At 66.4% G+C, this 57671-nt stretch carries 52 protein-coding genes, 1 tRNA gene and 1 pseudogene (2 of these 54 cut by a window edge); 18 read left to right on the top strand and 36 right to left on the bottom strand.

Going from position 1 to position 57671, the window contains the following annotated elements:
* Window positions 1-239: pseudogene (locus tag QF047_RS05835) on the top strand (Lrp/AsnC family transcriptional regulator); it begins 297 nt to the left of the window's first position.
* 10 nt (window positions 240-249) lie between these two features.
* The gene (gene corA, locus QF047_RS05830; RefSeq protein ID WP_306634668.1) at window positions 250-1245 is read left to right on the top strand and encodes a magnesium/cobalt transporter CorA; all 996 of its coding nucleotides are present in this window, start codon (window positions 250-252) and stop codon (window positions 1243-1245) included.
* Window positions 1246-1354: 109 nt separating this feature from the next.
* On the opposite strand, the gene QF047_RS05825 is transcribed toward corA, so the two are convergent.
* On the bottom strand, window positions 1355-1783 hold the full coding sequence (locus QF047_RS05825; RefSeq protein ID WP_307274797.1) for a nuclear transport factor 2 family protein: 429 nt from the start codon (window positions 1781-1783) through the stop codon (window positions 1355-1357).
* Between the two features lie 220 nt (window positions 1784-2003).
* Between QF047_RS05825 and QF047_RS05820 the strand changes: the two genes are divergently transcribed.
* Window positions 2004-2267 (top strand): antibiotic biosynthesis monooxygenase, encoded by a 264-nt coding sequence (locus QF047_RS05820; protein WP_307274795.1) that lies wholly within the window; start codon window positions 2004-2006, stop codon window positions 2265-2267.
* 58 nt (window positions 2268-2325) lie between these two features.
* On the opposite strand, the gene QF047_RS05815 is transcribed toward QF047_RS05820, so the two are convergent.
* From QF047_RS05815 to galU, 4 genes are all read right to left on the bottom strand, one after another.
* Window positions 2326-2398: transfer RNA gene (locus QF047_RS05815), tRNA-Ala, on the bottom strand.
* 120 nt (window positions 2399-2518) lie between these two features.
* Window positions 2519-3436, bottom strand: coding sequence for a hypothetical protein (locus QF047_RS05810; protein ID WP_307274794.1), 918 nt, complete (start codon window positions 3434-3436; stop codon window positions 2519-2521).
* Between the two features lie 81 nt (window positions 3437-3517).
* On the bottom strand, window positions 3518-4138 hold the full coding sequence (locus tag QF047_RS05805) for a GNAT family N-acetyltransferase (protein WP_307274792.1): 621 nt from the start codon (window positions 4136-4138) through the stop codon (window positions 3518-3520).
* Window positions 4139-4142: 4 nt separating this feature from the next.
* Window positions 4143-5048 (bottom strand): UTP--glucose-1-phosphate uridylyltransferase GalU, encoded by a 906-nt coding sequence (gene galU, locus QF047_RS05800; RefSeq protein WP_306634674.1) that lies wholly within the window; start codon window positions 5046-5048, stop codon window positions 4143-4145.
* 104 nt (window positions 5049-5152) lie between these two features.
* Between galU and QF047_RS05795 the strand changes: the two genes are divergently transcribed.
* The 3 genes from QF047_RS05795 (at window position 5153) to QF047_RS05785 (ending at window position 6996) form a co-directional block, all read left to right on the top strand.
* Window positions 5153-5770 carry a 5-formyltetrahydrofolate cyclo-ligase gene (locus tag QF047_RS05795; RefSeq protein ID WP_306634676.1) on the top strand — a complete coding sequence of 206 codons (618 nt, stop codon included), beginning with the start codon at window positions 5153-5155 and terminating at the stop codon, window positions 5768-5770.
* A gap of 124 nt (window positions 5771-5894) precedes the next feature.
* Entirely contained in the window at window positions 5895-6170 is a 276-nt protein-coding gene (locus QF047_RS05790; RefSeq protein WP_306634678.1) for an FmdB family zinc ribbon protein, read from the top strand.
* Window positions 6171-6270: 100 nt separating this feature from the next.
* On the top strand, window positions 6271-6996 hold the full coding sequence (locus tag QF047_RS05785) for an RcpC/CpaB family pilus assembly protein (protein ID WP_307274788.1): 726 nt from the start codon (window positions 6271-6273) through the stop codon (window positions 6994-6996).
* A gap of 46 nt (window positions 6997-7042) precedes the next feature.
* Here QF047_RS05785 and QF047_RS05780 read toward each other — a convergent pair whose 3' ends face one another.
* From QF047_RS05780 to QF047_RS05750, 7 genes are all read right to left on the bottom strand, one after another.
* Complete coding sequence (locus QF047_RS05780) at window positions 7043-11263, bottom strand: DUF4011 domain-containing protein (RefSeq protein ID WP_307274786.1); 4221 nt, start codon at window positions 11261-11263, stop codon at window positions 7043-7045.
* Window positions 11264-11392: 129 nt separating this feature from the next.
* Window positions 11393-12982 carry a glutamine-hydrolyzing GMP synthase gene (gene guaA, locus QF047_RS05775; RefSeq protein WP_307274783.1) on the bottom strand — a complete coding sequence of 530 codons (1590 nt, stop codon included), beginning with the start codon at window positions 12980-12982 and terminating at the stop codon, window positions 11393-11395.
* A 124-nt stretch (window positions 12983-13106) separates the two neighbouring features.
* A complete protein-coding gene (locus QF047_RS05770) occupies window positions 13107-13628 on the bottom strand; it encodes a DUF3817 domain-containing protein (RefSeq protein ID WP_307274781.1) in 522 nt (173 codons plus the stop codon).
* Complete coding sequence (locus QF047_RS05765; RefSeq protein ID WP_307274780.1) at window positions 13625-14485, bottom strand: SURF1 family protein; 861 nt, start codon at window positions 14483-14485, stop codon at window positions 13625-13627. The genes QF047_RS05770 and QF047_RS05765 overlap by 4 nt, the downstream gene beginning before the upstream one ends.
* A 61-nt stretch (window positions 14486-14546) precedes the next feature.
* Window positions 14547-15035, bottom strand: coding sequence for a PTS sugar transporter subunit IIA (locus QF047_RS05760; protein WP_306634695.1), 489 nt, complete (start codon window positions 15033-15035; stop codon window positions 14547-14549).
* 39 nt (window positions 15036-15074) lie between these two features.
* Complete coding sequence (locus QF047_RS05755) at window positions 15075-16814, bottom strand: glycerol-3-phosphate dehydrogenase/oxidase (RefSeq protein ID WP_306634696.1); 1740 nt, start codon at window positions 16812-16814, stop codon at window positions 15075-15077.
* A gap of 100 nt (window positions 16815-16914) precedes the next feature.
* A complete protein-coding gene (locus QF047_RS05750; protein ID WP_307274777.1) occupies window positions 16915-18051 on the bottom strand; it encodes a GuaB3 family IMP dehydrogenase-related protein in 1137 nt (378 codons plus the stop codon).
* Window positions 18052-18100: 49 nt separating this feature from the next.
* On the opposite strand from QF047_RS05750, the gene QF047_RS05745 reads away from it, so the two are divergent.
* Both QF047_RS05745 and QF047_RS05740 read left to right on the top strand, forming a co-directional pair.
* Window positions 18101-18748: a hypothetical protein gene (locus tag QF047_RS05745; protein ID WP_307274775.1), complete on the top strand. Its 648-nt coding sequence runs from the start codon at window positions 18101-18103 to the stop codon at window positions 18746-18748.
* Window positions 18749-18803: 55 nt separating this feature from the next.
* Window positions 18804-19340 carry a hypothetical protein gene (locus tag QF047_RS05740; protein ID WP_307274773.1) on the top strand — a complete coding sequence of 179 codons (537 nt, stop codon included), beginning with the start codon at window positions 18804-18806 and terminating at the stop codon, window positions 19338-19340.
* Window positions 19341-19355: 15 nt separating this feature from the next.
* Here QF047_RS05740 and QF047_RS05735 read toward each other — a convergent pair whose 3' ends face one another.
* The 8 genes from QF047_RS05735 to QF047_RS05700 form a co-directional block, all read right to left on the bottom strand.
* The gene (locus tag QF047_RS05735; RefSeq protein ID WP_307274771.1) at window positions 19356-21215 is read right to left on the bottom strand and encodes an ABC transporter ATP-binding protein; all 1860 of its coding nucleotides are present in this window, start codon (window positions 21213-21215) and stop codon (window positions 19356-19358) included.
* Between the two features lie 38 nt (window positions 21216-21253).
* Window positions 21254-21766, bottom strand: coding sequence for a hypothetical protein (locus QF047_RS05730; RefSeq protein WP_307274769.1), 513 nt, complete (start codon window positions 21764-21766; stop codon window positions 21254-21256).
* 227 nt (window positions 21767-21993) lie between these two features.
* The gene (gene guaB / locus QF047_RS05725; protein ID WP_050054391.1) at window positions 21994-23505 is read right to left on the bottom strand and encodes an IMP dehydrogenase; all 1512 of its coding nucleotides are present in this window, start codon (window positions 23503-23505) and stop codon (window positions 21994-21996) included.
* 234 nt (window positions 23506-23739) lie between these two features.
* On the bottom strand, window positions 23740-25818 hold the full coding sequence (locus tag QF047_RS05720) for an acyltransferase family protein (RefSeq protein WP_373427746.1): 2079 nt from the start codon (window positions 25816-25818) through the stop codon (window positions 23740-23742).
* A 9-nt stretch (window positions 25819-25827) separates the two neighbouring features.
* Window positions 25828-26937 (bottom strand): NAD(P)/FAD-dependent oxidoreductase, encoded by a 1110-nt coding sequence (locus QF047_RS05715; RefSeq protein WP_307274767.1) that lies wholly within the window; start codon window positions 26935-26937, stop codon window positions 25828-25830.
* A complete protein-coding gene (locus QF047_RS05710) occupies window positions 26934-27281 on the bottom strand; it encodes a hypothetical protein (RefSeq protein WP_307274766.1) in 348 nt (115 codons plus the stop codon). The genes QF047_RS05715 and QF047_RS05710 overlap by 4 nt, the downstream gene beginning before the upstream one ends.
* A gap of 94 nt (window positions 27282-27375) precedes the next feature.
* Complete coding sequence (locus QF047_RS05705) at window positions 27376-29010, bottom strand: helix-turn-helix transcriptional regulator (RefSeq protein ID WP_307274764.1); 1635 nt, start codon at window positions 29008-29010, stop codon at window positions 27376-27378.
* A gap of 112 nt (window positions 29011-29122) precedes the next feature.
* Window positions 29123-30646, bottom strand: a complete 1524-nt coding sequence (locus tag QF047_RS05700; RefSeq protein ID WP_307274761.1) for an ATP-dependent DNA ligase — start codon at window positions 30644-30646, stop codon at window positions 29123-29125.
* A gap of 59 nt (window positions 30647-30705) precedes the next feature.
* Here QF047_RS05700 and QF047_RS05695 point away from each other — a divergent pair, with 59 nt between their 5' ends.
* From QF047_RS05695 to QF047_RS05685, 3 genes are read left to right on the top strand one after another with little or no spacing between them, the layout of a single operon-like run.
* Window positions 30706-31302, top strand: a complete 597-nt coding sequence (locus tag QF047_RS05695) for a dihydrofolate reductase family protein (protein ID WP_306634710.1) — start codon at window positions 30706-30708, stop codon at window positions 31300-31302.
* Window positions 31303-31307: 5 nt separating this feature from the next.
* A complete protein-coding gene (locus QF047_RS05690) occupies window positions 31308-31703 on the top strand; it encodes a hypothetical protein (RefSeq protein ID WP_307274757.1) in 396 nt (131 codons plus the stop codon).
* 4 nt (window positions 31704-31707) lie between these two features.
* Complete coding sequence (locus QF047_RS05685; protein WP_307274755.1) at window positions 31708-31845, top strand: hypothetical protein; 138 nt, start codon at window positions 31708-31710, stop codon at window positions 31843-31845.
* Between the two features lie 114 nt (window positions 31846-31959).
* Here the strand turns inward: QF047_RS05685 and groL are convergent, their stop codons facing one another.
* Window positions 31960-33570, bottom strand: a complete 1611-nt coding sequence (gene groL, locus QF047_RS05680; protein WP_307274753.1) for a chaperonin GroEL — start codon at window positions 33568-33570, stop codon at window positions 31960-31962.
* Between the two features lie 77 nt (window positions 33571-33647).
* Entirely contained in the window at window positions 33648-33944 is a 297-nt protein-coding gene (groES, locus tag QF047_RS05675) for a co-chaperone GroES (protein WP_050054380.1), read from the bottom strand.
* A gap of 224 nt (window positions 33945-34168) precedes the next feature.
* On the opposite strand from groES, the gene QF047_RS05670 reads away from it, so the two are divergent.
* On the top strand, window positions 34169-35098 hold the full coding sequence (locus QF047_RS05670) for a DMT family transporter (RefSeq protein WP_307274751.1): 930 nt from the start codon (window positions 34169-34171) through the stop codon (window positions 35096-35098).
* Here the strand turns inward: QF047_RS05670 and QF047_RS05665 are convergent.
* Window positions 35023-35400, bottom strand: coding sequence for a hypothetical protein (locus QF047_RS05665; protein WP_307274749.1), 378 nt, complete (start codon window positions 35398-35400; stop codon window positions 35023-35025). The two genes, QF047_RS05670 and QF047_RS05665, sit on opposite strands and share 76 nt — an antisense overlap.
* Before the next feature lie 53 nt (window positions 35401-35453).
* On the opposite strand from QF047_RS05665, the gene QF047_RS05660 reads away from it, so the two are divergent.
* Window positions 35454-36683 carry a class I SAM-dependent methyltransferase gene (locus QF047_RS05660; protein ID WP_307274748.1) on the top strand — a complete coding sequence of 410 codons (1230 nt, stop codon included), beginning with the start codon at window positions 35454-35456 and terminating at the stop codon, window positions 36681-36683.
* Window positions 36684-36707: 24 nt separating this feature from the next.
* Here the strand turns inward: QF047_RS05660 and QF047_RS05655 are convergent, their stop codons facing one another.
* Together QF047_RS05655 and QF047_RS05650 are read right to left on the bottom strand one after the other, a co-directional pair.
* Window positions 36708-37526 (bottom strand): shikimate 5-dehydrogenase, encoded by an 819-nt coding sequence (locus QF047_RS05655; protein ID WP_307274746.1) that lies wholly within the window; start codon window positions 37524-37526, stop codon window positions 36708-36710.
* A gap of 88 nt (window positions 37527-37614) precedes the next feature.
* Window positions 37615-39060, bottom strand: coding sequence for a glycoside hydrolase family 3 N-terminal domain-containing protein (locus QF047_RS05650; protein WP_307281782.1), 1446 nt, complete (start codon window positions 39058-39060; stop codon window positions 37615-37617).
* 385 nt (window positions 39061-39445) lie between these two features.
* On the opposite strand from QF047_RS05650, the gene QF047_RS05645 reads away from it, so the two are divergent.
* The gene (locus QF047_RS05645) at window positions 39446-40597 is read left to right on the top strand and encodes a glutamate--cysteine ligase (protein WP_306634720.1); all 1152 of its coding nucleotides are present in this window, start codon (window positions 39446-39448) and stop codon (window positions 40595-40597) included.
* A 101-nt stretch (window positions 40598-40698) separates the two neighbouring features.
* On the opposite strand, the gene QF047_RS05640 is transcribed toward QF047_RS05645, so the two are convergent.
* The 8 genes from QF047_RS05640 to QF047_RS05605 form a co-directional block, all read right to left on the bottom strand.
* Window positions 40699-41097 (bottom strand): antibiotic biosynthesis monooxygenase family protein, encoded by a 399-nt coding sequence (locus tag QF047_RS05640; RefSeq protein ID WP_307274743.1) that lies wholly within the window; start codon window positions 41095-41097, stop codon window positions 40699-40701.
* Between the two features lie 224 nt (window positions 41098-41321).
* Entirely contained in the window at window positions 41322-42410 is a 1089-nt protein-coding gene (tsaD, locus tag QF047_RS05635) for a tRNA (adenosine(37)-N6)-threonylcarbamoyltransferase complex transferase subunit TsaD (RefSeq protein WP_307274741.1), read from the bottom strand.
* On the bottom strand, window positions 42407-42898 hold the full coding sequence (gene rimI, locus QF047_RS05630; protein WP_307281779.1) for a ribosomal protein S18-alanine N-acetyltransferase: 492 nt from the start codon (window positions 42896-42898) through the stop codon (window positions 42407-42409). Before rimI ends, tsaD begins: the two co-directional genes overlap by 4 nt.
* Before the next feature lie 44 nt (window positions 42899-42942).
* Window positions 42943-43614, bottom strand: coding sequence for a tRNA (adenosine(37)-N6)-threonylcarbamoyltransferase complex dimerization subunit type 1 TsaB (gene tsaB / locus QF047_RS05625; protein ID WP_306634725.1), 672 nt, complete (start codon window positions 43612-43614; stop codon window positions 42943-42945).
* Window positions 43614-44270, bottom strand: a complete 657-nt coding sequence (tsaE, locus tag QF047_RS05620; RefSeq protein ID WP_307274737.1) for a tRNA (adenosine(37)-N6)-threonylcarbamoyltransferase complex ATPase subunit type 1 TsaE — start codon at window positions 44268-44270, stop codon at window positions 43614-43616. Before tsaE ends, tsaB begins: the two co-directional genes overlap by 1 nt.
* The gene (alr, locus tag QF047_RS05615; protein ID WP_307274735.1) at window positions 44267-45484 is read right to left on the bottom strand and encodes an alanine racemase; all 1218 of its coding nucleotides are present in this window, start codon (window positions 45482-45484) and stop codon (window positions 44267-44269) included. Before alr ends, tsaE begins: the two co-directional genes overlap by 4 nt.
* An 81-nt stretch (window positions 45485-45565) precedes the next feature.
* On the bottom strand, window positions 45566-46645 hold the full coding sequence (locus tag QF047_RS05610) for a hypothetical protein (RefSeq protein WP_307274733.1): 1080 nt from the start codon (window positions 46643-46645) through the stop codon (window positions 45566-45568).
* Window positions 46646-46725: 80 nt separating this feature from the next.
* Window positions 46726-47817, bottom strand: coding sequence for a carbohydrate kinase family protein (locus QF047_RS05605; protein ID WP_307274730.1), 1092 nt, complete (start codon window positions 47815-47817; stop codon window positions 46726-46728).
* 81 nt (window positions 47818-47898) lie between these two features.
* On the opposite strand from QF047_RS05605, the gene QF047_RS05600 reads away from it, so the two are divergent.
* The 4 genes from QF047_RS05600 (at window position 47899) to QF047_RS05585 (ending at window position 53531) form a co-directional block, all read left to right on the top strand.
* Complete coding sequence (locus tag QF047_RS05600; RefSeq protein WP_307274728.1) at window positions 47899-49338, top strand: 6-phospho-beta-glucosidase; 1440 nt, start codon at window positions 47899-47901, stop codon at window positions 49336-49338.
* A gap of 77 nt (window positions 49339-49415) precedes the next feature.
* Window positions 49416-50681, top strand: coding sequence for a D-inositol-3-phosphate glycosyltransferase (gene mshA / locus QF047_RS05595; RefSeq protein ID WP_307274726.1), 1266 nt, complete (start codon window positions 49416-49418; stop codon window positions 50679-50681).
* 97 nt (window positions 50682-50778) lie between these two features.
* The gene (locus QF047_RS05590; RefSeq protein WP_307274724.1) at window positions 50779-52455 is read left to right on the top strand and encodes a formate--tetrahydrofolate ligase; all 1677 of its coding nucleotides are present in this window, start codon (window positions 50779-50781) and stop codon (window positions 52453-52455) included.
* 152 nt (window positions 52456-52607) lie between these two features.
* On the top strand, window positions 52608-53531 hold the full coding sequence (locus QF047_RS05585) for an endonuclease domain-containing protein (RefSeq protein ID WP_307274722.1): 924 nt from the start codon (window positions 52608-52610) through the stop codon (window positions 53529-53531).
* Between the two features lie 153 nt (window positions 53532-53684).
* Here QF047_RS05585 and QF047_RS05580 read toward each other — a convergent pair whose 3' ends face one another.
* From QF047_RS05580 to treZ, 3 genes are all read right to left on the bottom strand, one after another.
* On the bottom strand, window positions 53685-54770 hold the full coding sequence (locus tag QF047_RS05580) for an inositol-3-phosphate synthase (protein WP_307274720.1): 1086 nt from the start codon (window positions 54768-54770) through the stop codon (window positions 53685-53687).
* Between the two features lie 162 nt (window positions 54771-54932).
* Complete coding sequence (mgrA, locus tag QF047_RS05575; protein WP_307274718.1) at window positions 54933-55973, bottom strand: L-glyceraldehyde 3-phosphate reductase; 1041 nt, start codon at window positions 55971-55973, stop codon at window positions 54933-54935.
* A 111-nt stretch (window positions 55974-56084) separates the two neighbouring features.
* Window positions 56085-57671: the 3' portion of a malto-oligosyltrehalose trehalohydrolase gene (gene treZ, locus QF047_RS05570; RefSeq protein ID WP_307274716.1), read on the bottom strand. It continues 183 nt past the right edge of the window; only the last 1587 of its 1770 coding nucleotides appear in the window; its start codon lies off the right edge, out of view — the gene reads right to left on this strand; the stop codon is at window positions 56085-56087.

Below are 57671 nucleotides of genomic sequence, written 5' to 3'. Positions count from 1 at the left end.
GGGCGCGGGGCGATGTCTGGTGCCGGGTGGTGGCAACCGATACCCATAACCTTCAGGCTGCCCTGCGTCAGGTGCTGAGGATCAAAGGCGTCATCAGGACGGAAACCGTCCTGGCGCTGCACACACATATCCCTTACCGGACAGAGCCGTTGATCAGCGGCCTCGCCAAGGCGTCCGCGGCGGGCCAACACGTTCCCGCCAAGTCCTCACGCGCCGGCGGAGAAGGGGCGGACGGCTAGGATTTCGGGAATGACGATCATCGACAACGCCGTTTATGTCAACGGCGTCCGGCACGCCGAGCCTGACAGCCTGGAACAGACCTTCGAGACGCTGGCGCAGCACGGTGGCATGGCATGGATCGGCCTCTACCGGCCCACCGCCGAGGAGATGGCGGCGGTGGCCACGGAGTTCGGGCTGCACTCCCTGGCCGTGGAGGACGCCATCTCGGCGCACCAGCGACCCAAGCTTGAGCGCTACGAGGACGCCCTGTTTACGGTGCTTCGGCCCGCGCGGTACCTGGACGCGACGGAGACGGTGGAGTTCGGTGAGCTGCATATTTTCACGGGCAAGAACTTCGTGGTCACTGTCCGGCATGCGGAGACGGCGGGGGTGGCACGGGTACGGCAGCGGCTGGAAAGCAGGCCGGATCTGCTGCGGCACGGACCCGAGGCTGTGTTGTATGCCTTGCTTGACCGCGTGGTGGATGACTACGGGCCTGTGGTAGCGGGGCTTGAGAACGACATCGACGAGATTGAAGACCAGCTGTTCAGCGGAGACAGCGCCGTGTCGCGGCGTATCTACGAACTTGCGCGGGAAGTGATCCAGTTCCAGCGTGCCATCCACCCGCTGCCGGACATGATGCACCAGCTCAAGCGCGGGTTCGAAAAATACGATGTGGAAACCGACCTCCGGCACAGCCTGCGCGATGTGGAGGACCATGTGGAGCGGGTCATCTCCCGGGCCGACTCCTTCCGGGACCTGCTCCAGAACGCCCTCACACTGGATGGCACCCTCACCGCCAACCGGCAGAACGAGGCCAGCGCCAAACAGAACGAACAGGTGAAGAAGATTTCCTCCTGGGCTGCCATCTTCTTCGCGCCATCCTTCGTGGCCGGTGTCTACGGGATGAACTTTGACCACATGCCCGAACTCCACTGGGACCTGGGCTACCCGCTGGCGATCGTTTTGATGGCGGCCACGGCCGCGGCCATGTATGCAGTCTTCAAGAAGAAGGGCTGGCTGTAGAGGCGGTGTGGGGAAAGTACTTTGTGGAGCTAGACGAGTAACTCGGAGGGCGTAGTGTCGAACCACCTGCCCTCATCCCACGAGTACTACGGCCGATTCGGCCAGGTAACTATGCAGTACCCGCTCGGAGCGGTCCGTTCTCGTCGACACTGCTGATCGGATCCGCGTGCCGAAGCACGACCAGCCACGTTCCGTCCTCCCTGCGGAAGACCGTCGTCACCCGAAGAACGAAGGGAGTTGATATCGATCTGCCCGAAACCTTGGCTTTCCAGTGTTCTAGTTCGTGGAGGACGGCCATATCGTCCGACACCAGACGGAACAGGCTGTCATACGAGCTGCACTCCCCGTCACGGAAGCGCGCTACTGCGAAATCCAAACGAGCTTCGGCATGGGCCCAACCTTGGACGGCAGGGCCGAACGGGTTTGCCAGGACGACGTCGTCCCGGTGCGAATACAACCGTTTGATGTCACGGGCGTCGCCCTTGGCGAAGGCGTCCAACGCGTCGTGATACTGCGCAAGGACAGCGTCGAAGTCCATAAGATGCCTCCTGAGGTGCTTAAAGGGACCCCTTCTTAATTTTAGGCCTTCGAGCATCGATGAGTGAGACCTGCAGGTCACCCGGCACGTTGTTTTCGACCGCAGACGCACTGCCCGAATGTTGACCGGCACGGTTTACACCTTGACCAGTGCCGATCCCGGATCTAGCTTTACATTCTTGACCCAGCAGATCCCGGAACGACTTGAAGGAGCTTCCCGAATGCCACTCGTCACCATCCTCCACAGGTTCGCCGACTACGATGCCTTCCGCAGGGTGTACGATTCTGCGGACGGGCTGCGGCAGTCCGGTGGAGTGACAGATCATTCAGTACATCGGATGGCCGACGACCCCAGCAACGTCCTGGTGCTCCACTACTTCGATTCACTCGAAACAGCCCGCGCCTTCGTGAACCACCCGGGGCTCAGAGATGCCATGCAGCAAGCCGGCATGCAGGGCGAGCCGCGGTTCGAGTTCTACGAATAGGGAAGAGCCGTCAAGCTGAAGGGCTGGCTGTAGAGGCGCTGGGCGGGAAGAAATTTTGTGGAGCTAAGGGGATTCGAACCCCTGACCTCTTCGATGCGAACGAAGCGCTCTACCAACTGAGCTATAACCCCGGAACGAGCCGCCCTGCAGCTGCTGTGCGGCACCGGTGACCCTAGGCTACAAATTTTCCGCGCTCAATGCCAACTGGCATGCAAAAGGCGGCCGGAATACCCGGCCGCCTCAGCAAAGGGTCACGCGCGGCGGCGCTGCAGGACGTCGTCGAGATTGCTGAGCGCGCTCTGCGCCTTGGTGAGCTGCTGGGCTTCGGCGCCCGGTGCGGCGGGGACGACGGCGGCGCCCTGCTTCAGGGACGGCTTGCCTGTGGCCTTGGGCGCCTCGGGCAACTCAAGGGGCTCCGGTGCCGGACGTTCAGCCTTTGCCGCCGCGACATAAACCGGCTTGGGCACCTCCACGGGCTCCCAGGTGGTGCCCGGCTCGGTCTTAACAGCACTGGTGTCACCGGCTGCCACCGCCACGGCCAATGCTGCCTCACGGAGTTCCGTTGCCGTCAGCGGCTTGATCTTCGGCCGGTTAGCTTCGGCATCAAAAAGGGGGCTTTCGGCACGCGCGGGCGCAGCCTCAGGCTTCGGCGGCATCTGGGCCGTTGCGGGCCTCGCGGCCGGCGCGGCCATCGCGGAACGGAATGCAGCGTTTACCTTGGCCTTGCGGTCACGGATGGCGAGCCTGCGGAGCAGGACCACGGACGCCACGGCCATGGCGGCGCAGGCAAACGGAAGCACGGGGCTGCCCAGCCCGAAAGCCAGCAGCAGGGCAGAGACGAACGCGGTCAGCAGGGAAAGCAGTCCCGCCAGGGCAATCGCCGTGCGGCCGTACCGGATTTTGAAATGGCCCGTGGTGGCGGTGCTGCCTGTTGCCGTAGCGGATCCGGTGCTCTTCCTGGTGTCCATGGCTTTCTCCTGCTGGGCGGCGAGCTTCAAGACCAGCCCCGCTCGCGGGTCCGGCACATCCTCGGCAGATGTGTCTGCCAGGAAATCGCCGACGGCCTGGAACTGGTGCCGGCGGTTCCGGAGGACGTAGGGGGCAACCCATACAATCCAGAGCACAACGGCAACCACAAGGATCACGGAGCTGCTAAGGGGGAAGTCCACACTCAAAACCGTATGAGCAACACGACGGCTGCAGCCGCATTCACCACGGTGTGTCGTGGCGCGGCTGGCAAATCATTGGATTTATGACGCGCGGGTAGCCAGCCACCGGTTCAGCAGCCCCTCCGGAACCTCCTCGGAGGTCAGTGCAAACGAGCGGTGGTCAGCCCACTCGCCGTTAATGTGCAGATAGCGCGGCCGGTATCCCTCATCCCGGAAGCCCAGCTTTTCCACCACCCGCAGGCTGGGCCCGTTTTCGGGCCGGATGTTGATTTCCATCCGGTGCAGTCCCAAGGTGCGGAAGCAGTGGTCCGTCACCAGCGCCACGGCGGTGGGCGCTATCCCCTGCCCGGCCCGGGCCCGGTCAACCCAGTAGCCCAGCGTGGCCATCATGGCCGAGCCCCAGACAATCGACGAAACGGTCAGTTGGCCGACAATCACCGGATTCCGGGCCGCCGGGACACGTTCGGTAATCACAAAAGGAAGCGCGGTGGCCTGGGCGGCCTGGGCGTTGAGGGAACGGACCATTTGGCGGTAGTCGGGCAGCCCTCCGCCCGGATCCGGGTTCGAGGCCTCCCACGGCGCCAGCCATTCACTGTTGCGGGCCCGTACTTCCGTCCATTCTTTTTTGTCCCGGTACCGGATGGGCCTCAGGACCAGGTCGCCGCACTCCAGGGTGACGGGCCAGATAGGGCCGGGGCGCACGGGACTACTTGGACAGGCCGGCGGTGAAGCCCGGCAGCCATTCGCGAAGGCCGGGACCAAGATCGTCGCTGTCAATGGCTAGCTGGACGCAGGCCTTCAGGTAGCTCAGTTTGTCCCCGGTGTCGTAGCGGCGTCCCCGAAAGACCACCCCGTAAACGCCCTGCCCCTCGCCCTCTCCGGACGCGAGTTCCTGCAGGGCATCGGTGAGCTGGATTTCGCCGCCGCGGCCCGGACCAGTACGTTCCAGGACATCGAAAACTGCGGGGTGGAGAACGTACCGGCCAATAATCGCCAGGTTGGACGGAGCTTCCCCGGCGGCCGGCTTTTCGACCAGCCTGTTGATGCGGACGTAGCCCTCGCCGTCGATCTCCTCGATGTCGGCGCAGCCATAGGCGCTGATCTGGGACGGCTCCACCTCAATGAGGGCGACGACGGAGCCGCCCGTTTTGGCGTGCACATCAATCATGGTGCTGAGCAGTTCGTCGCGGGCGTCAATCAGGTCGTCCCCCAAAAGGACCGCGAAGGCTTCGTTGCCGACGTGCTGCCTGGCCCGGAGGACCGCGTGGCCCAGGCCGTTCGGGTCACCCTGGCGGACGTAGTGGATGTCGCCGAGGTTGCTGGCGGCCTGGACGGACGCCAGCTTTTCCGCGTCCCCTTTGCCTTCGAGGGTGGACTCCAGCGACGGAACGCGGTCAAAGTGGTCTTCCAGGGCCCGCTTGTTCCGCCCGGTGATCATCAGGACGTCGTTGAGGCCCACATGCACGGCTTCCTCAACCACGTACTGGATGGCAGGCTTGTCCACGACCGGAAGCATTTCCTTGGGCATGGCCTTGGTGGCAGGCAGGAACCTGGTGCCGAGTCCGGCTGCGGGTATAACTGCTTTGCGAACTCTGGGGTTACTGGTAGTCACCCGACTAATCTAACGTCAGCGTCAAGCAATCAGTAATTATTGAAGGGCTGCCGGACCCCCGGCAGCAGCGAAGCCGCCGCATGGGCGAGTGATGGAGGAAAGACGTGCTGGAGGATGCCAAGGCTGTCAAGAACAGGATCCGCACGGCACACCGCCAACGGCGGGCAACGATGACTCCCCGGCAGCTTGAGGCGGCAGGCGCTGCCCTTGCGCGCCACGGCTCAGCCTGGGCCGGCTCCCTGACCGGCGGAGCACCGGCCACGGTCTGCGTCTATTTCGGCGTAGGAGTGGAACCTCCGACGCTTCCGCTGATCAGCACGCTCCATCACAACGGCCACAGGGTCCTGCTTCCTGTCTGCGAGCCGGGGCGGGAACTGGCCTGGGTCTTCTGGGACCCTGACGCGGGCTTGGAGCAGAGCCGGTTCGCTCCCATCCTCGAGCCCAGGGGTGAGCGGCACGGGCCGGACGTGGCAGCCACGGCTGCCGCCCTGTTTATCCCCGCGACAGCAGTTGACGTGACAGGCAACAGGATCGGGCAAGGCGGGGGTTATTACGACAAGTTCCTGGGCCATCTGGCCACAGCCGGGAAGAATATCCCGCTGGCTGCCGTTATCTACGACGAGGAGTTGCTCCCCGCGGGGCAGATTCCCGAGGAGGAATTCGACCGTCCCGTTCCGGCCATCCTGGCACCGTCAGGATTCCGGTCCTTGGCCGGCGGCTAAGTCCAACTCCACTGGTCCTGCGGGGGATGGTAGAATTAGCACTCAGGCCCTGCGACTGCTAACGGACGGACCCTCCGGCCGGGCAGCACGGGACCTCTCGTTTTGCCCAAGAGGAGGAGCACAAGTGCCAACGTATGCGTACGCCTGCAAAGATTGCGGCCATGCCTTCGACATCGTCCAGTCGTTTTCGGACAGCTCTTTGACCTCGTGCCCCGAGTGCCAGGGGACACTGCGCAAGAAATTCAACAGCGTGGGCGTTGTCTTCAAGGGATCCGGCTTCTACCGCACCGATTCCCGGGACGCCAAGGGAAGCACCGTCTCGGCCGCCCCGGCCGCATCCTCAACGCCGGCTCCGGCTGCGGCACCCGCCGCTTCCGCGCCTGCTGCGGCTGCCAGCTAAGGGCCTCCCAGCAGCACCGTACGACGCCGGCCGGCCCGTTTGTCCACATAGGGCGCCTTACGCCTGGTACCGGCATTGCGGCCGGCCTTAGCGTTGGCGCATGCCTGCAAACCTCCCCAGCTCCGGCAGTGGTGCTTCCCGCTACCCGCGCGGCGCCCGCAGTCCCCGCGGCTCCCGCCGCCGGCCCGGAACTGCCCGTGTTGCCAGATGGCTGGGCCGGAACCGCCGGCTGGCCGCGGCCCTGCTGCTGTGCCTGGCGGCCGCGATCAGCGTCCACCAGCTCACCCCTGCACCCGTTGAGACCGTAACCGCAGTTGCTGCCGCCAGGGACCTCCCGGCCGGCGCGGCGCTGGCGCCGTCTGACCTTGCCAGTGTGCAGGTCCCGCCGGGCATGATGGCTGCGGGTTTCCTGGACCAGGCAGGTCACGTGGCCGGCAAGCAGCTGGCGGCTCCGCTGCGCAAGGGCCAGCTTCTCACGGACGCCCAGCTGCTCGGTCCGGGACTGCTGGCAGGCACACCTCCGGGTTCAGCCGCAGTGCCTCTTCGAATGGCGGACCCGTCATCCATCCAGCTAGTCTCGCCCGGGCAGCTTGTCAATGTGGTGCTTACAGACGCCAACGGCTTCGACCAGCAGTCGCCATCAGAAGTCCTGGCAACAGCTGTACCGGTACTTTGGACCTCCGGCAAGGGCGGCTCGAGCGGGCAGTGGCTCGCAACCGCCGAAACGGATGGACTCATCGTGGTAGCGGCAAGCGCCGGGCAGGCGGCACGACTGGCCGGCGCCTCAACTCAGGGGAAGCTCTTCTTTGTCCTGGTCGGACCCTAGGGGGTACGTGCGGCCATTGCGAGCGGACGCCGGGGTGCGCGTGCTCTCAGCCCCAGTGCGGCGGCTTCTGTTCCTTCAACCAGGCATCGTGGTCCTCATCCGTATCGCCCCAGCGCCGAGGGTCATCTTCGGCAGCCTTGGTGGGCAGAATGCCGGCGGCGCCGGCCTGGCCCTGGTCCTTGACCAGGCTCCGTCCCGGGTCATCGCCCTGGTCCTGGCCTTGGTCACCGCCCTGATCCTGGCCTTGGTCCTGGCCTTCCTCCGGTGCAGGCCCGGCCGGGACGGGCGCTTCCTGCCCTGAGTCGTTGTTCTTGTCTTCGGTGGCCACGCGGACCGCCTCCTTGCTGTCCTGATGCTTTACCTGCAGATGGCCCCGGTCCCCGCCGGCCACGTACTGGTCCGGGCTCATACTGCGCCGGGACCTCTGCTCTCCGGCATCAATGCCGTTAAGCGCCTGGTCAACGTCGTCGTCCAGGAACCCGGCGGACGTGTCCGCCCGGCCCGGAAGAACAACGCGCTCAAGGCCCAGGTATCCGGCAATGCGGTCGGCGCAGGCCGACGGATCAGTGAACACTTCAATGGTCCACAGCGGCATGTACCGCCAGCCCAGCCGCTCCAGCAGCTGCGGGCGAAGCCGGCTCCGTTCACGCACGCTCGTGGTCCGGTACTGTTCGGTACCGTCCGACTCGATGGCCACCGGCCACGGCAGGTCTGCGTCCTCCTGGCCCATGGTGCCGAGCGGATCGGCAGCGGCCACCACGTCGATGGCACCGTCGTACTGGTGCCATACCCGCGCGCCGCGTGCCCGCAGCCTGTCCCCGAGGTCAGCCACCAAAGGATCCGCGCCCAAGGCCTGCTCGCTGGCGGCAGCGCGTGACGCGGGAGTTCCGAGGTCCGTGTTGCCCGAGATCTCGCGGTCCAGCAGCGAGTACAGGTCCACTGCGCCGTGCGCCAGCCGGGTGTGGTCCAGGTCCTCGGGCCGGAAGCAGGTGAGCACGTGCATGGACCGCCGTGCCCGCGTCATGGCCAGGGCAAACTTCTCCCTGCCCCCTTCTGCGGAGAGCGGACCGAAGTTGTGGAGCGCACGGCCGTGGGGTGTGCGGCCGAAGCCCGGAGAGAAGATGACGTGGTCGCGCACCAGGCCCTGGGCGCGTTCCAGGTCGACCACGCGGAAGGACTCCGGACCGGCGCCGAAGAATCCTGCCAGGCCCGGATGGTTGGGCAGCTGCAGCCGGATGGATTCACCGATCCTTGCGGCATGGCGGAGGCTGGCGGTCACCACGGCCAGGGACGTGCGGGGACGGGTCCGGGCGTGTTCGAAGACCAGTTGCACCACGCGGTTAACCTCGGCCACCACCGACTCCACGCCTTCGTGGTCGGCACTGGGAAGGCCGGTGCCGTCCGGCAGGTACTCCACCAGGAGTGCCCGGTCCAGGCCCGTGGCGGACTGGCCCTCGGGCAGCCGGCGCAGGCCGCCGTCGTAAAAGTTTTTGCTGAGCTGCAGGACCAGGTCCTCGTCCACCGCGCGGTAGACGAAGTTGAGGCGCCACACAGGAAGCACGGCGGACAGTGCCTTGAAAGCACTTTCCACCCGCTGGTGGGCCGTCTCCCCTGCCGCCAGCCGCTCCACGCCCACGGTGAAGGTCCGCGGGCTGGCGATCATGGCGTCACCAAAAGCGATCACCTGCCGGGCACGGGCGATGGACGGAAGCACGGCCTGGAGCGAGGTTGCCTCGGAATCCAGGATCACCACAGCGTCGAAGTGCTGTTCGGCGGGCAGGAGGCCGGTCATCAGGTAGGGGCTGACGGACCAGACGGGCACCAGGGTGCCGATCAGGTCGGGCGCCTGCGCAGTCAGTGCAGGGAGTGACACCCGGCCGTCCTTGAGCAGGCTCCGCAGCAGGTCGGCCTGGCGGGGGTGGGCGGCGATGGCGGCACGCCACCGTTCGGCCAGGTCCCAGCGAAGCCGTGCCGCGCCGCTGGCGATATGGGCGTTGTCCGCCAGCCGGTATTCGGCCTCGAGCTGCCGCAGGGCATCACCGTCGGACATGGCCAGGTAGTCGTCGCCGCTGATCATGGCCTCGAGCGCCGACTGCCACCATGCCAGTTCAAGTTCTGCCGCCACCGAATGCGCCGGCACCTCGCGCTCGGCCAGGTCGGCCAGGAGCTCGCCCAGCCCGTGCTCGCGCATATTCTCGATCAGGAGGGTGCGCTCAGGCAGGGTTTTGAGGGTATCGGTGTCCGCCACGAGCCGCTCGAGCCGCTCCATGAGCTCCTCGTACCGGACACCGGACAGTTCGCCGCCGGCCCCGGTGTGCCGGAGCGCTTCACCGAGCTGGGCCAGCTCACCGTCCAAGGCACGGTACATGGCGCTGATTTCGGCGAGCCCGGACGGAACCGCAGGGTGGCGCTGGGTGGTGGCATAGCCGGCCCACAACGCACGCTGTTCCTGCACCAGGACCAGGGAACTGTGGAGATCGGCAATATGGACGCCCGGCCGGACGTATTCCTTGGCCACCCTGCGCAGCCGCGACCGCTGCATGGCGGTCAATTCGATGCCGCGCTCCCGGCGCCAGGCTGACGGCGCGGTGGCTGAAATGAGGTCGGTGACAGGCCTGTCGAAGATATCCGGGGTGAACTTGTCCAGGCTTCCCCGCACAGCCATCAGGAGCTCAAGCTGTTCGCCCCATTCGGCGAAGGAGGCGCCCAGCCGGATCTCGGCATGCTCCGCCACGGCGTTCATGCGTTCACGCAGGGCCGGCAGGCTCTTTTCGACGGACCGGACCAGGTCCTGGGCCTCCTCTGTTTCCTTGCGGGTGAGGAGCCGTGCACCGTGCCAGGGGCTGGTGGTGGACGCCTTGCTGAAGCTGCCCAGCTCCGCGGCCCGGCGGAGCCGCTCAGCCAGCTCGTCGCGGTCCCGGATGCTGTCCAGGACACTCCGCTTCAGCCGGACAGTGGTGGCGGGCGCCGGATGGATCGACGTGAGCTCAGCCAGTGACTGCATGGCCTGGTAGGGCGAGCAGCCCCAGCGCTGGCGGACGTTGTGCAGCGATGCCACGTGGTCCATCAGGGCGTGCCGGTGCTCCGTCAGCGTGTTGTACAGGTTCCCCAGCTGGGGTTCCAGGGATTTTTCGTTCCGGACAATGGCGCGGACCAGCTGCCCTTTCAGCTGTTGGGGAGTAACGTTCCCGGATAACTGGAACAGGATGGACTCAAGGCCCAGGGTTTCCAGCTGGCTGGACACCTCGTTGAGGCTGGCGCGGCGGTCGCCCACCACCAGGACGGTCTTTCCGGCGTCCACCAGGGCGCCGATGGTGTTGAGGGCGGTTTGGGTCTGGCCGGTCCCGGGAGGGCTGCTGACCACCAGGGAATCGCCGGCGCGGGCGGCGTCGATAACGTACTGCTGGTCGACGTCGGCGTCCAGCAGGAGCATCTCGTCGCTGGGGTGCCTGCTGTCCAGCGGGGGGAACCGTGCGGGATCCGGTTCCTTCACGTCCACCACTTCGCCGCCTGCCGCAGTGGCAAGGGCGGACACGATGGGGTTGGAGTCGTTGATCCACGGATCGTCCAGGTTTCCGGAGAGGTCCGCAAATGTGGACACCAGCAGGTTGTGCTGGGCCTCGGCCCCGTGGATGGGCCTGACCAGCGTCGCCAGCCGGTCCAGGACGGGCTGCGGATCGAACCGGGCGGTGCTGTAGGCGAGCCGGGTGACGGCGTTGACGTCGAAGACGATGCCGTGAACGTTCTTCAGGTGCCGTACCAGCGCGGGGTTGATATGGGCCTGTTCGGTCAGCTGCAGTTCGTAGTCGTCCTCGCCGGGACGGACGGTGAGGGAAATCGCCGTGAGCATCACCGGCGCGGAGATGCGCTGAGGCTTGCCGCCGACGGCGGACGTCCATACCACCGTGCCTGCCGAAAGGTATCCGGCGTCGATGCCGCGATCGTTGGCAAGCTCGAAGATCTTGGACCGGATGTTCCGGGAGGCGCGGGCCGCCACCACGTACTGCTGGCGGTCCCGGATGAGCGTGGAAAGCCGGGTCCGGCGCCCCGCCATCAGCTGGGCCAGGCCGGACGGGTGGGCGTGGGTCAGGTCAATGGAGCCCTCAGGCGTCTTGGTGAAGCGCAGCATTGTGTCCGCCCCGGTGACGGGTTTAAGCACGGACAGCCATTTACGGAGTTCCTCCGAGCCTTCCGGGTGGCCTTGACCAACTGACACTACTGCCTTCTTTTCTGCGCTTGCGCGTGACGCCCTGGACCATACCGGCATAGATTCGAGAGTAGCCGCTCCGGCGCCGGACTGAGAGACCGCAACACTGGGGCAGGCCAAATTGCCAAGGATTTCGGGGAAGAAACAGCGATGGCCGGCCTCTTGAACTGAGGCCGGCCACTCATGCTGCTATTCCCACTCGATGGTTCCCGGCGGCTTGCTGGTGACGTCGAGCACCACGCGGTTGACGCCTTCCACCTCGTTGGTGATCCGGTTGGAGATCCTGGCAAGGAGTTCGTACGGCAGCCGTGACCAGTCCGCCGTCATGGCGTCCTCCGAGGAGACCGGACGGAGCACGATGGGGTGGCCGTAGGTGCGGCCATCCCCCATGACACCGACGCTGCGGACATCGGCCAGGAGGACCACCGGCATCTGCCAGACGTCGTTGTCCAGTCCGGCTGCGGTGAGCTCGGCACGGGCAATCGCGTCGGCCTTGCGCAGCAGGTCCAGCCGCTCCTTGGTGACTTCACCGACGATGCGGATACCAAGTCCGGGACCCGGGAAGGGCTGGCGGCCAACGATCTCCTGCGGCAGGCCCAGCTGGGCGCCGACGGCACGGACCTCATCTTTGAAGAGGGCGCGCAGCGGCTCCACGAGCTCGAACTGCAGGTCCTCCGGGAGCCCGCCCACGTTGTGATGGCTCTTGATGTTCGCGGCACCTTCGCCGCCGCCGGATTCGACGACGTCCGGGTACAGCGTGCCCTGGACCAGGAACTTGATCTTTTCGCCGTGCGCAGCCGCCTCGGCGATGATGGCCAGTTCAGCTTCTTCAAACGCACGGATGAACTCGCGGCCGATGATCTTGCGCTTCGTTTCCGGATCGCTGACGCCGGCCAGGGCAGCCTGGAACCGCTCCTGCTCATTGGCGACGTAGAGCTTGACGCCGGTGGCGGCGACGAAGTCGCGTTCCACCTGCTCGGCTTCGCCTTCGCGCAGCAGGCCGTGGTCCACGAACACACAGGTCAGCTGGTCGCCGACGGCGCGCTGGACGAGGGCTGCGGCAACTGCGGAGTCCACGCCGCCGGAAAGGCCGCAGATGACCCGGGCATCGCCGATCTGCTTGCGGATGCGCTCCACCTGCTCCTCGAGGATGTTGCCGGTGGTCCAGTTGGGTTCCAGCCGGGCGCCCTTGAAGAGGAAGTTTTCCAGGACTTGCTGGCCGTAGGCCGAGTGCTTGACCTCGGGGTGCCACTGCACGCCGAAGAGGCCCTTCTCCTCGTTGGCGAAGGCAGCAACTTCAGCACCCGCCGTCGTCGCCAGCACTTCAAAGCCGTCCGGTGCCTCATGGACGGAATCGCCGTGGCTCATCCAGGTCTTCTGGTGCTGCGGCATGCCCTCAAGGACAGAGCGGCCATCGCCGACGATGGTGGTTTCGGTGGAGCCGTACTCCCGCAGCCCGGTCTTGTCCACCTTGCCGCCCAGGGCGTTGGCCATGGCCTGGAAGCCGTAGCAGATCCCAAAGACGGGAACACCGGCTTCGAACAGGTCGGCCCCGACGCTGGGGGCGCCGTCAGCGTAGACGCTGGAGGGGCCGCCGGAAAGGATGATGGCGGCGGGGTTCTTGGCCAGGAGCTGCTCGGTTGTGTAGGTATGCGGAACCACTTCCGAATACACATTTGCTTCCCGGACGCGGCGGGCAATCAGCTGCGCGTACTGGGCACCGTAGTCAACAACCAGCACCGGCTTCTGGGAAGTCTGGGATGCAGTGGGAGTAGTCACCGTACTAGCCTACTTGGCGCCGTTGGACCGGCGCACCTTGAGAAGCCGCGCTGTGACGCAGCACTCCCCGCAAGGCAACAGCGCGCCAGGCAACGGCACGGGCAGGCAGCGCCGCAGTGGCCAATCAGTACCGCTGGGGTGCCTGGGGGTTGGCCGCGAGTTCGGCCTCCACCTCGGCATGGACCCTCTTCTCCACGATGAAGGACAGGAACGGAATAACGCCGCCCAGTGCCAGCAGGACCAACTTCAGGAACGGCCACCGCATCAGCGACCACAGCCGGAAGTTGGAGACCAGGTACACCACGTACATCCAGCCATGGACAATGAGGATGGCCACGGACAGGTTGACCCCGCCCAGCACGCCCTGGGGTTCCGCGTCCCCGAAGCCAAACCCGAACGGCTGGCCCGTGACGGCGCTGGTGCCGCCGGCGAAGAGGTATTGTCCGAACCCGTACCTGACGATCAGCTCGGCACAGAGCAGCAGCAGCATGGTGCCCGTGAGATAGGCCAGCACCTTGTAGAACTTCAGGGCGGACCGGATCTGCGCCTCGGTGCCGCCGAAACGGCGCTTCCTGCCGGACGCCTTGCCGCTGGCGTTGCCGGCAGTGTTACTGCCTGCGGGGCTGGCCGGTTTGGGATCAATCATGGTTCTACCTTTTGCTGGTTCGGTTCAGGGTGCTGGTGCTGGCTTGGCTTCGAAGGCGGATGGCTGTCCCCGGCCTCATCGAGGGCTTCTTCGAGGTCCCGGTGGTAGTCGTCCTTAACCAGCCGCCACCAGATGAAGAGCGCGAAGCCGGCGAAGACAACCCATTCAAGGGAGTAGAAGAGGTTGAGCCAGTTGATTTTCTGCGCGGGCGGCTGCGGACCGATCCCGAGCGGAAGGATGTCTCCCCGCACCGCGGCGGCACTGACGTCCACTCCGTCGGCCACCTCCGCGGTGGCGGCCACGAAGCCGGGATAGCTGCTGACGTCCCAGTAGTTGATGAGTTCCGCCACTGACACCGCTGTGGCCTGCCCGGGCGCGGCTGCCGTCCCGGCCACCGGTGCCTCGGACGGCAGGAGCCGCCCTGTGAGTTCAATAGTGCCCGACGGCGGGGTGCCGGCATCAGCGGGATCGGCCACCCATCCGCGGGCCACCGGGATCCAGGTTTGCGGAGAGGCGGCAACGCCGCTGAGGGCGGGGGCGCCGGAAACGGCGAAGGCGGAAACCACCCAGTAGCCGGTCTTGCCGTCGTGCAGCCTGCCCGGGACCAGGACCTGCTTGGCGGGGTCGTAGGTGCCCTGCGCACTGACCATCTGGTCGGCGTCGGTCCCGTGGAAAAAGTCCCCGGGCTCAAGCGTTTCGGTGAGGGGTTGTACCTGCTCGGTGGCCGGGTTCACCGGGGCTTCCGGCTGGGTGGAGCGGCCGAACTGCCATTGGCTGAGCAGCACGAAGACCCCGGATAGTACGATCGCAAAAACAAAGCCTGCGATCCATCGGGGCTTGAGGGCAGTTTTCCACACGTCTTAACCGTACTTCGTCCCGCTGTAGAACAACTAAACGCCAGGTGCTTGGGCCAGGGCGTCAGTGGTCGAAAAACACCAGGCTGGAATTGATGAGCTCGGAGATAACTTCGGCGTCGTAGGCACGCCGGAGCGATTCGCGGAAGGACTCCTTGGACAGCGAACGGGCCAGGGTGGCCAGGACTTCGAGGTGGTCCGAGAACGAGCTGGCCGGGGTGGCAATCAGCAGGATCACCGTGGCCGGGCCGTCGGCGGCACCGAAGTCCAGCGCGTGCCCGTACTTGGTGATGCCCACAGCAATCGAGGTGCGGGACACGTATTCGCTGCGGGCGTGGGGCAGGCCGATGCCGCCCGGAAGCCCGGTGGCCAGCTGGTGCTCCCGTGCGTTGACGTGCTGCAGGAACCCGGGCAGGTCCGATACCCGGCCGGCGGCGAAGAGCCTTTCCGCAAGCTGGGTGGCGGCGTCTGCCTTGTCCGTTGCCTCCAGCTCCAGGATCACCATGTCGGGAGTGGTGAGGTCGGCATCGTACCGGTCAAGTGGTTCCGCCAAGGCGTATCCCTTCAGTGAGGAGCTGGTGCCGCGGGCCCCTCAGCGCAAGGGCACGATATCTTCCACGCCCAGTCGGGCGGCGTCTGCGGATTCGTCGTCCGGCTGTTGCTGGCTCAGGCGTTCCGCCTCCACCCGTGCGATGTAGTGCCTGATCTCGTTTTCGCGTTGGGCCTCGCTCCAGCCAAGGACGTCACCCATCAGTTTAGCGACTACCGGTACTGCTGACACACCGCGGTCCCACGCCTCGATGGAAATCCGGGTCCGACGCGTGAGGACGTCGTTGACGTGGCGCGCGCCCTCGTGGGTGGCGGCATAAACGGCTTCAGCCTGCAGGTAGTCATCGGCTCCGGGAATCGGTTCGGCGAGGTCCGGGTTCTCCTTGATGATGGCCAGGACTTCGGGGGTCAGCGAGCCGTACCGGTTGAGCAGATGTTCGATCCGGGCCACGTGCACGCCGGATTCCTCAGCGGTGCGGTTCCGCCGGTTCCAGGCCGCCTTGAAGCCGCTCGCGCCCAGCAGCGGGATGGTTTCCGTGCAACTGGGCGGGACACGTTCGTCCATGGTCCGGGTGGCCTCGTCCACGGCGTCCTTGGCCATCACCCGGTAAGTGGTCCATTTGCCCCCGGCCACCACCACCAGGCCGGGAACCGGGTGCGCCACCACGTGCTCGCGTGACAGCTTGGCGGTGGAGTCGTTTTCCCCGGCAAGCAGCGGGCGCAGGCCGGCGTAGACCCCTTCCACGTCTTCGCGGGTCAGTGGCCGCTTGAGGACCTTGTTGACGTGTTCCAGGATGTAGTCGATGTCCTTGCTGGACGCCGCCGGATGGGCTTTGTCCAGGTGCCAGTCAGTGTCCGTGGTGCCGATGATCCAGTGCCGGCCCCAGGGAATGACAAAGAGCACGGACTTCTCGGTCCGCAGGATCAGGCCCACAGTGGACTGGAAACGGTCGCGGGGGACCACCAGGTGGATCCCCTTGGATGCCCGGACTTTCAGTTGGCCGCGCTCGGTGACCATGGCCTGGGTTTCGTCGGTCCAGACGCCGGTGGCGTTGATGACCTGCTTGGCCCGGATCTTGAACTGCGTCCCGTCCTCATGGTTGACCACTTTGGCGCCCACAACACGTTCGCCTTCGCGCAGGAAGTCCACCACGGCCATCTGGTTGACCGCGTGGGCACCGTAGTAAGCGGCTGTCCGGATGAGGTTGGCGCAGTATTTCGCATCATCCACCTGGCCGTCGTAGTAACGGATGGACCCCACAAAGGCGTCGTCCTTCAGGCTTGGCGCCGCGCGCAGCGTTCCCCGTTTGCTGAGGTGTTTGTGGAACGGCACTCCCCTGCTGTGGCCGCTGGAAACGGACATCGCGTCGTATAACGCAATTCCGGCGCCAACGTAGGGCCGTTCGAAGAAGGGTTTCGTCAGCGGATACAGGAAGGGCACGGGCCGGGCCAGGTGGGGCGCGAGTTCGGAGAGCAGCAGCCCGCGTTCCTGCAGCGCCTCTTTGACGAGCGCGAAGTCGAGCATTTCCAGGTAGCGCAGGCCACCGTGGATGAGCTTGGAGGATCGCGAGGAGGTTCCAGCCGCCCAGTCACTGGCCTCAACGATGCCCACGTCCAATCCCCGGGTGACGGCATCCAGGGCGGTTCCGGTGCCCACGATGCCGCCGCCAACAATGAGGATGTCCAGCTCCCGGCCGGGCTCCGCCGTCGCCCTCAGCCGCTCAATGGCAGCCTCCCTGGCTGCAGGTCCCAAGGCTCCGCCGTGATCAGGAAAACTCTTCATTGAACGCCTCCACTGCCGCTAGTCCCGGTCGTGGAACCACACTACTTCGTCGCGGGGCGCTTGGGCAGGGCAGGCAGGGAACGGGCTGCTGCCCCGTGCGTCAGTTTCCTGAGTAGGGGGAAACCACGACGTCGACGCGCTGGAATTCCTTCAGGTCCGAATAGCCGGTGGTCGCCATGGAGCGGCGGAGCGCGCCGATAAGGTTGGACGTTCCGTTGGTGTGGTGGCCGGGGCCGAACAGGACCTCTTCCAAGGGTCCCACCGTGCCGACGTTGACGCGGTCGCCGCGGGGCAATTCGAGGTGGTGTGCTTCCTGCCCCCAGTGCCAGCCCTTGCCGGGCGCCTCTTCGGCGCGCGCCAGCGCATGGCCGAGCATGACGGCGTCGGCGCCCATGGCGATGGCCTTGACGATATCGCCCGAGCTGCCCATGCCGCCGTCGGCAATAACGTGGACGTAACGCCCGCCTGACTCATCCATGTAGTCGCGGCGGGCCGCAGCGACGTCTGAGATGGCCGATGCCATGGGCGAGTGGATGCCCAGGGCACGACGGGTAGTGGTGGTGGCGCCGCCGCCGAAGCCCACCAGGACGCCGGCCGCGCCGGTGCGCATGAGGTGCAGTGCGGGGGTGTAGCCGGCTGCCCCGCCCACGATGACAGGGACGTCCAGCTCGTAGATGAACTGCTTGAGGTTCAGCGGCTCGTGGTCCTTGGACACATGCTCGGCGGACACGGTGGTGCCGCGGATAACAAAGATGTCGACGCCGGCAGCCAGGACAGTCTTGTAGTGCTCCTGGGTGCGCTGCGGGGTGAGGGAACCGGCCACCGTGACGTCGGCGGCGCGCATCTCGGCCAGGCGGGAGGTGATCAGTTCGGGCTGGATGGGCGCCTTATACAGCTCCTGCATCCGGCCCGTCACGGCGGGGCTGTTGACCTCGTCCTCAAGCGCGCCGATCTCGTCGAGGACGGGCTGCGGGTCTTCGTACCGGGTCCAGAGCCCTTCGAGGTCCAGCACACCCAGGCCGCCGAGCTTGCCCAGGGCGATGGCTGTTGCCGGGGACATCGCCGAGTCCATCGGGGCTGCGATCACCGGCATGCCGAACTGGTAGGCGTCGATCTGCCACGAGACGGAGACGTCCTTGGGGTCGCGGGTACGACGGTTGGGGATAATTGCAATGTCATCCAGGGAGTAGGCACGACGCCCACGCTTGCCACGGCCGATCTCGATCTCGTAAGTCACTGCTCTAGGTTATCCCAGCCGCACTGTTGTCTTTGGCTACAGTGGCTGGATGGGTTCGCGCTGGATCTTCGACGGCCACATTGCCGGCATTGGCACCGGATCGGGCCTGCGGGCAGTGGTGGGAATCTGGAACTCCTCCCCGTTTGGTCCCTTCTCCGACGTTATGGTGCAGGAGCCTTCCGGGCACCGGCTGTTGCTCGCGCCCAGCGAGGAGGTGGCTGACTTCATCTCCGACACCTACCGCTTCGACGAGGTCCGGATTCTGGACGTGTCGGCGGCACTGAATCAGCAGGACCTCAGTGTGGACGCCGGTCCCCTGGTGATTCGGGCTGGAGTTGGCGCCCGGACCATCCTTGGACATGTTCTGCGCGCCGTCCCCCGGTGTCTGGCCGTCCATCCCCGCTGGCTGCGGGTTATCAGCCCGATTGCCGCCGTTCTCAGTGGCGGGTCGCGTACCTCCGGAGCCGCCGGGAGCGGCCGGCACGAGTATTACGGGGTGAGTGACCTCCGCAGTATCAGCTCCGCCGTCGTCAGCTGGGACGGCGCCGATGCCGGGGCGTTATCCCCCATCGTGCCGGCAGTGGACTTCGGCTTCAGCAGTGTCCCGCCGCAGCGCAGCCTCGCCAGGGTCCGCACCACAGTGGTGGACACCGGCGCGGCCGGGGACAAGTCCCCATCGCGCCCTCCTGCAGAATGACATAAATTTGGCGCGGAACCGCTTGGGCTGCTGCGAACAAATTTGGGGGAACGCCATGGCGCCAAGAATTTGTGGGGCTGACATCAACGGGACTGCAACCAGCACGGCGAACTTTCCGCAGCTTGCCCTGGGCTACGCCCACCGCCGGGCCCGCGTCTTCTGGTTTTGGTGGACGGGAATGGTCTTCGCCCTCCCTGGTGCGGCGCAGGCCGCCGTGCTGTGGGCAACGGATCAAAACCCGGAGAACGGCCTGGTGCTGGCCGGCCTGGGATTGGGAATTTCAGGCGTGGGCTGCGTATCGGCCGTCGGCCCGCGCTTCACGCGGACGGCTCCCCGCCCGGCTGATGACGTGAACCGTGCTGAGCAGTACATTCGCATAGTTCCGAACTCAGCTATCGCCATGGTTGTCATCATGCTCGCGTTCGTCGCTGCTTTGAGCTTCCTCGCTCCCGAGGGATTGTCCCCGGAGGCTCTTCCGGTCTCAGCGTTCCTGGTTGCATTTCCCCTCCCCGTTGCAGCAGGAATGCTCTACTCCCGGCACCTCCACCGGGAGCGGGAGCGGCTTTACAGAAGCTGGCTGGAACGCGGCTAAAACAAAATTCCGGACTCAGGCGCCTTCGGATTCCTCCACGCTCAGCTGCGACTCGAACATCCTGAAGTAGCGGCCCCGCAGCGCCACGAGTTCGTTGTGCGTGCCCTGTTCCACAATCTGCCCGTCCTCCAGCATGTAGACGATGTCCGCCTTTTCGATGGTGGCGAGCCGGTGGCTGATGGCGATGATGGTGCTGCTGCGGTCCGCAAAGAGGCGGGTGAAGATGCGGTGTTCAGCGAGGGCATCGATGGCCGATGTCGGCTCGTCCATCACCATGAAGGAGGCGTCCCGGTAGAAGTTGCGGGCCATCGCCAGCCGCTGCCACTGGCCGCCCGACAGCCCGCTGCCCTTGCGGCCGCGGGGATCCTCCATCCAGTTACTGACGTGGTTGTCCAGCCCGTTGGGGAGTTTGTTGATGAAGTCGAGCGCCTCCGCGTCTGCGGCGGCCCGCCGGATGCGGTCCTCGTTCCGGGGTGAGTCGACGTCACCGAAGTAGATGTTCTCCGCAGCCGTGGCGAACTCGTATTTGAGGAATTCCTGGCTCAGCACCGCCAGGTGCCGGTGCCAGGAGGTGACGTCGACGGCGGCCAGGTCCACGCCGTCGAGCATCACCTGCCCCGAGTCCGGGCGGTAAAGGCCTGCGAGGATGCGGATCAGCGTGGACTTCCCGGCGCCGTTCTCCCCCACAATGGCGATGTGCTGGCCTTCGCGGATGGTCATGCTGATGCCGCGGATCACCTCGATGTCACTGCCGGTGTAGGTGAAGCGGATGTCCTTCAGCTCAACGGTCTTCGGGGAGTCCAGCAGCGGCGGCGCGTGCTCCGAGTGCACCGGCAACGCCATAAAAAGCTCGTAGTCCTTGAGGTTGGCCAGGTCCTCGTCAATAGAGCTGAGGGAGGAGACCAGGTTGTTGGCCGTGGACAGCGCCCGGCTGACAATCTGCTGGACGTAGAGGAACTGGCCCACAGGTTGCGCCCGGGCGATGATCTGCCCCACCACCCAGATCAGCGAGACAACCTCCGCGCCGTACTGGAGGGCGTCCGCGGCGAGCTGCTTGGGGATGTACCGGCGCTGGAAATCGAGGCGGCGGCGCTCGTCAGCGTCGCGCAGGCGGGACCGGAGGTCCATGAGGAAGCCGACGATTCCGTAGAGACGCATCTCGGCAATGTGCTGCGGCCTGAGCAGGTTCTGCTCGATCATCCGGCGCTGCCGGCGTGAGTCCACCTGCGTGTTCCAGTGCGCGATCTGCTCCCTGGACAGCTTGAACTGCAGGTACACGCTGGGCACGATGGCCACCAGGACAATCACGGCGATCCACCAGCTGACCAGCAGCAGTGCCCCGATAGCAAGGATGACCGACACAAGCTGGGTGAAGATGGCAGCGATCCGATCCAGTACCCGGGCGTAGGAGTCGGAGAACCTCTTGGCCCGGTCGTACAGGTCAACGGTTTCTTTGTCGTCGTAGCGCCAGAACTCGAGGGCGAGGAACCGCTCGTACATCTGGTCGCCCACGATGGCGCCCACTTTGAAGCTCATCAGCTGCTGGATGTAGCGGTCCACGCTGTTGAACGCACCCCAGAAAAGCCCCAGGGCCGCGGTGATGATGACGTAGACAATCGCCAACTGCCCGGCTCCTGCATCGCCCGAATAAGCCGCTGCCAGCGCTGTTGTGGTGAGCGCGGCGAAGTAGGTGGTGACCAGCGGAAGTACGGCCGAGATCAGGGAGCCGAGCACTTTCATAACCACAGCGCCCGGGGAGGCCCGGAAACTGACCCTCAGGACCTGGGCAACGGCGCGGGCGTACGGGCGAAGGGCCAGCCGTCGCGAGGGTTCCCGCTTCGGGGCCAGTTCCGCCGGGTGGCGTGATGGGGGCATGGAATCAGCCTAGTGCCGCGCCCCGGGTTAGGCGGGTGTCAGTACTCCTCGCCGTACTCGTAGTCCGGGAAGTCGAAGCAGGCACTGTAGCCCTCGACCCGCAGCGATTCAGGGCCGCCCACGAAGAACACGAACAGGTGAGTGCCGTCGCTGTGCAGAAGGTCGATGCGCCGGGCTCCGCCGGGGGTTTTGCCGTCATCCACCGTCCAGCCGTCCTTGGCCTCCATCAGCTCGACCACCTCATCGAGGATGGCTTCGCGGTCCACATCGGCCCCGACTTCAGCAACAGCGTCCCCGGTCCACTTGCGCCGGTCTCCACCAGTGCAGGGCATGAGTCCGGACGTATCGTGGGCGAACGTGGACAAAACCGCATCGCCGGGCAGCAGCCCCAGGATTTCCTGTTCCGAGGACATGACTTTGGTCTTGGCTGATTCGAGGCTGATGTCCGGGTTCTTTCCATTTCCAGGCTGGCCGCAGGAGGCCACCATTGCTAGGAGTGCTGCCGCTCCGGCCAGGCGCCATTCCGGCGCGGACCTGGGCCTACCGCTCACGGATTTCCGCCAGGATGTCTGCAAGGGCTTCCTCATTCTCGGGATCTGTGGCGGCAATTAGCGGGTGGCTGCTGTTCATCGGCCTGCCGCATCAGGTCCTCAGCGGCCCGCTGCAGGAGCGTGACCGCTGCCCAAACCGTCCCCCAATTGCCGCATGTATATCCATCGAATGTACTTTATCGCTCAAAAAGAAGGGATGGGCAGTAATGCCCATCCCTTCTAAATGATCAGCGGGAGCCGTAGTTCGGCGCCTCGACGGTCATCTGGATGTCGTGCGGGTGCGACTCCTTCAGGCCTGCCGGGGTGATCCGGACAAACTTGCCGCGCGCCTTCAGCTCGGGGACGGTAGGCGCACCGGTGTAGAACATGGTCTGGCGCAGGCCGCCCACCAGTTGGTACGCCACGGAAGCCAGTGGACCGCGGTACGCCACGCGGCCTTCGATGCCTTCGGGAATGAGTTTGTCATCGCCGGAAACGTCGGCCTGGAAGTAGCGGTCCTTGGAGTAGGACGTGTTCTTGCCCCGGGACTGCATGGCGCCCAGGGAGCCCATGCCGCGGTAGGACTTGAACTGCTTGCCGTTGACGAAGATCAGCTCGCCCGGGGACTCATCGCAGCCGGCCAGGAGGGAGCCGAGCATCACGGTGTCGGCGCCGGCAACGAGGGCCTTGCCGATGTCGCCGGAGTACTGGAGGCCGCCGTCGGCGATCAGCGGAACACCGGCCGGGATGGCAGCCTTGGCGGATTCGTAGATGGCGGTGATCTGCGGGACGCCCACACCGGCTACCACGCGGGTGGTGCAGATGGAGCCCGGCCCCACGCCCACCTTGATGCCGTCGGCGCCGGCGTCGATCAGGGCCTGGGCGCCTTCGCGGGTGGCAGCCTGGCCGCCGATGACGTCCACATGCGCTGCAACAGGATCGGACTTGAGGCGGCGGATCATGTCCAGCACGCCCTGCGAGTGGCCGTTGGCGGTGTCCACGAACAGGGCGTCGACGCCGGCATCCACCAGTGCCATGGCGCGCTCCCAGCCGTCCCCGAAGAAGCCGATGGCTGCACCCACGCGGAGGCGGCCTTCGTCATCCTTAGTGGCCAGCGGGTACTGCTCTGCCTTGGTGAAGTCCTTGGTGGTGATCAGGCCCTTCAACCGGCCCTGCTCATCCACCAGCGGCAGTTTTTCGATCTTGTTGGTGGCCAGCTTGTGCGAGGCTTCTTCGCGGCTGATGCCCACGTGCCCGGTGACCAGCGGCATCTTGGTCATCACGTCGCTGACAAGCCGCAGCGGGAAGTCGGACTCCGGCACAAAGCGGGTGTCGCGGTTGGTGACGATGCCCAGCAGGCGGTTGTCCTCGTCAACGACCGGCAGGCCGGACACGCGGTACTGGGCGCACAGGTCATCCAGTTCGCGGAGTGTGGCCTCGGGGCGGATGGTCAGCGGGTTGGTGATCATGCCCGATTCGCTGCGCTTGACGCGGTCCACCTGGTCCGCCTGGTCGGCGATGGACAGGTTGCGGTGCACCACGCCCAGGCCGCCCTGGCGGGCCATGGCGATGGCCATCCTGGACTCCGTCACGGTGTCCATGGCGGCGGAGAGCAGGGGTGTCTGCACGGTGATCCGCTTGGAGATCCGGGAGGAGGTGTCCGCTTCGGAGGGGATGACCTCGGTGTGGCCGGGAAGGAGCAGGACGTCATCGTAGGTCAGGCCGATGAAGCCAAAGGGGTTGTGTTCGGGCTCGGTCATGAGTGCGCCTCTTACCTTGGTTGCGTGCGGGTAGGGGTTGCAGCCGATGACCAGCCCGTCATTACGGGACTGGCCTGTGCAGAAGATCGTGCAGACCACTACGTGATGCGGCGGTCCGGAGGTCAGAAAGTGTTGAGTAAATATTAGAACCTCGGCGCCGATCCCCCTATTCCATCCGCCCGATGTGAGCAACCGCACGGCCCCAGCACACGGCAGGGCATCACGGGAAAAGAATCAGTTCCAGCCTGTCGCGGTGAGGAGGCGCTGCTCAAACATGGGGATCATGGTTTCCACGTAAGTCCGGGTGAGGTGGTTGTCGTCCTTATAGACGTATACATTTCCCACCACCCCGGGGCAGATCCCGCGCGCGCAGATGAAGTCGCTCAGGTCCATCAGGTGCAGGCCGTTGACCTTGCCCCGGTAGCCCTCCAGTGGTGAAGGGTCCGCCAGGGACTCCTCCACGGGAACGCTGCACTCGTGGGCCTCCGCACCGTTGCGCTGGACGCACTCGGGCATGTTGAAGGTGAACCGCGGGTTGTCCCGGATCCCGACAATCTCGATGCCCGCGTCGGCGAACGGGCGGACGCCGTCCAGGTATCCCGGCACCTCTGTCTCGAACGGTGCTTCCTCGTGCGTCAGCGATGCCACGGTGAACACCGCATCCGGCCGGTGTTCCAGGACATAGGCGGCACTGGCATGGTTGTAGGCGTTGCACTCGGCGTTCCGGGTTTCCGATTCGGCCCCGAAGCGGCAGGCAGGCATCAGCAGCGTCACCAGTTCCCAGCCCCGCGCGGCCGCGATGGGGGCGAGGGCACCCAGGTACTGCTGGGAGTGCGAATCCCCCAGGACCACTATGCGCTTGGTCACTTCCCCTTCGGGGACTGCCTGCCGGCAGCCCTCCAAAATGGGGTTGCTGGTGGCATTGGCATCGACGCACGGAGCCTGGATGCCTGCCCAGTCGTTGTCCAGTGCGGCGGGGCCCGGGATGATCCTGGCACCGGCAGCGGGTACCGCGGCGTTCTCCGGGCTGAGCGCGGCCGCCCCCGGCGTGAGCTCCCGCGGCTGGGCCGCCGTCGCGCTTTCCTCTGCGGTGAGCGTGGTCTGCCAGATGGCCACGGGACCTGCCAGCAAGGCGCCGCAGGCGACAATCACGACGGCGGTGCGCCGGGCCCGCAGCTTGGGCCAGTGCCAGTCCCGCAACGGCTTTTCCACGAAGCGCGTGGTGAGGACGGCCAGGACCACGGAGGCGCCGACTATTGCCAGGCCCTGGACCAGGTTGGGTGCCTCCACCCCGGTAGCGGCCAGCGCCAGGACAAGGACCGGCCAGTGCCACAGGTACAAAGCGTAGGAGTTGTCACCCAGTGCCACCAGCGGCCTGCTGCTGAGAATCCTGTCCACGCCGCAGCGGCTGCCGGTCTGCCCGGCGATGATGATCGCGGCCCCCGCGAATGTGGGCCACAGCGCGACGTACCCGGGGAAGGAACGGTCCACGGTCAGCAGCAGGCCGCACGAAATCATGGCGGCCAGCCCGGCCCAGCCCAGCACTACCCGCAGCGCCCGTGCGGGTTTGAGGTACGGCAGCGCGAGGGCCAACAGGGACCCCAGGGCGAACTCCCAGAGGCGGGCCCGGGTGTCGAAGTAGGCATACGCCTGGTTGGTGGCGGTCTGCTCCACCGAGTACGCGAGCGAAAAGGCAAAGACGGCGCCGAAGACCACCGCCAGCAGGCCGCGGTAGGTCAGGCCGGCACAGGCCGGCACCCGGCGCAGGAGCGCCAGCAGCCCCGCGGCGCCGGCGAAGATCAGCGGCCAGAGGATGAACACCTGGCCCTGGATGGAGAGGGACCAGAAGTGCTGGAGGGGGCTGGCACCGGCATGGTCCTGGGCATAGTAGTCAACTGCAGTATCGGCGAGCAGCCAGTTCTGCCTGTACAGCAGCGATGCCCAGGCCTGGTCCAGTACCTGCGGCCAGCGGCTCTGCGGCAGGATCAGCCAGGTTCCGGCGAGAACGCCCAGGATCACCACGACGGCGGCCGGCAACAGCCGCTTGAACAGGTGCAGCCAGTGCGCCAGGAGTCCGAACGGGCGCCCCGCTTCGGTCTTCCGGACGAAGGACAGCGTAAGCAGGAAGGCGGAGATCAGCAGGAAGATATCCACACCGCCGGACACCCGGCCCAGCCACACATGGTACGCAACCACCATCAGCACGGCGAGCGCCCGGAGCCCCTGCACCTCGGGCCGGAAAGTTGGTTTCCGGCCCCTGGTACTGCCTCCGGGCAGCGGCTTGGCTGCAGCCCCTGTTCTCGCTACCGACACAAATAGACCTCACTGGTGCATAGGCAAAACATCGATTCTACCCAGTTGGGGAATTTTCCCTGCCAGGTACTGCGCGTCGCGGCTTCCTCCCGGCAGCGTTGCGGATGCTGCCGCATACAAAAATTCCTGCCCCAGGAAGAACAATCCCGGCGTATCAAGCGCCACGCCGCGGTGCTGCCGCGGCAGCGCACCGTCGTCGAGCAGGTCCGGATCGACCCAGCTGAAGTCGTCCCGGAAACCGGTGCACCAGATGACGTTGGCGGCGTCCAGCCGGGTGCCGTCCGCCAGGACGGGCTTGCCGTCTTCCACGCCGGTGACCCGTGGCACCAGCCGGACTCCGGCCGCGGCCAGGTCCTTGGTCTTGGTCCTGATCAGGGGCGCAGCGTGTGCCTTGAACGCCGGTGCTGCCTTGCGTCCCACCGGCGTGTCGAGGTTGAGGACGTGCAGGCCGAGGAAGCGCACCACCGGCAGTACGAAGCGGGCGGCTGCCCGGCCGTGCTTCACCGGCAGTTCGCCCCCAGGCTTTCCCGCAATCGTGGTGGGGTGCGTCCTGCACACTTCGAGGGCGATCTCGGCTCCTGAATTTCCCACCCCCACCACCAGGACCGGGCCGTCCTGCAGTTGGCCGGGATTCCGGTAGTCACTGGAGTGGAACTGGACTGTGGAAGGTGCCAACCCGGCAGCGAAGGCGGGAACCCTGGGAGCCTGGCTGACCCCGGTGGCAACGACGGCGTTGCGCGCCTCCCAGCGGCGGCCGTCGCCCGACGCTGCGAGGAAGTGGCCATCCTCCCGCCACAGGCGCTCCACCCGGGTGCCGTGAAGCACGGGCAGGGCGTTCCGTTCCGCGTAGCCTTCCAAGTATCCGGCCAGTTCATCCTTGGTGGGGAAGGACAGCGGGTCTGCCGGGAACGGCTCGCCGGGCAGCCCGTCATACTTTGCGGGGGTGAATACCCGGAGCGAATCCCAGCGCTGGCGCCAGGCGTCGCCGGTGCGCCGGTTCGCGTCGAGGATGAGGAAGTTCCGTTGCTGCTTCTTCAGATGGTGGCCCAGGGCGAGGCCGGCCTGGCCGCCGCCGATAATGATCGTGTCCAGCATGCCGGTCACGTTGCTGTTGTTCATGGCTTTACTCCTATTTCACTGGCGGGGATGCCTGCGGCTGAATCTTCCTGTTGTCCCGCCGGTACGGTTGCTCCGCGCCGGCTGCCCGGTTCCCTGTAGCGCAGCCACCAGGCAAGCATCAGGGCGGAGGCCAGGACGTAGGCGAGGTGAAGGACCCAGATTGGTCCGGCCGGGAGGTGGAACACGTAAACCGAGTGCACAACGTTCGCCACATTGCTCAGGACCAGGTTCCCCAGGCTGTAGGAGGCGAGGTCCCGCGTGCGGGCGGCTTTGGCCAGCATCGGCAGCATTCCTGCGGCAAACAGGACCGTGGAAAGCGTGCCGGCAAGGACTGGAAGGTTCATGCTTTGAGGCTATGACCGCCGCCTGCTGCTCCGCGTCGCCCAAATCATGCAGATTGCGCGCCGGGCGTATGGGCATTTTCATGCAGTCCCGGCGTTATCCCGCGAGTCCGTGCTCAAAGGCATACCTGGTGGCAGCGGCCCGGGAGGACAGGCCCAGCTTCAGGAAGATATTGCTGATGTGCCGGGCTACGGTCTTCTCGCTGAGATAGAGTTCCGCGGCGATGGCCCGGTTCCCCTTGCCGGTGGCGACGAGCCGAAGCACTTCGGTTTCCCTCGGGGACAGCGGTCCCTTGGCGCCGTCTGCGCCTTCCCGCATAAGCGACGCCGCCCAGGCGGCCCCCGGTGCTGCGCCCAGTTCCAGGAACTCCGCTTCTGCAGCCTCGAAGTCCATCAGTGCCGACGCCTCGTCGCCAAGGGCCCGGCAAGCACAGCCGATCAGGACCCGGCAGTGCGCGGCTTCGTACGGCACACCGAGTTGCCGCCACAGCTTCCAGGCCTGCCGGATGGCTGGCGCGGCACCCGCCGGATCACCTTCGGCGAGCCGGACACCGCCCTCGGCCTGGCACGCAACCGCGCGGACCATGGGCATGGGGCATTCCCGGGCAAAGGCTGCCAGCTCGTCCGCGCCGCGGCGCGCCGCTTCAATATCGGCGGCGGCGAGCTCGATCTCCACCAGGGCTGGCAGTAAATGGCGGCGGGTGGCGGTGTCCGCAACGCCGGCAGCCCTTTGGATCATGGACTGCGCCTGCTTCGCGTCCCCGCGCGCCAGGGAGAGGAGCGCAAGGCCAGGCTGTGGCTCATAGCCGCTTCGCGCCGCTTCCCGGTATGAAGCTGCGGCTGCGTCCAGATCGCCGCTGAGCCGCTGCACTTCCCCCTGCTGGTAGTAGCCCCCGTACAGGGCCTGGGGATCGCCCTGGGCGGAACGGCCTTGGGCTATGGCCGCCGCCGCCAGCGCCTCGGCCCAGGCGCCATGCAGCCGGAAGAGCTCTGCCCGGTGTGACTGGCACTGGCCACTGAACGTGACCATGTCGGGGCGGTTACGGCACCAGCGGTCAAGTGCCGCCGTCCATTCCAGTGCCCGTTCCAGGTCGAAGGCCAGGTGGCAGTTGCCGATGACTGCACAGTAGACAATCCCGGCCGGGATTGCGGACAGTTCTCCGGCCGTCACGGCCACCATAACCTCGTCGAACATTCGAAGGCCCTCGTCGTTGTGCCCGAGCATGAGGTTCGCCTGGCCCAAACCGATGAGGGCCAGCGCCGACAGGTCTTTGTCCTGGAACCTTTGGCCAATGTCCGCAACCTGGGCGAAAGCCTCCAAGGCGCCGGCAGGGTCACCGCCGTAGAGCTTGCCCAGGCCTACCGGCACAAGCAGGAACCCTTGGACGGCGTGTGGCCCGTCCAGCTCATCCGAGAGCCGTTGCCCCCGGGCGAACCATCCGCCGGCCCGGGACATTTCGCCAAGATGCATCAGCTGCATCCCCATCCAGCCGGCGCACCGGACGGCTCCAACGATGTCGCCGACAACCAGGTACTCTTCGTGGGCGCGGGTGAGGGTGTCCAGTCCTGTGGCCGTGTTGCCGGTCAGAATCTCGGCGGTGGCGAGCCGTTCCAGGTCAGGTGCCGGCAGGCCGCCCCGTTGGTCGGCGTCGCGGAAGTTTTCAAAGGCCTCGGTCCAGCGGTTTTCGCGGAACGCTGACCTGCCCTGGTCGATGCCCGTCTCAGCTGACACCAGGCCTCCTTTCGGATACCACCCGCCCGGCCGGACGCCGTCGTCGCGCTTTGCACGCAACGGCACTTAAGCGCCACGGTACGCCCGCGGCAAAGGTAGAACAAGCGTCTGGTCAGGAACGGAGCAGCCCACGCAGGGTCTGGATGGTGTCTGCCTCGGCAACCGTTTTGTCGTCGCGGTAGCGCTTGACGCGTGCGAACCGGAGTGCGATTCCGCCCGGATAGCGCGATGACTGCTGCACGCCGTCGATCGCGATTTCTACAACGATAACGGGTTCCACCCAGACGGTGCCCGCGGTGCGGCGGACCTCGAGCTCCTGGAACCGCTCCGTCTGCCACTGCAGCAAAGCGTCGGTGAGTCCTTTAAAGGTCTTTCCCACCATCACGTAACCGCCGGGTTCGCCGAACTCGCCTGTGGGGTCCAGGGCGCCGAGGTGCAGGTTGGAGAGCAACCCGGTGCGCCGTCCCGATCCCCACTCGCAGGCAAGCACCACCAGGTCGTAGGTGAGCACCGGCTTCACCTTGATCCAGTTGGAACCACGCCGGCCGGCCGCGTAGGCCGATCCCACCGCCTTCACCATCACGCCCTCGTGGCCGGCGGCGAGCGCATCCCGGGAGACCTGTCCGGCAACAGCGGCATCGGCGGTGACAGTCCCAGGAATCCGGTGCCCGGGGGCGATGCGTTCGAGCACGCCGATGCGCGTGGACAGCGGCTCGTCCAGCAGGTCGCGGCCGTCGATGTGCAGCACGTCGAAGAACCACGGGTGCAGCAGGGTGGTGCGCGCCGCATCGGCCCCGAAACGGGACATGGTCTCCTGGAATGGCCGGGGCCCGCCGTCTTCATCGAGGGCGAGGGTCTCGCCGTCGAGGATCACGTCGCGCACCGGCAGTCCGCGCACTACGTCCACCACTTCGGGCAGCCGGTGGGTCACGTCGGCCAGGGTGCGGGTGTAGATGCGCACGTTTTCCCCAACGCGGTGCACCTGGATGCGCGCGCCGTCGAGCTTGTATTCCACCGACGCTTCCCCGGTGACCTCCAGCGCCGCATCCACGGTGGCCGCGGTTGCGGCGAGCATGGGCTGGACGGGACGGCCGACGACGAGGCCGACGTCGTTCAGCTGGGCATCCGTGCCGGTGAGCGCCAGCAGGGCGGTCGCGCCCAGATCGCCGGAGAGCATGGCGGCGCGGCGTACGGCGTTGACGGGACGGCCGGCGGCGCTGGCCACAGCGTCCGTCAGGACGCCTTCCAGCGCACCGGTCCGCAGTTCTCCCAGCAGTACCCCGGCGATGAATGCCTGCTCGCGTTCGGTGGCTGCCGCGGTGAGGGTCCGGAGGGTCGCGGCCCTCTCCGCAGCGGATCCGGCACCGGCAGCGGCCAGCAGCCGGTCCAGCGCAGCGTCGAGGTCGGCCACGGTAAGGCTGGACTCAGCAGCCGGCTCCCCCATCGCCGCTGACATGCCGCGCCAGCCGATCCCCACCCGGCCCTGGCGCGGCCTGGCACTCAGCAGGCCTACCGCCGTCGGGATCTCCGCGGGGTCCAGCCGGCGCAGCAGGTCCGCCAACGCCTCCACCTTCGCGAGCCGGGAGCGGGTGGACGCGACGGCGTCCGCGGTCTTCACAAGCTCGTCGAGCAGCATGGGATCAGTCTGCCACGCGGGCTCTGGACAGCACCCGGCGGCTGCCCCACACTGGACGCGTGGGAATCATCGTCGCGAACCTGTTCCTTACCCTTGACGGCGTGTACCAGGCGCCAGGCGGCCGAGAAGAGGACACTGAGGGCAACTTCGCCTTCGGCGGCTGGCAGGCGCCGGTGTCCGATGATGAGGCCGGCGCGGCCATCGGCCAGGAGATCGCCAAGATTGACGCGCTGCTGCTCGGCCGGAAAACCTATGACATCTTCGCCGCCTACTGGCCTCACCAGTCAGACGAAATCGGGGGGACGCTCAACCGGGTGCCCAAGTTCGTCGTGTCCAAGAGCCTGACCGCGCCTGGCTGGGAGGGCACTACGGTACTGCCGGATGCCACGGCGGCAGGCAGGCTGCGCGAGGAGTACGGCGAGGTGCACATGTTCGGCAGCGGCGTCCTCATCCGTTCACTGCTCGCGGCCGATGTGCTGGACCGGCTCCACGTCTGGCTCTACCCAGTCACGTTGGGGCAGGGCAAGCGCCTCTTCGACGCCGGGACCATTCCCGCCTCATTCCGCCTCGCGGAACCTGCGCGCAGCTTCCCGAAGGGGGCTGTGTCACTGGTGTATGAGCGCGCGGGCGACGTTGAGACGCAGGAGATGGGCTAGCCGCGTTGGGCAAGGTCATCGCAGCCATCACCACATCCGTTGACGGCTTCATCACCGGCCCCGACGACGGACCCGGACTCGGCCTGGGCAAGGGCGGCGAACGGCTGCACTACTGGGTGATGGGCGGCCCATGGACCTACGAGGGCGGACACGACTTCGCGATGCACGGCCCGGACAAGGATTTCTACGACGAACTTGTTGCGGGTTTGGGTGCCGGCATTGTGGGTCGGGGCATGTATGACGCTGCAGGAGCATGGGGAGGGACCAATCCGTTCCCCGGCCCGCTGATGGTGCTCACCCACCGTGTGCAGGACCAGCCCGCGGCTGCGTCGGGGTTCACGTTCGTGTCCGGGCTTGAGGAGGCCCTGGCGCAGGGCGCTGGCCGCCGGGCGGGTGGATGAACTGGTGCTGTCGACGGCACCGGTGGTCCTGGGCGGCGGGAAGCGCCTGTTCGACGGCTTCCATCATGACCTCGACCTCGAAATTGTGAAGGCTGTCACCTCACCGTTCGCCACCCACGTGCGTTATGCCGTGAAGAAGTAGGGAGCACAAAAAACCGGCCCAGCAGATGCTGGGCCGGTTTTTAGTGCATGGCTATGGGCCCACGCCGTCCGGGTTCCCTGACCGAGCGAAGCGAGGTGAGGGAGACGGTGGGGACTAGTGGCTGTGGCCTGCGTGCTCGTCTTCCTCGGCAGGCTTCTCTGCTACAAGGGTCTCGGTGGTGAGAACCAGGGCGGCGATGGAGGCTGCGTTGCGGAGGGCTGCGCGGGTGACCTTGACGGGGTCGATCACGCCGGCGGCGATCAGGTCCTCGTACTCGCCCGACTTGGCGTTGAAGCCGTTGTTGGTTTCGAGCTCGGCAACCTTGGACGTGATGACGTAGCCGTCGAAGCCGGCGTTCTGGGCGATCCAGCGCAGCGGCTGGACCAGTGCGCGGCGAACGATGCCGACTGCGGCAGCAGCGTCACCCTCAAGGGCCTTGACTGCAGGGTCCTCATCCAGTGCCTTGAGGGCGTGGATCAGGGCAGAGCCGCCACCGGCCACGATGCCTTCTTCGAGGGCAGCGCGGGTGGAGGACACGGCGTCTTCGATGCGGTGCTTCTTTTCCTTCAGCTCAACCTCGGTGGCTGCGCCGACCTTGATGACGCCGATACCGCCAGCTAGCTTGGCCAGGCGTTCCTGGAGCTTTTCGCGGTCCCAGTCGGAGTCGGTGCGGGTCAGCTCGGCGCGCAGCTGTGCCACGCGGGCTGCCACGTCCTCAGATGAACCGGCGCCGTCAACGATGGTGGTGTTGTCCTTGGTGACCGTGATGCGGCGGGCGGTACCCAGCACCTCGAGGCCAACGGTGTCCAGGCTCAGGCCCAGCTCCGGGGAAACAACCTGTGCACCGGTGAGGGTGGCGATGTCCTGCAGCATGGCCTTGCGGCGGTCGCCGAAGCCCGGAGCCTTGACGGCAACGACGTTCAGGGTGCCGCGGATGCGGTTGACGATCAGCGTGGACAGGGCCTCGCCGTCAATGTCTTCAGCAATGATGAACAGCGGCTTGCCGGCCTGGAGGGCCTTCTCCAGCAGCGGCAGGAATTCCTGCAGCGAGGAGATCTTGCCCTGGTTGATCAGGATGAGGGCGTCTTCGAGGATGGCTTCCTGGCGGTCCGCATCCGTGATGAAGTACGGCGAAAGGTAGCCCTTGTCGAACTGCATGCCCTCGGTGAGGACCAGTTCGGTCTGGGTGGTGGAGGATTCCTCGATGGTGATCACACCATCTTTGCCGACCTTGCCGAAGGCTTCAGCCAGGAGCTCGCCAATCTCGTCGCTCTGGGCGGAGATGGCTGCAACGCTGGCCACCTGGGTGCCTTCGACGGGACGGGCGTTCTCCAGCAGGCGGGCGGCGACGGCTTCCACGGAAACCTCGATGCCGCGCTTGATCTGGCCGGGAGCGGCGCCTGCCGCTACGTTGCGCAGGCCTTCCTTGACCAGGGCCTGTGCCAGGACCGTTGCGGTGGTGGTGCCGTCGCCGGCAACATCGTTGGTCTTGGTGGCAACTTCCTTGGCCAGCTGAGCGCCAAGGTTCTCGTAGGGGTCGTCCAGTTCCACTTCGCGGGCAATGGTGACGCCGTCGTTCGTGATGGTGGGCGCGCCCCACTTCTTGTCCAGGACGACGTTGCGGCCGCGCGGGCCCAGCGTCACCTTGACGGTGTTGGCGAGCTTATCGATGCCGGCTTCAAGAGACCGGCGGGCAGCGTCGTTAAACGCAAGCTGCTTTGCCATGGTTCAGTCCTTTCAAGACAGAACCCCGCGCAGCTGACCAGCAGAAGGCATGACCAGCGGCACGGGGATCCGAAGAGTTACTTTACGACGATCGCCAGGACGTCGCGGGCGGACAGCACGAGGTATTCGGTGCCGCTGTGCTTGACTTCGGTTCCGCCGTACTTGGAGTAGATAACAACGTCGCCTTCAGCAACGTCGAGCGGGACGCGGTTGCCGTTGTCGTCAAAGCGGCCGGGGCCTACTGCAACAACTTCGCCTTCCTGGGGCTTCTCCTGCGCGGAGTCCGGGATGACCAGGCCGGAAGCCGTGGTCTGCTCGGCTTCGAGCGGGCGGACAACAATACGATCCTCAAGAGGCTTAATAGAGACCGACACTCGGACCTCTCCTTTTCGTCAGCAAATTCGTGGACTGGAAAGCTTCCCGCCGTGGCTGGCAAACCGTCGTCGCGGTGCCGGCAGCAGCCTGGCTGGCAGCTCTTCATGTATTAGCACCCTCCTAGGGAGAGTGCTAATGAAGACTCTATGTAAGGGTTAGCACTCGGTCAAGGCGAGTGCCAGCGTTTCGTCATCTGCGAACCCTCCATGTGTACATTTGACCGGTGCGAGCCGCTGCTTATCTGATCCTTGCCACCCTCTTCTGGGCCGGAAACTTCGTCGTCGGCCATGCCGCCATGGAAACCATGCAGCCGCTGCAGCTGACTTATTGGCGGTGGACCCTGGCAGCGGCGCCGCTGCTGGTACTCGCCCACATGGTGGAGCGGCCGGACTGGCGGAGCGTGCTGCGCCGGTGGCCGGTCCTGCTGCTCCTGAGTTCCCTGGGCATGAGCGCCTACACGTTGCTGCTGTACAGCGCGCTGGGCCACACCTCAGCCCTGAACGCCTCGCTGGTGACGGCTGCCAACCCTGCGCTGATTGTGGTGCTGGCCGTGGTCCTGCTGCGCGACAGGCCGCGTCCACTGGGCTGGGCGGGGATCGGGCTGGGCCTGGCCGGCGTCCTGCTGGTGCTCACCGGCGGCGACATCCACCGGCTGCTGACCTTCTCCATCAACAGGGGCGAACTGCTGATCCTCGCGGCGATCACCGTGTGGGGCCTGTACACCATCCTCGGGCGCAGGGTTGATATACCCCCGATCACGTCCACTGCAGTACAGGTGGCGCTGGCCGCCGTCGTCCTCAGCCCGCTGGCCCTCATCACCGGCGCCGGCCTGCCCCGGACAGCACCGGAGGGCTGGTCCCTTGCCTACATTGCCCTGTTTCCGTCGCTGGGTTCCTACCTGCTCTGGAACCTTGCCCTGAAACGCACCACGGCGGCCAATGCGGGCAACTACCTGAACCTCATTGCCGTGTTCACCGCGATCATCACTGTTGCCCTGGGCCAGCCCATCACCCTTCCGCAAGTTCTGGGCGGCGTCCTGGTCATTTCGGGAGTCCTGCTGACGAGCGCCGGCGGCCCTCAGCGTCCGAGGTCTTCGAAGTCGACGTCCTCGCCGCCGTCGCCCTCGTCCGGCGCGGAATTCCGCCCGCGGTAAAGGACCGCGCCTGCCGCTGCAGTGGCCAGCAGGGCGGCCACCAGCACGGCAATGCTTCCGGCGCGGGCGCCGTCGTAAAGTCCGCGGATGTCCTGCGCTTCCTGCGTATCGCCCGAGATGTCGTTGCCGCCCACGGAGTAGACGGTGGCGTTGAAGGTATCCAGGAAGAAGATCACCACCAGGAGCGCGATACACACCACCGCCACCAGGGCACCGGCAATCAATGCCGTCCGGGCGAATCCGGCGGGGCCCATGTCCTTGGCTGGTTCTTCGGACTGCCGGGGGCCTGCGCTTTCTTCCATGGATTCAACACTATCCGCATCCCGCCGGGACCTCCTCCACTAGGCTGGAACGCATGCCTCACGCTTCCCAGGACCAGATCGCGCCGCTGCTCACTCCCGAAGGCTGGGATCTGCTGGCGTCCCTGGGCCCGTATCGGGAGGACGCTTCCTTCGAGCTCAACTCGGCGCTGCGCAAGGCCGGCCACTCCCCCGAACTGGTTTCCGCCGTCCTGACCCAGTCCAGGCTCCGCACCAAGGCCGAAGCTAAGTTCGGCGAGTTCGCCCGCAGCATGCTGTTTACCCAGGCGGGACTGGAACAGGCGACCCGGTTCACTGTTGCCGCGCGCCACGCGCAGCGGTTCGCCGAAGCAGGAATCCGCCACGTGGCGGACCTGGGGTGCGGCCTCGCGGCCGACTCGCTGGCGCTGGCGTCGCTGGACATCAACGTCACCGCTGTGGAGATGGATGAGACGACGGCGGCCTGCGCCACGGTAAACCTGATTCCGTTCTCCAATGCCACGGTGGTCCACGCGGACGCCACTTCCGTTCCGCTGGACGGGATCGACGGCGTCTGGCTGGATCCTGCCCGCCGGGTCACCTCCACCTCCGGTACCAAGCGCATCTGGGATCCCGAGGCTTTTTCGCCGCCGCTGTCCTTTGTCGAGTCCCTCGCGGCGTCCGGAAGGGCCGTCGGAGTCAAGATGGGCCCGGGCATGCCGCATGATTCCGTACCGTCCGGCTGTGAAGCCCAATGGGTTTCCGTGGCCGGGGACGTGACCGAGGTAGCACTGTGGTTTAACGCCGTGCGCAGGCCCGGCATCCGCCGGGCCGCCCTGGTCCTGGGTGCTGGCGGTGCGGCCGAACTGACCAGCATTGAGGACTTCGGCGCCGGCCCTGCAGCCCCGCTGGGCCCGGTGGAGGGCTACCTCTACGAGCCTGACGGCGCGGTGATCCGCGCAGGGCTGGTGGCCGACGTCGCGCTTCAACTGGGCGGGCACCTGGTGGACGAACACATCGCCTACATCTGTGCCCCGCAGCTCGTGGACACGCCCTTCGCCCGGGCCTACAAAATCCTGGAAGTGATGCCCTACAACGTCAAGGCGCTCAAAGCATGGGTGAAGGCGGAAGGCATCGGTGTTCTGGACATCAAGAAGCGCGGCACTGCCGTCACCCCCGAGGAACTGCGCAAGCAGCTGCTTCCTGCGGGGAAGGCAGCCGCGAAAAAGGCCGGCAACAAAACGGCCACCCTGGTCCTGACCCGGATCGGGGAGGACCGGGTGGTCATCGTGGTGGAGCCGGCCTAGGGCGCTGCTGTCCCGCGCCTGCCGCTACTGGGCGCGCATGAACTCCTCGGCCGTGCGGACCTGTTCAGGGGTGGGCCGTACGCCGGTGTAGAGCACAAACTGCTCCAGCGCCTGGATGGTGGCCACTTCCGCTCCGGTGATCACCGGCTTTCCGGCGGCACGTGCTGTCTTGATCAGCGGGGTTTCGGCGGGGAGGGCCACCACGTCGAAGACCACCTGGGCGGCGGCGATGGTTTCCTGCGGGAAGGCCAGGGTGTCCGCGTCGGGTCCACCTGCCATACCGATAGGAGTGACGTTGATGATGAGGTCCGCTGTTCCGCCGTCAAGCTCCGGACGCCACTGGAAACCGTACTGTTCGGCGAGTGCGCGGCCGGTGGTTTCGTTGCGCGCGAGGACTGTGACGTCGGTGAACCCGGCGTCCCGGAGCGCAGCCACCGTTGCTTTGGCCATGCCGCCGGCGCCCTGGACCAGCACTGAGTAGTTGGTGGGGACCTCGTTGGACGCGAGGAGCTGTTCGATCGCGGTGTAGTCCGTGTTGTAGGCCTTGAGATGCCCGTCCGTGTTCACGATGGTGTTGACGGAGTCGATGGCCTTGGCCGAGGGGTCCATCTCGTCCACGAGGGCGATCACGTCCTCCTTGTACGGCATGGAGACGGCGCAGCCGCGGATGCCCAGCCCGCGGACCCCGGCAATGGCCTGCTCAAGGTTGGTGGGGGCGAACGCCTTGTAGATCCAGTTCAGGTCCAGCTGCTCGTAGAGGTGGTTGTGGAACCTGGTCCCGTTGTTGCTGGGCCGGGCCGAGAGCGAGATGCAGAGGGTCATGTCTTTATTCAGAATGGGCACCTGACCATTTAACCCGTTCCGCCCAACTAAGTAGCGCTAACTGTCGTTTTGACGGTCCAAAACGACACTTGGCGCTACTCAGTTGGGGTCAGGGGCAGCCGGTGCCGGCGGGGAAGCTTCCGACGGCGGCGGGCAGCTTTCCGGGGGCGGCCGCCTTCCCGGCGAGGACGGCAGCGAGCGCGTCGAAAGCGGCCTGGCTGCGGCCGTACAGGGCTACCTTGACCGGCGCGCTGGCATCCTGCAGCGTCCACGGCGCGTCGAGGGCGACGGCGATCTCCCCTCCGGCGGCGCGGCCGCCGTACCCTACGAGGCTGACCACAGGCCCGGAGCCGACGGCGAGTCCGGCACGGACGGCCGCAGCCGAGAAACGTTCCCTGTCCGCCGGGCTGCCCCCTGTCACCTGTACCGCGCCAGGCGTAAGGGGTCCGCTGCAGGGCCCGGAAAGAACCGTCACCGCGGCGGCCGAGACCTTGGCGGAGAGCGCAGCCCCGCTTCCGGCCGGGACGCCTGTTGGCGTCCCCGCCCCGGCTGCTGTCCGCGCCCGCCAGGTCATCATGGTTGCCACGCGCAGGGCGGCTTCATCGAGCCGGACGGCAGGGAGGGCACCTGAGGTTACGGCATCAACGATGGCAGCGTGGGCCTGCTGGACATCCGCCGGCATGAGCAGAAGGTCGGCGCCCGCGGCCAGGGCCTTCACGGCCGCGGACCCGGCTGGATACTGCTTATTCACGGCCCCCATGTTCAGGGCGTCGGTCACGGCGACCCCCTTGAAGCCGAGTCCGCGCAGTGCGGCATAAGTGGGGGCAGAGAGCGACGCCGGCACCCCGGGTTCCAGCGCAGGCACGGCGATGTGGCCGGTCATCACCATGGGCGCACCGGCCGCGATCGCCGCCCGGAACGGCTTCCAGTCCCGCGCCTGGAGTTCCGCCACGCTGGCCGGCTGCAAGGGAAGGCTCAGGTGCGAATCAGCGGTGACGGACCCATGCCCGGGGAAATGCTTGACGACGGGCAGGACTTCCGCGGCCAGCATGCCCTGGGCGAACGCCACACTGAGCCCGGCGGCAGCGTCCGGGTCACCGGACATGGAGCGGGCGCCGATGGTGGGGTCTTTCGGGCCGACCGTCACGTCGGCATCCGGCGCGAAATCCGTATTGAAGCCCAGCGGCACCAGCTCGCCGGCCAGCCCCTGCCCGGCTTCCCGCGCCAGGGGGCCGCTGCCGGCAGCACCGTAACTCATGGGCGCCGGCCATTCCGTCAGCGGCGCCCCAAGGCGGGCCACCATCCCGCCTTCCTGGTCCACTCCGACGATCCCGGGCCACGGCCTGCCGTCCGCCCTGGTGGCCTGGGCGAGCCGCTGGTTGACCGCGGCCATGGCGGCAAGATCCACCTTTCCCTGCGGGTCCAGCGGGATGTTGTCGCCCATGATGATGGAGCCGGCCAGGTGGAGGCGTTCGACGACGGCGGCATGGGCGGCGGGGTTTGTGCCGGCAAAGAAGGGAAGGAGGACCTGGCCCGCCTTTTGTTCGGGCGACATCGCGGCAACCGCCGCGGCAGCGGCGTCCTGGTCCCGCTGCTGTGGGCCCCATCCCAGCTCACGTGCGCCAGGGTCCTTCGTGGCAGAAGGTGACGGGGAAGGAGTGCCAGGTGCGGGCGTCGTACGCGGTGAAGCGGAAGGTGGGGCGGGCGTGGCCGGTGTCTGCGCGGGGACAGGTGCCGGGGCGGTGCTGCAGGATGCGAGTGCCACCGCAGCGGTGGCTGCAGCCAGGACGGGGAAGGATTTGTGAAAACTGTCACGCAGGCGTTGGAACGGGACCATCAATACGATGCTACCCCTGCACTAGACTTGATCCATCCGTGCGCCTGCCAGCAGCAGCATGTCAGCGGCGTGCTCAGCGGCAAACCGGACAGTGAGGATACGCGTGAAGATTGACTTCGCTTCATCGAGGCAATCGACCCTCGGTGTGGAATGGGAGCTCGCGCTGGTGGACGGCCAAACCGGTGAACTCGCCTCCGTTGCCAACCAGGTGCTGCGCGGAGTTGCCTCCCGGCACCCGGAGCTGAACGAGGATGACGAGCACCCGCACATCAAGCAGGAACTCCTGCTGAACACCGTTGAGCTGGTCACCGGCATCTGCGAAACCGCCGGCGAAGCCAAGGAGGACCTCAGCCGGTCCCTCGCGGCGGTCCGTGAAATCACCGACCCCATGGGCGTGGAACTCTTTTGCGCCGGCAGCCATCCGTTCAGCCCGCCCCAGCTGCAGCCAGTCACGGACAAGGCCCGGTACGCCAAACTCATCGACCGCACCCAGTGGTGGGGCCGCCAGATGGTCATCTACGGCGTGCACGTGCACGTGGGGCTGGACCGGCGCGAGAAGGCACTTCCCGTGCTGGACGGGCTGGTCAACTACTTCCCGCACTTCCAGGCGCTCTCGGCGTCCAGCCCGTTCTGGGGCGGCGAGGACACCGGCTACGCATCACACCGGGCCCTGATGTTCCAGCAGCTGCCCACCGCCGGCCTGCCTTTCCAGTTCGGCTCCTGGGAAGAATACGAGTCCTATGTGCAGGACATGTTCACCACCGGCGTGATTGATACCCTCTCGGAAATCCGCTGGGACATCCGGCCCGTCCCGAACCTGGGCACCATCGAGATGCGCATCTGCGACGGCCTGGCCACCCTCGAGGAAGTGGGCGCCATCGCGGCCCTGACCCAGTGCCTGGTGGATGAGTTCTCCACCACCCTCGATAACGGCGGGACCATTCCCACCATGCCGCCCTGGCATATACAGGAGAACAAGTGGCGGGCCGCGCGCTACGGCATGGACGCCATCATCATCTTGGACGCGGCCGGCAAGGAGCAGCTGGTCACCGACCACCTGCTCGAAACCCTGAACCGCCTTGAGCCGGTGGCCGCGAAGCTGGGCTGCCCGGATGAGCTGGCCGACGTCGAAAAGATCATCCGCCGCGGCGCCGGGTACCAGCGCCAGCGCCGGGTGGCCGAGGAGCACGGCGGGGACCTCCAGGCCGTGGTGCTGGACCTGGTCAAGCAGATGCGGAACGGCCCCACCGCCTGACGGCCGCCCTCCTACCGAACAATGAGGGCCGGCTGCGCCTGATTTTGCGGCCGCACTAGGGCCGGAGCTCAGCAAGAAAAGGGCAAAACCTGCCGTAGTTGCTAGGAATCCAGCACCATGTCCGTCGGCTCCTTACCCAGAACGAGTTCCAGTGTAGAAATTTGCATGTCATCCAGATGTTCTTGCATCCGCGCGATCATTGCCGGGAAATCCGCCCGGGACCTGAACTCATCGATAGCTTCCCGGCTCTCCCAGACGGCGTAGCTGAGATAGCTCCCTGGCTGCTTGAGATCGCGAAGTAACCGTGGACGTTGAAGAAGGCCACGAATTGGAGGATCCACATCCTTTACGCCCGATTCCGCGAACGCCGTTGCGAACGCCTCCTCGTGACCCGGTTTCACTGACCAGCGGCCGGAGGTATAGAACCTTCCTACGGCAACACCGCGGCCGAGAGCCGGCACATCGGACTGCAGAGGCAGGTCATCGCTCGTCGCAGTCATCAACTGCTCCTTCTACTTTGTCAAAGGGATACCGGCAGCGAGCCACCCGGGAACTCACTCGGTTTGTCTCATCAGGATCCTCTGCCATGGACGGAATATACGCCCACAGAGGCACTGGAACCAGAGGATTTCTGAGTTCCCCAGCCCATCCGTGATGCCCGTGACGCAATGCCTCCTTGACGAAAAACAAGGGTGGTCCCGCTGCCCCTCCTCCCCGGGCAGGGTCAGGCGGGGAGGGACACCGCTGTGACCGGCATGGATGAGTCCGGGGCGAAGCCGATTCCGCTCGGTGCCACTCCTGCCATCACCAGCTGCGCACCCAGTGCCGCCACCATCGCCCCGTTGTCCGTGCAAAGGTCCAGCGGCGGCACGTGCAGCCTGATTCCGGCCGAAGCACAGCGCTGTCCGGTCAGCTCACGGAGCCTCGAGTTTGCCGCCACGCCGCCACCCAGCAGCACATTCGTGATCCCATGCTCGCGGCACGCCAGCACGGTCTTGGCGGAGATGACGTCCACCACGGCTTCCTGGAAAGCGGCTGCGATGTCCGCGACCGGAACCTCCTGCCCGCGTGCCTCGAACTGCTCCACGCACCGGGCCACTGCAGTCTTGAGTCCGCTGAAGGACCAGTCGTAGCGGTGCGGGCCGGGTTCCTCGGCGGTGCCCATGTACTTGGGCTGGCTGAGGCCGCGGGGGAAGCGGATGGCCTTGGGGTTGCCGGTCCGGGCCATCTTGTCGATGGCGGGCCCGCCCGGGTAGCCGAGGCCGAGGATGCGGGCCACCTTGTCGTAGGCTTCGCCGGCGGCGTCGTCGATGGTGGAGCCGAGGAGGACCACGTCGTCAGTGATGCTGTTGATTTTCAGGATTTCGGTGTGCCCGCCGGAGACCAGCAGAGCTCCGAGGTTTTCGGGCAGCTCGGGCGCCTGCCCTTCCTTGCCGTCGAGCAGGCCCACCCCCACGTGCGCGACGAGATGGTTGATGGCATAGAGCGGCTTTCCGGTTGCCACGGCGAGTGCCTTGGCGGCGCAGACGCCAACCATGAGGGCGCCGGCAAGACCGGGGCCGGACGTGACGGCGATGGCGTCCACCTCCCCAAGAGTCACGCCGGCATCGGCGAGCGCCTGCTCGAGGGTGGGCACGAACGCATCGAGGTGCGCCCGGGACGCGATCTCAGGGATGACTCCGCCGAACCGGACATGCTCGTCCATGGAAGAGGACACTGTGTTGGTCAGGAGGGTGGTTCCCCGGACAATGCCCACGCCGGTTTCGTCGCAGGACGATTCGATGCCGAGCACCAATGGCTGCGCGCGGTTCATGGCTGGCCTGCTTCCGGTGATGTGTGGTTTTCCGTTTCCTGCCCGGCTTCCCGGCCGGCGGGGCCGGTCAGCGGGAGCCGCATGATAAGGGCGTCAACGCCGTCGCGGTAGTAGCGGGGGCGGACGTGGATCTGTTCGAAGCCGAAGCGCAGGTACAGCTGCTGGGCCCGCGGGTTGTCCGCCCGGACCTCCAGCAGGAGATCGGCAGCGTACCTGCGGCGCGCCTCTTCAATAAGCCGGGTCAGCAGCGTGGTGCCGATCCCCCGCCCCTCATATTCAGGCACGACGGCGATGGTCTGCACGTCCGCGATGGGCTCAATGCACATCAGCCCGGCGTAGCCCACGATGCCGCCGCTGCCCTCAGCCACGAGGTACCAGCGGGTTTCCGGCTGGGCCAGCTCGTCATAGAACATGTGCAGGGGCCAGGCATCCACGGGGAAAAGCCGCTGCTCCAGGACACTGACGGCGATGACGTCGTCCGGAGTCATCTCCCGCACTAAGACGCCGTGGTTACTGATGTCCGGGGTGGTGCTCACAGTGCCCTCTTCCTGGGGCCCGGGACCTGGGCGTCGGATTCGCGCAGGTACAGGGGCGTGGAGTCCAGCAATTCTCCGCCTGCATCGAGCCGGGCCAGCGCGAACTGGCCCAGGTACAGGGCGTCCGGCTGTTCACGGGCAAATTCCGGGTCCGCCTTCAGGGTGTCTGCGTAGAGCCCGGCGCCGGCGCCGTAGGCGGGAAGGTCCGGCAGGTCCGCGGCGAAGCTCACGTGCGGGCCGTCCTCCAATACTGGAAGCTGTCCCTCCGGAAGGCTGTAGCGGGCCCAGTAGACCTCTTTGCGCCGCGCGTCCGTGACCACCAGGAATTCCGGGGCGGCGGCGGTGGATTCCGCCACTTCCAGGGCCACGGCGTCCAGGCTCATCAGCCCGTACAAGGGCTTGCCCCAGACGAAGGACAGGGTGCGCGCGGTGGCGATTCCGGACCGGAGTCCGGTGAACGGGCCCGGGCCGACGCCGACCACCAGGGCATCGATGTCAGCTCCGCCAACGCCGGCCTCAAGGAGCAGTTGTTCAATGCCCGGAGCAAGGACCTCCGCGTGGCTGCGGGTGTCCTCGGTGGAGAAGCTGGCCACCACGCCTTCCAGTGCGTCATTCGAGACCAGTGCCGCGCTGGCCACGGCGGAGGTGTCGATGGCGAGGATGAGCATCAGGATTTCCCTTCAAAGGTGGCCACCGGTTCCGGGACGCGGGGCCAGCGGGGCCCGTAGCCGCGCAGCACGATGGTCCGGGGCTCGTCGGTGTCCTCATTTTCGAAATCGAGCGTTCCGGTTGTTTCTCCGCTGCCCGCGCTCCCGCCCGGGCCGTAGGCACTCAGTCCGTTGGTCTGAAATCCAGTTGCCTGAAGCCCAATAGCCCTTTGCAGATCGATTTCCAGCCGGCTCTCGCTGAGGTGCTCCACCCGGTCGTGGCCCCATTCGACCACCGTTACGGATGAATCAAGGGTGTTCTCAAGGTCGATATCGTCGATTTCGGCTGCCGAGCCCAGGCGGTACGCGTCCACATGCACCAGGTCCGGTCCGCCGGGACGGGGCCCGTCCGGAAGGTTGGGGTGGATCCGGACCAGGACGAACGTGGGGGAAATGACGCCGGAACGGACACCCAGCCCCTCCCCCAGGCCCTGGGTGAAGGTCGTTTTCCCGGCACCCAACTCGCCGGAAAGCACCAGCAGGTCCCCCGCTTCCAGGACTCCTGCGAGCCGCACGCCGAGGTTATGTGTCTGTTCCGCCGTCGTCGCCGTTAACGTCTTTTCCCAGTTCGGCCCGGCCTCGGCACTGTCCCCTGCCGCCTGGTTGGACGCGCTCATGCGGCCCCCTCCCCGCCGTGGACGGCGGCGGATTGTTCGTTGATAAAGCGGCGCGGAACCCGGGGGCTGATCCGGGTCACGATCTCGTAGTTGATGGTCCCGGCGGCGCGCGCCCAGTCATCAGCCGTGGGACCGCCGTCGGCTCCGTCGCCAAAAAGCTGCGCTTCGGCACCCAGCAGGCCTGCACTCCCTGGTCCCACGTCGCCGAGGTCGATGACCATCTGGTCCATGGCGATGCGCCCCACCACGGGGTAGGTCCTGCCGGCCACCCGGACCGGGCCGCCGGTGGCAACGCGCGGAATGCCGTCGGCGTAGCCCACCGGAATCAGGCCCAGGGTGCTGGGGCCGGCGGTGTGGTAGCGGAGGCCGTAGGACACCCCTTGCCCGTCCGGCACCTCCTTGCATTGGGACATGACAGTCCGCAGTGTCATTGCCGGCCGCAGTCCCAGTTCGGCCGAGGTCTGGCCGGCGAAGGGCGACAACCCGTAAATGCCCAGGCCCACCCGGACCAGGTCAAAGTGGGTGTCGGGACGGGACAGCGTGGCCGGGGTGTTGGCCAGGTGCCGGACTTCGGGGTCCACCCCGGCGTCCTCGGCAACCGCCAGGACTTCCCGGAAGACGGCGAGCTGGTCATCAGTCTCAGGCCGCTCCGGCTCATCGGCGACTGCGAGATGCGAGAAGATTCCCACCACGCGCAGCAGCCCCTGGTCCTGGTATTCCATCGCTTCGCCCACCAGGTGGTCCCAGGTATCAAGCGTTGCGCCGTTGCGTCCCAGGCCGGTGTCAACCTTCAGGTGGATCCGCGCCGGACGCTCCTGTTCCCGGGCCGCCGCGACAATGCGGTCGAGCTCCCAGCCGGAGCATCCAATGTCGACGCCGGCCGCCACCGCGGCGCCGAAGTTGCTCTCCGTGGTGTGCAGCCAGGCGAGCAGCGGCGCGTCGATTCCGGCGGCCCGCAGGGCGAGTGCCTCGGAGATGTGCGCGACGCCCAGCCAGGAGGCACCCGCTTCAAGGGCCGCCCGGGCCACCGGGACGGCGCCGTGTCCGTAAGCATCAGCCTTGACCACGGCCATCACCTTCGCCGGGGACGCTGCCGCGGCCAGCCTGCGGACGTTGTGCCGGATGGCATCAAGGTCGATGACGGCGGACCTTTCGTCGCGGGGGTCCTGCGCGGGCGCAGCGTTGAAATCACCGGTTGTAGCGGGGTAAGTCACCTTAGTGATTCTAGTGCTGGCGCTTCGGGCCGAATAATCACGGCGGGCCGGGGCTCCGGAAACGTGCACCCACAACGCGGGCTATCGCAAGGAGGCTCCGATCTGCGGGACAGCTCCGGAACGTGCCGGACCCCAGGTAGTGAGGAGGGCAAGGCCTGCTGCTGCCGCCGCGCTGAGCGCCACCGCCCCCAGCCAGAGCGAGACGGGCCAGCGGATCCCGTCCACCAGCCCGAAAGCCACCAGCTGGCCTGTCCACACCAACGCCGCGAGTCCCGCTGCGACTGCCGGCAACCACCCGCTTAGCCAGGCTTTCGGCAGCCAAGCCAGCAGCACATCGGCCAACACAGCCGCCACCGTGGCGCCGGCGGCTCCTGCAATCGTGATGGGCCGGAAACCAATCATCCCCGCAGGCAGCCAGGCGACGGTTGCCACCAGCATCGTGACGATCCCTCGGACAGGGCGGCCGGCCGCCGAGAGCGTAAAGAGAAAGGGAGCCACAATCAGCGCGGTGGTCAGCAGGTAACTTGCCAAGGTGACGATCACCGGCATCTCGGCCTGTATGCGGCCAGGGTTGCCGATCGGGATCGGGGTGAAGGAGGCCGTGGGGCCGGACCGGACGAAGGCCGAGCAGTAAATGAGGAAGAACGCACCCAGCCCGGTCATCAGGACCACGGCCAGAAGCTCCGCCGTCGTCCATTCAAAGCTGCGGGCCCGGCTGGCCGAGCGTGCGCTCCGGACGGCAGTGCCCAGGATGAGGAAGAGGCTAAAGCCCAGCAACAGGTGCGTCGGACTGACCAGGGCATCGAGGGAAATTTCGATCCCGAACGTTTCGTGCCATACCAGGTCCAAGCCGCCGGCAACGGCAAAAAGAACGACACCAACCACGGTCCCCCGGTAGCCGGCCGGAATGGACTCAGAGAGCGGCTGCCCGGGTGCCCGGTTCCGCCAGATCACCCAAGCGATCCACAGCGCCGTAACGGCCATGCCGGAATAGAGTGCGGCGTGCCAGGGCGTGAAGAACGTCTCCAACCCGGGGAGGTTCAGGTGCGCCCAGCCGTCCAGGAACACCGCCAGCAGCAGCCACAGACCCAGCAACTGCGTCACCAGATCGCGGAACCGGTCCGTCTTGAGGCCACCTCGTGCCATGTCAATCATCGTCATCACCCCGGACTGTTGCTGCCGCTCAACTACAGCTTGGCCCTCAATTCATCCGGCCGCCAGAGTCCTCCGGGACGCCGGTGTCACGCATCCGAGAGGTGCGCGATGGTGGCCGCTGCGCGGCGCTGGGCAGCAAGCGGGACGTCCTGGATGATGTCCGCCAGGAAGCCGAAGCGGCGCAGCCATTGGCTGGTCTGCCGTTCCGGCCGGGCGTTCGCGCGTTTCCACCAGTCGGCGATGTCGCCCCAGCCGGGTGCGGCAAGGGATCCGCCCACTTCCTGCACTGCCAGCGAGGCACAAAGGTTCGCGAAACGCAGCCTGTTTCCCAGCGGCCAGCCGGCCAGGCTCCCGACGATGAAGGCGGCGTCGAAACAGTCGCCGGCACCGGTGGGGTCAAACGCCTTGACGGGCAGGGAGGGCACCCACTCCTCCTCCCCCGTTTCCGAATCCACCGCCATGGCGCCCTGCGGCCCCAGCGTCACCACGGCCACGGGAACACGGTCGGCCAGCGCGTACAAGGCAGTCCAGGGATCGTCCTTGCCCGTGAACGCCATGGCCTCGCGCTGGTTGGGCAGGAACGCGTGGAAGTACTTCAGGTTCTCCAGCCTCACCGGCGCCCACACGCCACTGGGATCCCAGCCGACATCGCCAAACAGCTTCACTCCCGACTGGTACGCCGCCTTGGCCCACGGCTCCACTTCCAGCCCCACTTCCGCGATGCCGGCGAGCGCTGGCGGGGGGTCGCCGATAAGCTCGGAGGACGTCACGGGGGCGGCATGGCCGTGCGTCACCAGGGACCGGTCCTTGTCCACGCACAGCGAGACGGTGACCGGTGAGTGCCAGCCCGGGACCTTCCGGGACAGGCTCAGGTCCACGTGCTCCTGGCCGGCCAGGATTTTCCAGTTGAAGTCCCCGTAGCCGTCATCACCGAACGCCGCCGCCAGGCCTGTGCGCAAGCCCAGCCGGGATGCTGCAATCGCCTGGTTGGCCACGCCGCCAGGGCAGCTGCCCATGCCGTCGCTCCAGATTTCCGTGCCCGGTTCCGGCCCGTGAGGAAGGCCGGTGAAGATAATGTCCTGGAACACGGTCCCGGCGAGCAGCACGTCGAAGCCGGCGTCCGAGGGCGACCGTACTGCGGCCAGGGGATCGAACGGGCGTGCTGGGATCGCGTCCATGTCCGCACACTACGCCCTGTGGTGTGCAGGCGGTAGGGGCGGCCATAGGTGCTGTGGACAGCGACGCCTAGACTGCTGGTTATGCGGCTTCTGATCGTGGGCGGCGGGGGTTTCCGGGTTCCGTTGATCTACCGGGCGCTGGTGTCCGGCCCCTTCTCCGGCGTGGTGACGGAACTGGTGCTGCACGACGTGGACCCCTCCCGCCTGGACGCGGTGACGGCGGTCCTGCGCAGCATGCCTGCCCCGGACATGCCGGGCAGGGGCGCCCGCGTGCCTGTCCTTCCCACCACCGACCTGCCCCAGGCATTGAAAGATACGCAGATGGTGTTTGCCGCCATCCGCCCCGGCGGCACCGCGGGCCGGGTGGCGGACGAGCGGGTGGCCCGGGACCTGGGCGTGCTGGGCCAGGAAACCACCGGGGCCGGCGGCATCTCCTACGCCCTCCGCACCATCCCGCACATGATGGACCTCGCGCGCCTGATGCAGGAACTCTGCCCGGAGGCCTGGCTGATCAACTTCACCAACCCCGCCGGCATGGTCACCGAGGCGCTGCTGCCGGTGCTCGGCCGCCGCGTCGTCGGGATCTGCGACTCCGCGGGCGGCCTGGTGAGCCGTGCAGCAAGGGCGGCAGGGGCGCCTCTTCCGGCGGGAAGCCTCGACGGCGTGGGCTACTACGGGCTAAACCACCTGGGCTGGCTGTACCGTCTGGAGTCCGAGGGGCGTGACAGGCTGCCTGCGCTGCTGTCAGACCCGCGTGCCCTGCAGTCCTTTGAAGAGGGCAGGCTGTTCCCGCAGCCATTCCTGGCCAGTCTGGGCGCCCTGCCCAATGAGTACCTTTATTACTACTACGAGCAGGACAAAGCCCGGGAAGCGATGCACGCCATGGCGCAGACCCGCGGCGAGAGCATCCACAGCCAGCAGCAGGAGCTCTACCCGCGGCTGGCGGCTGCGGGCGCGGAGGCGTTCGGGTTGTGGGAGGAAGCCCGCCGCTCCCGGGAGGAGGGCTACCTGGCCGAAGCCCGCGGGAAGGACGAACGCCGTGACGAGGACGACCTCGCCGGTGGCGGATACGAGCGGGTGGCGCTGGCGGCCATGCGGGCCGTGGCGGGAAACGGGGAAACGCAACTGATCCTGAATACGCGCAACACCGTGCCTCCACGAAGCACCGGGGTGGCGCTGGCTTCCCAGCCCGCCACTGCTGCCCCGGCCTCCGCCGAAGCGGCCATTCCGGGGCTGCCGCCTGACGCCGTCGTCGAACTTCCCTGCGCAGTGACGGCCGACGGCGCGCTGCCGCTGCCCCAGCAGGCTCCGCCGGCGGAGCAGCTTCACCTGCTGCAGCAGGTCAAGGAGGTGGAACGGCTGACGGTGCGGGCAGTGACGGACGGTGACCGGGATGCCGCGCTGCAGGCCTTCGCCCGGCACCCGCTCGTGGCGTCCGAAGCACTCGGCGCGGCACTGTTGGCAGGTTACGAGCAGGCGTTTCCTGCCCTGGGGAAGATGTGGCGGGGCGTTTGGCGTTGACACAGGAGTAGTGTTTTATCGAATGCCCAGCACTGATCCGGCGCGCTAATCCGCGCCGGCGGCCGGAAGGAGGTCCCGTGGCGCCTGTCCGCAGGGTGGCGTTACTGTCCCTCCACACCTCCCCCATGGAGCAGCCCGGTTCCGGCGACGCCGGCGGGATGAACGTCTACATCCGTGAACTGGCCTCCGCGCTGGCCGAGGCAGGCGTGGAAGTGGAGATCTTCACCCGTGCCACCTCCTCCCACCAGCCCGCCGTCGAGCATCCGGACCCCGGCGTGTGCGTCCACAACGTCCTGGCCGGGCCGCCGAAGAAGGTTCCCAAGGAAGAACTTCCCGGCCTCCTGCACCACATGGTGCAGGAGATCGACCGGATCCGGGGCCGGCAGCCGCACGGGCATTACGACGTCATTCACTCGCACTATTGGGTGTCCGGGATCGCCGGCCTGGAGCTGTCCGAACTGTGGGGCGTGCCGCTGGTCCACACCATGCACACCATGGCCAAGGTCAAGAACCTCCTGCTCGAGTCCGGGGAGCAGCCTGAGCCGCGGCGCCGCGAACTGGGTGAGCACCGGATCGTGGACGGGGCCGCGCGGCTGATCGCCAACACCAGTTCCGAAGCCGCAGAGCTAGTGTCCCATTACGGGGCCTCGTACGAGCGGATCGATATTGCGCCTCCCGGCGTGGACCTGAGTACCTTTACTCCTGCCTTCCGGGCCCGGTCCAGGACGGACCGGGGTATCAGCCCGGATACGTTCCATCTGGTCTTCGCGGGCCGGATCCAGCGGTTGAAGGGGCCGCAGGTCCTGGTGAAGGCGGCGGCCCTGCTGCGAAGCCGGCGCCCGGACATCGATCTCCGGCTCACCATCCTGGGCTCATTGAGTGGGAACAAGGAATTCAACCTGCGGCGCCTGGTGGCGGAGGCGGAAATGGACGACGTCGTCACGCAGCTTCCGCCGGTGAAGGCACCAGAGCTTGCGGGCTGGTTCCGTGCGGCGGACGTGGTGGTGATGCCCTCCTACAGCGAGTCCTTCGGGCTGGTGGCGCTCGAGGCCCAGGCCTGCGGCACGCCCGTGGTGGCCACCCGGGTGGGCGGGCTGTCCCGGGCCATTTTCCATGGCAGGACCGGGCTGCTGGTGGACGGCCATCACGCCGTCGACTGGGCGGATGCGCTGGAGGCTTTGTACGACGATCCCGTCACCCGCGAGGACATGGGCCGGGCAGCGGCAATCCGGGCCCAGAACTCAGGGTGGCAGCGCACCGCCGCGATCACGCTGGAAAGCTACCATGCCGCCGTCGACAATTCTCTGCGGCCCCACCTGATCACTGCCCTGCCGGCGTCCTGAACCTGGCGCCATGCCCGTCCGCAGCTGTTAGCTTAGGGGCAGGTGTCCCGGCTTGGGCGCAGGTGTCCGGCTCCGGCCGGTGCAGGAAAGGACAAAGATGTCTGGTCTTCCGACTGATCTTGAGATAGCCCGGGCTGCCCGGATCCGGCCAATCGACGAGATTGCCGCTGCCGCGGGAATCAACCCGGAAGCCTTGGAACGGTACGGGCGGTACAAGGCGAAGATTGACCCTGCCACGCTGACGGCGCCCGCTCCGCACGGCAAGGTAGTGCTGGTCTCGGCCATGTCCCCCACGCCCGCGGGTGAAGGAAAGTCCACCACCACGGTAGGGCTCGGCGACTCCTTGGCACGCGCCGGGCACCGGGTGATGATCGCCCTGCGGGAGCCGTCGCTGGGCCCTGTCCTGGGGATGAAGGGTGGAGCTACGGGCGGCGGTTACTCGCAGGTGCTGCCCATGGATGAAATCAACCTGCACTTCACCGGCGACTTCCATGCCGTGACGTCAGCCAACAATGCGCTCATGGCCCTGGTGGACAACCACATCTACCAGGGCAACGAGCTGAACATCGATCCCCGGCGGATGACCTTCAAACGGGTCCTGGACATGAATGACCGGGCCTTGCGTGAGGTGGTGATCGGACTGGGCGGGCCGACGCAGGGCGTGCCCCGCCAGGACGGATTCGACATCACCGTGGCGTCCGAGATCATGGCCGTCTTCTGCCTCGCGACGGACCTGGCCGACCTCCGCAGGCGCCTGGGACGGATTACATTCGGCTACACGTTTGACCGCTCCCCTGTCACAGTGGCGGATCTCGGGGTGCAGGGGGCGCTGACCCTGCTCCTGAAGGAGGCCATCAAGCCCAACCTGGTGCAGACCATCGCCGGGACCCCGGCTTTGGTCCATGGTGGTCCTTTCGCAAATATCGCCCACGGCTGCAACTCGCTGATTGCCACGCAGACGGCCAGGCGGTTGGCGGACATCGTTGTGACGGAAGCCGGTTTCGGTGCTGACCTGGGCGCTGAGAAGTTTATGGACATCAAGGCGCGGTTTGGCGGGCTGGCCCCTTCCGCGGTGGTGGTGGTGGCGACGGTGCGGGCCCTGAAAATGCAAGGTGGAGTGGCGAAGGACCAGCTCGCCGCGCCCGACCTGGCAGCGCTGGAGGCCGGGGTGGCAAACCTCCGCCGGCACGTGCGGAACGTGGAGAAGTTCGGCGTGACACCGGTGGTGGCCATCAACAAGTTCTCCTCCGACTCGCAGGAGGAACTCGACTGGCTGCTGGCGTGGTGTGCGGGCGAGGGCGTCCACGCCGCCGTCGCCGATGTCTGGGGTCGCGGCGGTGGGGGCGACGGCGGCGACGAACTCGCGGCCCTCGTGGCCCGGGTTGTGGCGGGCCCGAACAGCTTTCGGCACCTGTACCCGCTGGAGTTGCCGGTGGAGGAGAAGATCCGGACCATCGCGCAGGAAATCTACGGCGCCGACGGGGTTGAGTTTTCCGTGCCGGCCCTGAAGCGGCTCGCCGATATCGAGCGGAACGGCTGGTCCCAGCTGCCCGTTTGCATGGCCAAGACCCAGTACTCATTCACGGACGATGCCTCACGCCTCGGCGCGCCCAAAGGCTTCACCATCCACGTGCGGGACCTCCTGCCCAAGACCGGCGCCGGATTCATTGTGGCGCTGACCGGGGCGGTGATGACCATGCCCGGCCTGCCCGCCGCCCCCGCGGCTATGCGCATGGACGTGGACGACGCCGGGAACCCCGTCGGCCTCACCTAACCCAACGCCCCATCACCTCCCGCACCCTTCCCACCAACGCCCCATCACCTCCCGCAGCCTTCCCACCAACGCCCCATCACCTCCCGCAGCCGCTTCGCCCTGCCTGTGGATAACTTCTGCAGCCGAAGCGCTTTTTGAGCCAAAATGCCAACATGCCCAATCCCAGTGACTTGCCGCAGCCCTTGGCCAATGCCCCATTCACTTTCACCTCGGCGCTGGCTTTGGGCGTACCGGCCAGCAGACTTCGCGGAAATGACGTAATCCATGTCAGCAGGGAGGTGTACCGTCCGGCGGGCTGGAGTTTTGAACTGGAAACCGCGGCACGGGCGCTATCCGAAGTATCACCGGGAGCGTGGATTTCACACGTCACCGCAGCGCGTCTGCATTGTCAAATGCTGCCAGCCTGCCTGTCGGAGTCGACCGAACTGCACCTGAGCAAGCCCAAGCAGTTGCCCCAAGTACGCAGGAAGGGCGTGACCGCACATAACGTCATCGCCAGGGAGGGCGAGATTGAATCCGTTGACGGTATCCGGATTAGTACGCGCTCGCGAACTTGGCTCGACTTGGCCCGCCGGCTGTCGCTAAGTGATTTGGTCTGCTTGGGAGATCAGATCATTCGCATCCCTCGAGCGCAGTTTGAAGGCAGATCTGAGCCATACGACACCTTGGACGGGCTCCGCGCCTTAGTTGGGCGACACCCCAACCTTCAAGGCGTCCTTCGCGCCCGGGAGGCACTCGAACTAATGAGGGTTGGGTCCGATTCGGCACCTGAATCCATGCTTCGGCTAGCCATGGCCGATGGGAACTTACCGGAGCCGGACCTACAAATCGCGCTTCGGCCGGATGACGGCGCGTCCCCAACTGCCGACCTTGGCTACCGTCACCGGCGTCTGGCAATCCAGTACGACGGCGGGCATCACCTTCTTGATGCACAGCAGTTTAGCGACCGACGGCGGGACAAGGCCTTCGAATCAGCTGGCTGGACCGTTCTGATAGTCACCAAAGACGACGCCACTGAGGGCTTCGAAGGGGCTATCAAATTTATAAAGCGGGTACCTCCGCACAGCATGGATTGATCATCCGCACGCAGCCGGTTTTGCTTGACGTCGGCATCCCGCATTCTGTGATGGCGCGTCCCGGAAAACGACGCAGGAGGTGATGGGGCGTGTTAAGCCGCGATGCTCCCCCACCCGAAGGTGAGGGAGCATACGCAACAGGGGGGACCGGGGTTAGCGCTCGAGGTCGCCGCGGATGAAGGCTTCCACCTTTTCGCGGGCGAGGTCGTCGTTGAACTGCTCCGGCGGGGACTTCATGAAGTAGCTCGATGCGGAGAGCAGCGGGCCGCCGATGCCGCGGTCCAGGCCGATCTTGGCGGCGCGGATGGCGTCGATGATCACGCCGGCGGAGTTTGGTGAGTCCCAGACTTCCAGCTTGTACTCGAGCGAGACAGGGGCGTCACCGAAGTTGCGGCCCTCAAGGCGGACGAAGGCCCACTTGCGGTCATCCAGCCACTGGACGTAGTCGGACGGGCCGATGTGGACGTCCTTGGCAGCCAGTTCGGCTTCGACGTTGGACGTCACGGCCTGGGTCTTGGAGATCTTCTTGGACTCCAGCCGGTCACGCTCGAGCATGTTCTTGAAGTCCATGTTGCCGCCGACGTTCAGCTGGTACGTGCGGTCCAGGGTCACGCCGCGGTCTTCGAACAGCTTGGCCATAACGCGGTGCGTGATGGTGGCACCGATCTGGCTCTTGATGTCGTCGCCCACGATCGGCAGGCCTGCGGCGGTGAACTTGTCCGCCCATGCCTTGGTGCCGGCGATGAATACGGGCAGGGCGTTAACGAAGGCCACGCCGGCGTCGATGGCGCACTGGGCGTAGAACTCGGCAGCTTCCTGGGAGCCAACGGGCAGGTAGCAGACCATGACATCAACGGCAGCGTCCTTGAGCGCCTGCACCACATCAACGGGCGCTTCGGTGGACTGCTCGATGGTCTCGAGGTAGTACTTGCCCAGGCCGTCGAGGGTGTGGCCTCGCTGGACGGTGACGCCGGTGGGCGGCACGTCAGCGATCTTGATGGTGTTGTTTTCGCTCGCCAGGATGGCGTCGGCGAGGTCAACGCCCACCTTCTTGCCGTCCACATCAAACGCGGCGACGAATTCAACGTCACCCACGTGATACTGGCCGAACTCAACGTGCATCAGGCCCGGAATCGTGGCCTTGGGGTCTGCGTCCTTGTAGTAGTGGACGCCCTGGACCAGCGAAGCGGCGCAGTTTCCTACGCCGACGATTGCAACACGAATCGGATGTGAAGACACGGAACTCCTTTAGGACAAACGTCAGCCGGCCGGTTTCGGCTTCGAGCGAAGTACGACGGCGGCCGGCAGGCCCGGCGCCGCGCGGCGCCTTTTCATAGTACCCAACAGAGCGGGGCGGGGTCTTGTTCCCCCGTCCCGCCTTTTGGAATGGGAGGGTGGATATCAGACCGGCTGTTTCCAGAGGTTGATGTCCGATTCCACGGCAAACTCGTCGATGGCAGTCAACTCGTCGGCAGTGAATTCGAGGTTGTTGATGGCGGACAGGGTGTCCTCCAACTGGGCAACGCTGGACGCGCCAACCAGCGCCGAGGTCACCGGCGAGCCCTTTGGCTGGTTCCGCAGGATCCAGGCGACGGCCATCTGCGCCAGCGTCTGGCCGCGCCCCTTGGCGATGTCGTGCAGGCCGCGGATCCGCTCCAGCTTCTCGTCCGTGATGGCGTCCCCGGACAGGAACCGGGCCTTGGCGGCGCGCGAGTCAGCAGGAATCCCGTCCAGGTACCGGTTGGTGAGCATCCCCTGGGCCAGTGGCGAGAAGGCGATGCACCCGGCCCCCACCAGGTCCAGTGCTTCGTACAGGTTGGGGCTGCCGTCCTCGGTCCACCGGTTGAGCATGGAGTAGCTGGGCTGGTGGATCAGCAGTGGGGTGCCCAGTTCCTTCAGTATCCGGGCCGCCTCCAGGGTCTGCTCCGGGGTGTAGGAGGAGATGCCCGCGTAGAGTGCCTTGCCCGAACGCACAGCGTAGTCCAGGGCACCCATGGTCTCTTCCAACGGGGTTTCGGGGTCGGGCCGGTGGCTGTAGAAAATGTCCACGTAGTCCAGGCCCATCCGCTGCAGCGACTGGTCCAGGCTTGAGATCAGGTACTTGCGGGAGCCCCACTCCCCGTAGGGGCCAGGCCACATGTAATAGCCGGCTTTGGTGGAGATGACCAGCTCGTCACGGTACGGCTTGAAGTCCTCCTTCAGGTGCCGGCCGAAGTTGGTCTCGGCCGAGCCGTCCGGCGGGCCGTAGTTGTTGGCGAGGTCGAAGTGGTTGACGCCCAGATCGAAGGCGCGGCGGAGGATGGCGCGCTGTTCATCGAAGCGCTTGTCGTCGCCGAAGTTGTGCCAGAGGCCTAGGGAGATGGCCGGGAGTTTGAGTCCGCTGCGGCCGACGCGGCGGTAGGGCATGGTTTCGTAGCGGTCTTCCGCCGCGGAATAAGTCATGCATTCCATCCTGCCAGCTGTGACCCGCACAACACAACCCGGGGCGGAAAAGTTACGCCGCGGGCTGACAGAATCAGCCCGCGGCGCAGCCTTTAGGTGCAGTGCGGGGAATCAGGACTTCAGGATCGCGGCGCTCCACGGCGCCAGGGCAAGGCTTTCACCCTCGAGTCCGGTTCCCTCATCGGTGGCCAGGAGAACACTTCCGGCAGCCCCGTCCACCCGGACCTTGGCGTCTGAAAGGTTCAGCAGCACCTCCACGCTTCCGCGGCGGAAACGCAACCAGCCCGCGTCGTCGTCGAACTTCACGTCCGTCTCCGTGAAGCCGAGCCCGGCAAGCTCGGCGTGCTCCCGGCGCAGCGCGGTCAGTGAGCGGTAGAGCTCAAGGAGCCGGGCGTGGTCGCCGCCGGAGGCTTCGTCCCAGTTCAGCTTCGAACGGCGGAAGGTTTCCGGGTCCTGGGGATCGGGCACGACGGCGGGATCCCACCCCATGCGCTCGAACTCCTTGATCCGGCCTTCCGCAGTGGCCTTGCCGAGCTCCGGTTCCGGATGCGAGGTGAAGAACTGCCATGGGGTGCTCGCCGCGAACTCCTCGCCCATAAACAGCATGGGCGTGAACGGCGAGGTCAGGGTGAGTACGGCCGCCACGGCCAACTGCCCATAAGACAGCGACTGCGAGAGCCGGTCCCCCGTGGCGCGGTTGCCGATCTGGTCATGGTTCTGGTTGCACACCACCAGCGCCGCAGGGTGCACCAGGGCGGCATTGATGGGCCGGCCGTGGTGGCGGCCGCGGAAGCTGGAGTAGCTGCCGTCGTGCAGGAAACCGTCCTTGAGGACCTTGGCGAGGACCGCGAGGGACTGGAAGTCCTCGTAGTACCCGGTGGTCTCGCCGCTCACGCCCACGTGGACGGCGTGGTGGAAATCGTCGCTCCATTGCCCGGCCAGCCCGTAACCGTTCGCGTCCCGCGGGTAGATCAGGCGCGGGTTGTTCAGGTCCGACTCCGCAATCAGCGTCTTGGGCAGCCCGGTCTCAGCCGAGACGGCATCACCCAGCGCACCAAATTCCTCCAGGATGTGCACGGCACGCTCGTCACGCAGGGCGTGCACCGCGTCCAGCCGGAGCCCGTCCACGTGGTAGTCCCGGAGCCAGAGCGCCGCATTGTCCAGGATGTACTCGCGCACCACGTCCGAGCCGGGCCCGTCCAGGTTGACCGAGTCGCCCCACGTGTTGGCATCGCCCTGCTTCAGGTACGGGCCGAACTTCGGCAGGTAGTTTCCGCTTGGACCGAGGTGGTTGTACACCACGTCCTGGATGACGCCCAGGCCGGCAGCGTGCGCCGCATCAACGAAGCGCTGGTAGGCCGCCGGGCCCCCGTAGCCTTCGTGGACGGTGTACCACTGCACGCCGTCATAGCCCCAGTTGTGGGTGCCGTTGAAGCCGTTGACCGGCAGCAGTTCCACGAAGTCGACGCCCAGGTCCGCCAGGTAGCCCAGCTTTTCAGCGGCAGCGTCCAGTGTCCCATCGGGGGTGAAAGTCCCCACGTGGAGTTCGTAGATGACCGAACCCTGCAGGTCCTTGCCCCTCCAGCCTGAGTCCTGCCAGGCATGGGCCGCAGGGTCGAAGGTGCGGGACAGTTCGTGGACACCGTCGGGCAGCCGCCGCGATCGCGGGTCGGGTAGGGGATGTCCGTCACCGTCCAG

Source organism: Arthrobacter sp. W4I7 (assembly GCF_030816215.1).
Classification (GTDB): domain Bacteria; phylum Actinomycetota; class Actinomycetes; order Actinomycetales; family Micrococcaceae; genus Arthrobacter; species Arthrobacter siccitolerans_A.
The sequence above is the reverse complement of the archived record's forward strand: the minus strand, read 5'-3'. Positions and strand labels throughout refer to the sequence as shown.

What these genes read in the sequence shown, in the direction of transcription:
- corA (WP_306634668.1), top strand. Translation starts at nt 250, where the DNA reads ATGACGATCATCGACAACGCCGTTTATGTCAACGGCGTCCGGCACGCC.
- QF047_RS05825 (WP_307274797.1), bottom strand. Translation starts at nt 1,783, where the DNA reads ATGGACTTCGACGCTGTCCTTGCGCAGTATCACGACGCGTTGGACGCC.
- QF047_RS05820 (WP_307274795.1), top strand. Translation starts at nt 2,004, where the DNA reads ATGCCACTCGTCACCATCCTCCACAGGTTCGCCGACTACGATGCCTTC.
- QF047_RS05785 (WP_307274788.1), top strand. Translation starts at nt 6,271, where the DNA reads ATGCCTGCAAACCTCCCCAGCTCCGGCAGTGGTGCTTCCCGCTACCCG.
- QF047_RS05780 (WP_307274786.1), bottom strand. Translation starts at nt 11,263, where the DNA reads ATGCCGGTATGGTCCAGGGCGTCACGCGCAAGCGCAGAAAAGAAGGCA.
- QF047_RS05770 (WP_307274781.1), bottom strand. Translation starts at nt 13,628, where the DNA reads ATGATTGATCCCAAACCGGCCAGCCCCGCAGGCAGTAACACTGCCGGC.
- QF047_RS05755 (WP_306634696.1), bottom strand. Translation starts at nt 16,814, where the DNA reads ATGAAGAGTTTTCCTGATCACGGCGGAGCCTTGGGACCTGCAGCCAGG.
- QF047_RS05745 (WP_307274775.1), top strand. Translation starts at nt 18,101, where the DNA reads ATGGGTTCGCGCTGGATCTTCGACGGCCACATTGCCGGCATTGGCACC.
- QF047_RS05740 (WP_307274773.1), top strand. Translation starts at nt 18,804, where the DNA reads ATGGCGCCAAGAATTTGTGGGGCTGACATCAACGGGACTGCAACCAGC.
- QF047_RS05735 (WP_307274771.1), bottom strand. Translation starts at nt 21,215, where the DNA reads ATGCCCCCATCACGCCACCCGGCGGAACTGGCCCCGAAGCGGGAACCC.
- guaB (WP_050054391.1), bottom strand. Translation starts at nt 23,505, where the DNA reads ATGACCGAGCCCGAACACAACCCCTTTGGCTTCATCGGCCTGACCTAC.
- QF047_RS05715 (WP_307274767.1), bottom strand. Translation starts at nt 26,937, where the DNA reads ATGAACAACAGCAACGTGACCGGCATGCTGGACACGATCATTATCGGC.
- QF047_RS05710 (WP_307274766.1), bottom strand. Translation starts at nt 27,281, where the DNA reads ATGAACCTTCCAGTCCTTGCCGGCACGCTTTCCACGGTCCTGTTTGCC.
- QF047_RS05700 (WP_307274761.1), bottom strand. Translation starts at nt 30,646, where the DNA reads ATGCTGCTCGACGAGCTTGTGAAGACCGCGGACGCCGTCGCGTCCACC.
- groL (WP_307274753.1), bottom strand. Translation starts at nt 33,570, where the DNA reads ATGGCAAAGCAGCTTGCGTTTAACGACGCTGCCCGCCGGTCTCTTGAA.
- QF047_RS05665 (WP_307274749.1), bottom strand. Translation starts at nt 35,400, where the DNA reads ATGGAAGAAAGCGCAGGCCCCCGGCAGTCCGAAGAACCAGCCAAGGAC.
- QF047_RS05660 (WP_307274748.1), top strand. Translation starts at nt 35,454, where the DNA reads ATGCCTCACGCTTCCCAGGACCAGATCGCGCCGCTGCTCACTCCCGAA.
- QF047_RS05650 (WP_307281782.1), bottom strand. Translation starts at nt 39,060, where the DNA reads ATGTCGCCCGAACAAAAGGCGGGCCAGGTCCTCCTTCCCTTCTTTGCC.
- QF047_RS05640 (WP_307274743.1), bottom strand. Translation starts at nt 41,097, where the DNA reads ATGACTGCGACGAGCGATGACCTGCCTCTGCAGTCCGATGTGCCGGCT.
- tsaD (WP_307274741.1), bottom strand. Translation starts at nt 42,410, where the DNA reads ATGAACCGCGCGCAGCCATTGGTGCTCGGCATCGAATCGTCCTGCGAC.
- rimI (WP_307281779.1), bottom strand. Translation starts at nt 42,898, where the DNA reads ATGACTCCGGACGACGTCATCGCCGTCAGTGTCCTGGAGCAGCGGCTT.
- tsaB (WP_306634725.1), bottom strand. Translation starts at nt 43,614, where the DNA reads ATGCTCATCCTCGCCATCGACACCTCCGCCGTGGCCAGCGCGGCACTG.
- tsaE (WP_307274737.1), bottom strand. Translation starts at nt 44,270, where the DNA reads ATGAGCGCGTCCAACCAGGCGGCAGGGGACAGTGCCGAGGCCGGGCCG.
- QF047_RS05610 (WP_307274733.1), bottom strand. Translation starts at nt 46,645, where the DNA reads ATGACGATGATTGACATGGCACGAGGTGGCCTCAAGACGGACCGGTTC.
- QF047_RS05605 (WP_307274730.1), bottom strand. Translation starts at nt 47,817, where the DNA reads ATGGACGCGATCCCAGCACGCCCGTTCGATCCCCTGGCCGCAGTACGG.
- QF047_RS05600 (WP_307274728.1), top strand. Translation starts at nt 47,899, where the DNA reads ATGCGGCTTCTGATCGTGGGCGGCGGGGGTTTCCGGGTTCCGTTGATC.
- QF047_RS05590 (WP_307274724.1), top strand. Translation starts at nt 50,779, where the DNA reads ATGTCTGGTCTTCCGACTGATCTTGAGATAGCCCGGGCTGCCCGGATC.
- QF047_RS05585 (WP_307274722.1), top strand. Translation starts at nt 52,608, where the DNA reads ATGCCCAATCCCAGTGACTTGCCGCAGCCCTTGGCCAATGCCCCATTC.
- mgrA (WP_307274718.1), bottom strand. Translation starts at nt 55,973, where the DNA reads ATGACTTATTCCGCGGCGGAAGACCGCTACGAAACCATGCCCTACCGC.